This window comes from Parapusillimonas granuli, from assembly GCF_013416525.1.
Lineage (GTDB): Bacteria > Pseudomonadota > Gammaproteobacteria > Burkholderiales > Burkholderiaceae_B > Parapusillimonas > Parapusillimonas granuli.
Genome location: NZ_JACCEM010000001.1, coordinates 512,551 through 570,049, shown reverse-complemented (window position 1 = coordinate 570,049; position 57,499 = coordinate 512,551). Strand labels below are relative to the sequence as shown.

The window sequence follows — 57,499 nt, the reverse complement described above, 5'->3', positions numbered from 1 at the left end:
CCCGCCGACGGCGCCCGCGGCGAACGCCGCTTTCTGCCGTTCGCGAAAATCGACCAGCGCGCGGGGCGCCGTCGTGTAATGACCGTGGCAATCAATGATCATTTCAACTCCATGTTGGATGCCTTGACGACGCGCGCCCACTTGTCCACCTGCTCGCGCAGGAAGGCGCCGAACTCCTCGGGCGTGCCGCCCACGGCCACCATGCCCAGCTGTTTCATCTTTTCCTTGACGACGTCCTTGCGCATGGCCTGGTTGATCTGGGCGTTCAGCACATCGATCACCGCTTTCGGCGTGCCGGCCGGCACCATGAAGCCCCACCACACCCGGGCCTCGAGTTCGGGCAGGCCGAGCTCCTTGTAGGTGGGCACGTCCGGCAGGAGATCGAAGCGCTCGGCGCTGCCGACGACCAGCGGCCGCAGGCGCTTGGCTTCGATCTGGGGCACGACCTCCAGCGGGTTCAGGAACATGAAGGAGACCCGCCCCGACACGAGGTCCACCTTGGCGGGCGCGCCGCCTTTGTAGGGCACGTGCAGCATGCTGGTGCCGGTCGTGAGCTTGAGCAGTTCCGAAGCCAGGTGCGGCGCGCTGCCGGTGCCGGCCGAGGCGAATGAAATGGCGTGGGGGTCGGCGTTGGCCTTGTCGATCACGTCCTGGAAGGACTTCAATTCCGAGCCCTGGGCGACGACCATGATGAGCGGCGCATAGCCCACATAGGCCACCGGGCTGAGATCCCGCAGCTCATTGAAGCTGCGGTTCGGATAGATGGAGGAATTGGTCGCCAGGCCGTTGGCCGCGAGCAGCATGGTGTAGCCGTCCGCGGGCGCCTTGACGACGACCTCGGTGCCGATGTTGCCGTTGGCTCCGCCGCGATTCTCCACGATCACGGCCTGCCCGGTCTGGGCGCTGATATGTTCGGCGAACAAGCGCCCCAGGGTGTCCACGGCGCCTCCCGCCGGGAAGGGCACCACCAACGTCATCGGCTTGACGGGGAATGCCGCCTGCGCGGCGGCGCCCGTGAACGGAACCCCGCCCAGGGCCAGCGCGGCGGCGGCCGCGCAGAACGCGCTTCGCCATGATTGTGTTTTCATCTCGTCTCCTTCCGCTACTTGATTTTTGAGTTCGGCTGACATGCCTGAATTCATAGTAGCGTGGCGAAAATCCGATGAATATATGGCATACCACCTAGCTGATATTCCAATAAAGCATAGCTATGCGGCGCCCGATCCGGCGCGATGCCTGACTTCGGGGAAGAAGCCGTACAGCAATTCGATGGTGCGCTCGGCCAGCGTGGTCAGAGGCCTTTCGGCGGACGTCGCCAGGGAAAGCGTGCTGCGCATGCGCGGCGCGATGATTCTTCGCGTGGCCAGGTGCTCGGCCTCCCCGCTCGCCCGCAAGCCGTGTTCGGTCACCACCGCCACGCCCATGCCTTTGCTCACGAGGTCCACGATGGTGGCGACCGCGTCGATCTCGAGCACCACCGTGGGCTTGACGCCGATGTTGGCCATGCGGGTCTCGACCAGCATGCGCAGGGGATGCGGCCTGGACGGGATGATCAGGGGCATGCCGGCGATTTTTTGCAGGGCGATCGACGTGCCCCTGCCCCAGCCCGGAAGATCGCGCCGGCCCACGAGCAGCAGGTCGTCTTCGCGGATGAGGTGGATGTCCAGGCTGGGCGACGGCACCGGATCATGCAGCAGGGCGATGTCCAGCCGGCCTCCCAGGAGCCATTCGTACAGGTGCACCGTCAGGCCTTCCGTGATGCAAAGATCGGCCTTGGGATACAGGCGCTTGAATTCCTGCACGAAGGACGCCGTGATGATTTTCCCCACCGAGCGGGGAAAGCCGATGGCGACGCGCCCCAGCGGGACCCCGCGCGCGTCCTCGACGTCGTGCCGCGCGTGCTCGAACTGGGCCTGGATGTTGCGCCCGTGCGCCAGCAGCCGCTTGCCCGCCTCGGTCAGGCTCACGCCGCGGCCGTTCCGGTAGAACAGGCTTTGCCGCAACTCGACCTCCAGCCTGCGCACCTGGCGGCTGAGGGCCGGCTGGCCCACCCCCAGCACGGTGGCCGCCTTGCTGAAGCTGCCCAACTCGGCAACATAGATGAAGTATTCCAGCTGGCGCAGGTCCATGCCGTCTCCTTGCTTTGTTTTTCCGGGCCGGACTCGGGCGGGGCCGACCCTACGCCGGAAGAAATCACGCTATCATTTAACCCTTCGACGTCCGCGCGGCCAAGCCGCGCCACGACGCCCGGCCGCGCCTCGAGGCGGTCCGGCCCCATATCGATCCGATTACACGCACATCTTATGCTTCCTGGGCAACAACAACAGCTGATTTCGCTTCTGCAGGCCGCCGTGGGCGCCATCGTTCCCGAGGCCTCGCCCGCCATTCTCCTCGAACGCCCCAAGGTCGCCGCCCACGGCGACATCGCCACCAATGTGGCCATGCAGCTGGCCAAGCCGGCGAAACGCAATCCCCGCGAACTTGCCCAGCAAATCGTCGACGCTCTGACGGCCGACCCGGCCGCCGGCGAACTCATCGCCTCGGCGGAAATCGCCGGCCCGGGCTTCATCAATTTCCGCCTGTCCACCGCGGCCCACCAGGCGGTGCTGGCCGCCATCGCCCAGGAGCAGGAACGCTACGGGCAACTGCCGGCCAGGCGGGAAAAACTGCTGGTGGAATTCGTGTCCGCCAATCCCACCGGCCCGCTGCACGTCGGGCACGCACGGCAGGCCGCATTGGGCGACGCCCTGTGCCGGCTGTTCAGCGCGCAGGGCTATGAGGTCACGCGCGAGTTCTACTACAACGATGCCGGCAACCAGATCGACAACCTGGCCGTCAGCGTCCAGGCGCGCGCAAAAGGCATCGCGCCGGACTCCCCGGACTTTCCGGCCGACGGATACAAGGGCGACTACATCCTCGACATCGCCCGCGATTTCCAGGCCGGCGCGACCGTCCAGGCGTCCGACGGCGCGCCCGTCACGGCCAGCGGCAACCTGGACAGCCTGGACGACATCCGCGCCTTCGCCGTGGCGTATCTGCGCCGCGAACAGGACCTGGACCTGAAGGCCTTCGGCCTGGAGTTCGACAACTACTATCTTGAAAGCTCGCTCTATACCAGCGGCCGCGTCGAACAGACCGTGCGGGCGCTGATCGCCTCCGGCCACACCTACGAAAGCGAAGGCGCCCTATGGCTGCGCACCACCGAACTGGGCACCGGCGACGACAAAGACCGCGTGATGCGCAAGTCCGAGGGCGGCTACACCTATTTCGTTCCCGACGTCGCCTACCACGTCGCCAAATGGGAACGCGGCTTCCATCGGGCCATCAACATCCAGGGCTCCGACCACCACGGCACGGTGGCACGCGTGCGCGCGGGCCTGCAGGGCCTGGGCCTGGGCATCCCCAAGGATTTCCCCGCCTACATCCTGCACAAGATGGTGAAAGTGGTGCGCAACGGGCAAGAGGTCAAGATATCCAAGCGCGCGGGCAGCTATGTCACGATGCGCGACCTGATCGACTGGGTGGGCCAGGATGCCGTGCGCTACTTCCTGATCCAGCGGCGCGCCGACTCGGAATTCGTCTTCGACATCGATCTGGCGCTGTCCAAGAGCGAAGAAAACCCCGTCTATTACATCCAGTATGCGCATGCGCGCATCTGTTCGATGCTGGCCCAGTCGGCCGAGCCGGCCGAAAAGCTGGCCGGCGTTTCCGCAAGCCCGCTGACGGCGCCGACCGAAATCGCGCTGATGCGGCGCCTGGCGGAATATCCCCGCACCCTGTCCCTGGCGACCCAGGAATTGGCGCCGCACCATCTGGCCTTCTGGCTGCGCGACTGCGCGGCCGACTTCCACGCCTGGTACAACGCCGAACGCGTGCTGGTCGACGACGAGGCCCTCAAGCTGGCGCGGCTGCGGCTGGCCGGCGCCACACGCCAGGTCATCGCCAATGGTCTCAGCCTGCTTGGGGTGTCCGCTCCTGAAAGGATGTAAGCTCTGCTCATGGCCCGTTCCAGTCGAAAATCCTCCAGCGCAAAATCCGGCAGCACCCTGTTCGGCATCCTGATCGGGCTGATCGTCGGCCTGGCGGCCGCGGTGGCGGTGGCGCTGTTCGTCACCAAGGTTCCCATGCCTTTCGTGGACAAGGCCAGCCGCGACCCCGCCAAGACCTTGCTGCCCGACGTGCGCGACGCGCCCGACCCGAACATCGGCCTGTACGGAAGCGGCGCTCCGGCAGGGTCCGCCGCCGGCGGCTCCCCCGTCACCCCGCCGGCGCCGCTGCCCGACATCCCCCCGGTGGCGTCCAGCCCCGGCGCGGTCGCGCCGGGCCAGGACAGCATCGGCAATCTGATCGCCAGCCTGTCGGACCCTCCCGCCACCGCGCCGTCCAAGCCGCCCGCCGCGCCCGGAACGGGCGCCAAGCCGGTGGTGCCGGGCACCGAGGCGCCGCCGCCCGCGCGCAGCAAGCCCGCCGCCGGCACCCAGACCACGTATTACCTGCAGGCGGGCGCTTTCCGCTCCGAAGCGGATGCGGAAGCGATGAAGGCGCGCATCCTGATGCTGGGCCTGCCGGTGCAGTTGCAGAAGGCACAGGTGAATGGCGGCACCATCCACCGTGTGCGCGTGGGGCCGTTCAAGGGCATAGACGAAATGAACCGTTCGCGCGAACGCCTGGGCAGCGAAAAGATCGAATCCTCGGTCGTGCGGCCATAGTCGCCATGCCGCGGTGAACTTGTCCAAGTCTGGCCGGTCTTAATGTGTTTGACTCTCCTGGAAACCGAAATGTCGCTCAAATCCTTGCTCTTACGCACCGTTGCATGCCTTGCCCTCGGCGCCGGAACGTTTCTGCTGCCGGCCGCTCAGGCCCAGGCCGCGGGCGCCAAGTACGTCACCATCGAACCGGCCCAGCCTTCCGATACGGCGGGCAAGACGGAAGTCCTGGAGTTTTTCTCGTACACCTGCCCGCATTGCAATGCGCTGGAACCGCTGGTGGACAAGTGGGCCAAGACGCTGCCGGACAATGTCGTGCTGCGCCGTGTGCCGGTGGCGTTCAATGCCAGCATGGAAGACTTGCAGAAGCTGTACTATTCCCTGGATGCGCTGGATCGCCTGGATCTGCATCCGGCCGTGTTCAAGGCCATCCATGTGCAGCGCAAGCGCATTTTCGACGCGAACGCGATCACCGACTGGGTGTCCGACCAGGGTGTGGACCGCAAGGCCTTCCAGGACGTCTTCAATTCCTTCGGGGTGAAATCGAAGGTGATGCGCGCCAATGAGCTCACCAAGGCCTACAAGATCGACGGCACGCCGAGCGTGGCGGTAGGCGGCAAATACGTGACGTCGCCGTCGCTGGCCGACAGCTATGAGGGCACGATCGCCGAGGCTCAGCGGCTTCTCGACAGCATCAAGTAAGCTGTATTTGGGCGGCGGCCTCGATGCGAGGCCGCCAGGCAGGAAACGGGATCAAGCGGCCTTCTCGAACGCCTGCGTCAAATCCGCGATCAGGTCATCCGGCGACTCCAGCCCGATATGGAAACGGATGACCGCATGGGAGCTGGGCTGCCAATAGCCGTGGCACTGGATCGACGCCGGGTCCACCAGCTGCACCAGGCTCTCGAAGCCGCCCCACGAAAACCCGATGCCGAACAAGGCAAGGCTGTCGACAAAGCGGCGCGCGGCCGGCTGATCCAGGCGGAGCTCCACCGAAAGCATGCCGTTCGAGCCGGCGCAGTCCCGCCGCCACAAGGCATGGCCCGCATCGTCCGGCCAGGCGGGGTGATAGATGCGGACCGTTTCGGGGCGCTTGGCCAGGAAGCGGCAGATCTCCATGGCGTTCGCGGCCGTCTGGCGCATGCGCAGCGGTAGCGTGCGCATGCCCCGGATTGCCAGCCAGGCGTCGTCCGCGCTGATGGAATACCCCATGGCGTAGTGCGTGTCGTTGATGCGCTTGATCAGCGCGGCGTCTTTCGCCATGACCGCGCCCAGCATCAAGTCGGAATGCCCGCCCACGTATTTGGTGCCGGCGACGACCGAGATGTCGGCGCCCAGGTCCAGCGGGCGATAGATGTAGCCCGACCCCCAGGTGTTGTCGGTGGCCAGTATCAAGCCATGCTTGTGCGCGAATTCCGCGAGCGCCGGGATGTCCAGCATTTCGAACAGCAGCGAGCCCGGCGATTCCACGTACAGCATGCGGGTATTGGGCTGCAGGCGCGCTTCCAGTTCCGCCACGGTGGCGCGGCAATAGGTGGTTTCGATGTCCATGCGCGACAACACGGTCTTGTCCAGGTAACGGACGGGCCCGTAGGCGCAATCGGCCACCAGCACGTGGTCCTTGCTTTTCAACACGCTGAAGAACGCCAGGGTGATGGCCCCCAGCCCGGAGGACGCCAGGTAGGCGCGCTCGGCGCCTTCCAGTTCGCAGAACATTTCCTCCAGCGCGGCATGGGTGTCCATGCCGACGCGGCCATAGGTCACGGCGCGCTCGCCGCGCGCCTTGCCGGCCTGGGCGCGTTCGAGCGCCGCCAGGTTCTGGAAGCGGACGGTGCTGGTGCGCATGGCGGGCAGGGCCACGGGCGCGGCGCCGGTGGTCGGGTCGAAAGCGGCGGTGCCGGCGTGCTGAAGCCGGGTGTCCAGATGTTTGCTAGCGTTATTAGCCATGTTGGGTACGAAGGGCCTTAAAATTTGTGAACCGCATAATCATAGTCCCACACAGGCAACCATGCTCACCCCCGACATCGCACTCTCATTTTTCGGCGTCGCCGTCCTGCTGGCGCTTTCCCCCGGTCCCGACAATCTTTTCGTGCTCATGCAATCGGCCATGTGGGGGCGCAGTTCGGGCATGTACGTGGTGCTGGGGCTGTGCACCGGGCTGGTGGGCCACACCGTGGCGGTGGCCGTGGGGCTGGCCGCGCTGTTCGCCGCCTCGGAAACCGCCTTCATGGCGCTGAAGCTGGCCGGCGCCGTGTACCTGGTCTATCTTGCCTGGGGGGCGTTTCGCGCCCCCGCCACGCTCAGCGCGCAGGAAGGGCCGCCCGCGCAAAGCCGGCTGCGGCTGTATCAGCGCGGCATCATCATGAACCTGAGCAATCCCAAGGTGTCCATTTTCTTCCTGGCTTTCCTGCCGCAGTTCACCGACCCGGACCGCGGTTCGGTCGCCATGCAGACGCTGAGCCTGGGCGCCCTGTTCATGCTGTCCACCCTGTTGGTCTTCGGCCTGGTGGCGTGGTTTGCCGGCGCCCTGGGCGAGCGCATGCAGAAGTCGCGCCGCGCCCAGCGGGTGCTGAACTGGACGGCCGGCACGGTGTTCCTGGGCCTGGCCCTGCGGCTGGCCCTGACGGAGCGTTGAAGCGCAGGGGCGGCAAGGCGCGGGCGCGGAAGATGCAGTCGCCGGGCCGGGCCGCCGCGCTTCAGCAGCCTATGCTCGCCGCTGGAAGCGGATGACGCCGTCTTCGCCGGTCTGGCGCGTCAGCTTGCCGTCGAAATACAGCGCGTGCAGGTGGGCCAGCGCCTCGCCCATGGCGAAGGTGAGCTGGTGCAGGTCGAGCTGGCGCTTGAACATCACCGGGACGATCTCCGCCGCGCTCTTCGGACCGGCGCAGGCGTTGTAGACCTCTTCCAGACGCTCCGCATGGTGGGCGTGCTGCTGTGCGATGCGCTCGTGCAGGCCGCGGAAGGGCCGGCCGTGCGAAGGCAGGACGAGGGTGTTTTCAGGCAGGTCGTCGTATGCGCGCAGGGAGTTCAGGTAGAGCGGCAGGGGGTTGCCGTCGGGCTCGTAGTCGAACACGCTGACGTTCGTGGAGATGCGCGGCAGGACCATGTCGCCGGAAATCAAGAGCTGCAGGGTGTCGCAATACAGCGACGCATGTTCGGGCGCATGGCCGTACCCCACGATCACCTTCCATTCCCGCCCGCCGATCTGCAGGCGGTTGCCGTCCATCATGCGGGAATAGCGCGCGGGGACGTCGGGCACCAGGTTGGGGTAGTAGCGGGCCCGCTGGCGGATCTGTTCCTGCGCGTCGGGGTCGGTCAGCCCATGCCGCGCGAAATGCGCGGCGGCCGATGCGCCGTTGGGCCCGCCCCCGCCTTCCCCCACGGGCTGCGACCACAGCCGCGCCACGCCCCAGTCGGTCATGGTCATCCATAGGCGCGCGTTCCAGCGTTCGCAAAGCCAATACGCCAGGCCGACGTGGTCGGGATGCATGTGGGTGACGATGACGCGGAGCACGGGCAGGCCGTCCAGCACGTTCTGGAAGACTTGTTCCCAAGTCTCTTTGACTTCGTCGCGGCTGACGCCGCAGTCGACGACGGTCCAACCTTCCTGGCCATCGATTTCGTCGCGCAGGAGCCAAAGATTGATGTGGTCGAGCGCGAACGGAAGCGGCATGCGTATCCAACGTACGCCGTCCGCTACGGCTATTGCGTGGCCGGCGGCGGGGATCTCGTCTCCGAAGGGATACGCCAGCTTCATTTCATTGGGATTCATCGTGTCTCCATCTATATGCCGGAAATGCCTTTTAACGCATATTATGGCATCATCAATTACGTTAACGTAAACGGTAACTCAGTTCGATGACCGATCCCCACTGGACTATCTCCGATCTGGCGCAGGAATTCGCCATTACGCCCCGTACGCTTCGCTATTACGAGGACCAGGGGATCGTGAGCCCCGCCCGGGACGGCCGCAACCGCATCTACTCGTCGCGGGACCGCACGCGGCTGAAGCTGGCTCTGCGCGGCAAGCGTCTGGGCTTGCAGCTTGCGGAGATTCTGAGCCTGATCAACATGTACGACGCGCCGGGAGATACCACGGCGCAGCTGAAGCATTACATCGAGATCCTGGAACGGCATCGGTCGACATTGCAGCAGCAGCAGCGGGATCTGCGCGAGACCTTGGCGGAAATCGAGGCACAGCTGGATCACTGCCAGGAGCTGTTGGGACAGCACGGCTGATTTCGGCTGCGCCGTTCTTTCTGTTCTGTTTTGGCGGCACCGTTCTGTTTGGCTGCGCCGTTCAGTGATACGGCGCCACGATCCCGCCGTGCCTGCCATCAGCCAACATCACTCCCCTACCGGCCAAGCGCCGCTTGTCAGCAAACCAGCCCGCCACTGAAAAAGCAGCAGCGCCTCGATCCTCCTTGCCATGAGGCCTGCCAGGTGCTTTGGCCGGGCAGTCCTGCGCAGCAGGACCGGGTCACGGGAGCGAGAACACCCGCTCAGCATCTGGCAGGCCGGCTAAAGAAACCAAACAACGGCGCAGCGACAAATAGCCGGCCGCCAAAAATACAACATCGGCACAGCGACAAACAAGCAAGCCAGCAAAAAACCGCCACAGAACGCGCAAACCCCACCCACGCTCCCAAACAAAACCATCCCCACACACCCCAAGCCTTCTGTCATTTAATTGTATATATACAATCTAATAATCTATTTGACAATTTCAACCGGCAAGAATAAAGTGACCACAACGCCGACCCCAAGAGCACCACGACATGCCCAAACTCACCGACTACACCTCATACGCCGACGCCCAACGGCACTGGAGCCCCCAAAAGCTCTGGGACCTCTTCGACGGCACCCGCGAGCGGCTGAACATCGCGCATGAATGCATCGACCGCCATGCCGGCGACCCCGACCGCGTCGCCATCATCGTCGCGCACGCCGACGGCCGCGACGAAATCCTCACCTATCGCCAGATCGCCGACGAATCCTCCCGCTTCGCCCACTACCTCGCCGCGCAAGGCATCGAACCCGGCGACCGCGTGGCCATCATGCTCGAGCCCTCCCGAGCCTTCTACTCCACCCTGTTCGGCGTCATGAAAACCGGCGCCATCGCGGTTCCCCTGTTCACCCTCTTCGGCCCCGACGGCATCCGCCTGCGCGTCCAGGACTGCAGCCCCAAACTGCTGCTCACCAACGACGACAAGATCGGCGTGGTGGAACAAACGCCCGGGCTGCGCTGCCTGGTCGTCAACGACAGCTTCCTGGCCGGCCTGTCCCGCTACGACGCCCACTACCCCACGCGCAGCCGCGCCGACGACCTGGCCATCTTCCAGTACACCTCCGGCACCACCCGCGAACTGCCCGACGCCATCAAGCACACCCACAAGGCCCTGGTCACGCTGATGGTGGCGGCGCTTTATGGAACCGGGCTGCGCCCCGGCGACCGCTACTTCTGCCCATCCTCCCCCGCCTGGGGCCATGGGCTGTGGCACGGCACGCTGGCGCCCCTGGCGCTGGGCCTGACCATAGGCGCGTTCTCGGGCAAGTTCAACGCAAGCCGGCTGCTTCGTGCGCTGAGCGAACACCGGTTCACGAACATGTCGGCCGCCGCCACCCATTACCGGATGATCCGCAACAGTCCCGACGCCCGCGCCCATTCCTACAGCATCCAGAAGCTTTCCTTCACCGGCGAACCCATAGACGGCGCCACGGAAACCTTCATCGAAGAACTGTTCGGCACCCAGGTCTGCAGCATGTACGGCACGACCGAAATCGGCGTGATCCTGGTGTCCTATCCCGGCGCCGAAGATTTCCCCGTGAAGCACGGCGCCCTGGGCAAGCCCATACCGGGCGGCGTCGTCGAGGTGCAGGACGCGGACGGCAAGGTCTGCCCGCCGGGCGTGGTCGGTGAAATGAAAGTCCTGCGCCGGGGCAAATGGATCGCCACCAAAGACCTCGGCCGCACCGACGAAGACGGCTATTTCTATCACGCCGGCCGCGCCGACGACGTGATCATCTCGGCCGGCTGGACGATGAGCGCGGTGGAGATCGAGGACGCCATCCTGAAGCACCCCGACGTGCTCGAAGCGGCCGCCATCGGCGTCCCCGACGAATTGCGCGGGCAAGTGGTCAAGGCCTTCGTCATCGCCAAACGCCCGGGCGACGAACAGCTGAAGCAGGAAATCCAGGACACCGTCCGGTCCCGCCTGAGCCAGCACGAATACCCCCGCCACATCGCCTTCGTGTCCGAACTGCCCAAGACGCCGGCGGGCAAGATCCATCGCAAGAAACTGCGCGAACAGGAAGTCCGGAACAGCCTGCCCGAGGCCGAGCACACCATCCCCTAACCGCAACAGACACCCAGAACAGACCACCAGGAGCAACCATGGACATGCCAACCCGCAGCTTCCCGAAAATCACCGAGCACGATCTCGAAGCCCTCAGCCGCCGCATCGGCGTGAAGATCACCGAAACCGTCGAGCCCTGGTGCCACGAAGCCACCCGCGACAACATCCGCCACTATGCCCACGGCATCGGCGACGACAACCCGCTCTGGTGCGACCCCGACTATGCCGCCAAAACCAGGCACGGCGGCATCATCGCCCTGCCCAGCTTTCTCTTCGCCACCAACCGCATCGTGTCCGGCTACGTCGGCGGCCTGCCCGGCGTCCACGCCATGTGGTCCGGCGCCGACTGGACCTGGCACAAGACCGTGCGCCGCAACGATGAAATCTTTTCCGAAGCCACGCTCAAGGCCCTGATTCCCCACGAGACCCGCTTCGCCGGCCGCGCCATCCAGCAGATCTACAACGTCCAGTTCTACAACCAGGACGGCGACCGCATCGCCGAGGCCGACAGCTGGTGCTTCCGCACCGAGCGCGACCATGCTCGCGAAGTCGGCACCAAGTACAAGGAAGTCCGCGAACGCGCACCGCGGCGCTACACCGACGAAGAGCTGCGCGAAGCCTACAAGCTCTATGCCCAGGAAGAAATCCGCGGCGCCACGCCACGCTACTGGGAAGACGTCAACGTCGGCGACGAACTGCCCGTCCTGTTCAAGGGCCCCATGACCGTCACGGGCTTCATCGCCTATGCGCAGGGCTGGGGCGGCCTCTACATCCGGGCCAACAAGCTGGCGTGGCAGCTCATCGACGCCCATCCGGGCGTGGGCATCAAGAACCGCTTCGGCATCCCCGACGTGCCCGAGCGCGTCCACTGGGAAGAGGATTTCGCGCTCGAGGTCGGCGCGCCCGGCGCCTATGACTACGGCCCCGAACGCAACTCCTGGCTGACCCACCACCTGACCAACTGGATGGGCGACGACGGCTTCCTGCACAAGTCCCTGTGCAAGGTCCGCCGCCACAATCCAGAAGGCGACATGCTGTTCATCAAGGGCAAGGTCACCAGGAAATACGAAAGCGAAGGGCGGCACCTGGTCGAGATCGAACAGGAAGGCCGCAATCAAGACGACGAACTTTCGGTCATCGGGACGGGCGTCGTCCAGCTCCCGAGCCGCGGCTGACATGGCCGCCCCCCAAGCCCAGGACACGGTCTGGCCCGCCGCGTCCGAAGGCGCCGGCGCGCTGCGGGGCGTGCGCGTGGTGGACTTGTCCCGCGTGCTGGCCGGCCCGCTGTGCACGCAAATGCTGGCGGACCACGGCGCCACCGTCATCAAGGTCGAACCGCCCTTCGGCGACGAAACCCGCAAATTGGGGCCGCCCTTCGACGAGCGCGGCAACGCCGCCTATTTCTCCGCGCTGAATCGCGGCAAGCAGGCGATCGCGCTGGACCTGTCCCGGGCCGAAGACCAGGAAGTGCTGTTCACGCTGCTGCGCGACGCCGACGTGCTGGTCGAGAACTTCCTGCCCGCCACCATGGAGAAATGGGGCCTGGGATACGAAGGCCACCTGGCGCAACGCTACCCGCGTCTGGTCTATTGCAGCATCAGCGGGTTCGGCGCCACCGGCCCGCTGGGCGGGCTGCCCGGGTACGACGCCGTGCTGCAGGCCATCTGCGGGCTGATGAGCATCAACGGTTCGCCGGAAACCGGGCCCACCCGCATCGGCATCCCGGTCGTGGACCACCTCACGGCCTATACGGCGTTCTCGGGCATACTCATGGCCTTGCTGGCGCGCGAGCGCAGCGGCAAGGCGCAGCGCGTGGAAGCCACGCTGTTCGATACGGCGCTCAGCCTGCTGGTGCCCCATGCGGCGAACTGGCTGCAGTCCGGGCAGCCGCCGCAGCTGCTGGGCAGCGCGCACCCCAACATCGCTCCCTACGACAGCTTCAAGACCCGCGACGGCCTGGTGTTCCTGGGCATACTGAACGAGCCTCAGTTCCACAAATTCTGCCGCTGCATCGGCAAGCCCGAACTCGCCGAGCACCCCGATTTCTGCTCCAACGCGCAAAGGCTCAAGAACCGCCCGCGCCTGCGGGAGGAAATCGAAAGCGTCCTGGAAAACTGGGAAAAAGCGCCTTTGTGCGACATGCTCATGCAACAAGGCATACCGGCCGGGCCCGTGAACACCGTGCCGGAAGCGCTGGCCCAGGCCCATACCCGCCATCGCGGCATGGTCGTGGACCGGCCCGACTACAAAGGGCTGGGCGTGCCCATCCGCCTGTCGGACACTCCCGGAGCGCCGGGCGCCCGCCCCCCGGATTTCGACGAACACCGCGCCATCAAGCACGGCGGCGCGGCGCTGCCCTGCCCGTCCGACCCATAGGCGGGGCGCAGCCACCAAAGCCTCATAACAACCAAGGAGACAAACCATGCACACCAAATTCAAATCGATCGCCGGCGCGGCAGTCCTGGCCATGCTGGGCACAGTTCCGGCCCACGCCGCGGGCTACCCCGACAAGCCCGTCAAGATCCTCGTCGCCTACCAGGCCGGCCAGGGCACGGACACCATCTCCAGATACGTGGCCGACCACCTGACCAAAGCCATGGGCCAGACCTTCTACGTCGAAAACAAAGGCGGCGCCGGCGGCAATATCGGCACGCAGGCCGCCGCGCGGGCCGAGCCCGACGGCTACACCCTGACCATGGGCACGAACGCCACCCACAACCTGAACGCCTTCCTGTATTCGTCCCTCGGCTTCGACCCGGTGAAGGATTTCGAGCCCGTCATCCTCGTCGGGACTTTCCCCATGGTCCTGGTCACCAAGGCCGACTCGCCATTCAAGACCACCACCGACATCATCAACAAGGCCAAGAGCGAAGGGCGCGCGGCCGATATCGGCATGCCCAGCACCACGTCGCGGCTGGTCTACGAGCTCTTGAAAGAGCAAAGCGGCGCCCCGCTGTTCGGCGTGCCCTACAAGGGCTCGTCCATGGCCATGACCAATGTGATCGGCGGGCAGATCCCGCTGTCCATCGACACCATCACCGCCGCGCGCCCGCAGATCGACGGCGCCAAGCTGCGCGCCATCGCCGTCACCAGCAAGTCCGAAACCAAGCTGCTGCCCGGCGTCCCCACCGTGGCCAGCCAGGGCCTGCCGGGCTTCGAGGTCATCGCCTGGAACGCCCTGTTCGCCCCCAAGGGCACGCCGGCCGATGTCGTCACCAAGCTCAACCTGGAACTGCAGAAGTTCTTCGCCATGCCCGAAACCCAGGAACGCCTGCTGGCGATGGGCCTGGACACCGGCGGCGGCACGCCGAAGGACCTGGCCAGCTTCGTCCGGGCCGAACAGGAAAAATGGGGCCCCATCATCAAGAAGGCTGGGATCAAGATCGACTGACTCCATGAACAGGGTGCTGGAAAACGCGGATGAGGCGCCATACACAGGCTTGATAGAATCTTGCATTGCACAATGCGCGTTCATCCGCTACGGTTTCCAGCATGACAGACATCCAAGACAACGCCGCCCCCGTCCGGTCCGGGCCGCGCATACGCCCGGTGCCGGCCGTGACCAGGGCGGTCGCCATCCTGCGCCTGCTGGGCCGCACCAAGGAACCCATGAACGTCAAGTCCATCTCGGACGAGCTCGGCCTGGTGCCCAGCACCTGCCTGCACATCCTGCGCGCCCTGACGGCCGAGAAGCTGCTGAGCTTCGACCCCGCCTCGAAGCGCTACCGGCTGGGGGCGGGCATGCTGGCGCTGGCGCGCGGCGTGCTGGAGACCAACCATTTCGCGCAGCTCGCGCAGCCCATCCTGGACGACCTGGCGCGGCGCTGGAGCGTCACCGCGATCGGCGTCGAAGTGGTGGACCTCAGCCAGATGGTGGTCACGGCGCTGTCGCGCTCCAAGCTGCCCTTCCGCCTGCACGTGGACGTGGGCAGCCGCTTCCCGGGCCTGATCAGCGCCACGGGCCGGCTGGTCGCGGCATTCAGCCAGCATTCCTTGAAAGAGATCCAGGCGCAATTCGCGTCCCTGCGCTGGCAGCAGCCGCTGAGCTTCGAAGACTGGTGGCGCGAAGTCGAGGCCTCGCGGGCCCAGGGCTACAGCTTCGACCAGGGCAACTACATCGCCGGCATCACCTTGATCGCCGTGCCGGTGCTGGATGCGCAAGCGCACATCACGCACACCATCGTGGTGGCCAGCATCGTCAATCAGCTGTCGGAGGCCGAGACACAGGATCTGATCCGGGAACTGAAGACGCATGCCGCGAATCTGTCCCGGCAGCTTTTTTCACTGGAATGACGCCATGACCCAACCGGACCGCGCCCCCGAGGCGAACCCGCCCTCGCCGTGGCGCGTCCATGCGCAATCGGGGCTCATGGGCACGCTGGGCCCGCTGATGTCGCGGCGCGAACCCGGCGGCTGGGCCTATGCCATCGAATTGCGCGACGAGCACCTGAACCGGGCGGGCATGGTGCACGGCGGCACCCTGGCGGCCCTCATGGACCATGCCCTGAGCACCATCGCCTGGGACCGCGCCGGCCGCCTGCCCTGCGTCACGGTGCAGCTGAACATGAACTTCCTGGGCCCCTCACGGGCCGGCCAGCTGCTGGTGGCGCGCGGCCGCGTCGACCATGAATCGGGCTCGCTGATTTTCCTGGGCGGGTCGCTGCACGCCGACGATGTTCTGGTGGGCAGCGCCCAGGCGATCATGAAACGGCTGAAGGCGCGGGACCCGGACGGAGCCTGAGCGATGACGAACGAGGTTTAGGGAAAACGCCCATGGTTTACGTTTACGTAAACGGAATATAGTGTTCCATGCCAAGATGCGCAGTGCTGTCCCCTCTTTCCTTACCCGCTTGACAACGGAGCTCACCATGAATCTACCCGGCCTGGATTTCGACCTTGGTCCCGACCTTGAAATGCTGCGCGACACGGTGCATCACTTCGCCCAGGCGGAAATCGCGCCGCTTGCGGCCGAGGCCGACCGCAGCGACCAGTTTCCCATGGGCTTGTGGCGCAAATTCGGCGACCTGGGGCTGCTGGGCATGACGGTCGGCGAAGAATACGGCGGCAGCGCCATGGGCTATTGGGCGCACATGATCGCCATGGAGGAAATCTCGCGCGCCAGCGCCTCCATCGGGCTGTCCTATGGCGCCCATTCCAATCTGTGCGTGAACCAGATCCACCGCAACGGCACCGAGGCCCAGAAGCGCAAATACCTGCCCCGGCTGCTGTCCGGCGAACACGTCGGCGCCCTGGCCATGAGCGAGCCGGGCGCAGGTTCCGACGTGGTCAGCATGAAGCTGCGCGCGGAAAAGCAAGGCGACCGCTACGTGCTGAACGGCACGAAAATGTGGATCACCAATGGTCCGGATGCCGACACCCTGGTGGTCTACGCCAAGACCGACCCGCAAGCCCGGCAACGCGGCATCACCGCCTTCCTCGTCGAAAAGGGGTTCAAAGGCTTTTCGGTGGCCCAGAAGCTCGACAAGCTGGGCATGCGCGGCAGCCATACCGGCGAACTGGTGTTCCAGGACTGCGAGGTGCCCGAGGAAAACGTGCTGGGCGCGGTCAACGAAGGCGTCAAGGTGCTGATGAGCGGCCTGGACTACGAACGCGCCGTGCTGGCGGGCGGCCCGCTGGGCATCATGCAGGCCGTCATGGACGTGGTCGTGCCCTATGTGCACGAGCGCAAGCAGTTCGGCCAGGCCATCGGCGAATTTCAGCTCATCCAGGCGAAAATGGCCGATCTGTACACCACGCTGCAGGCCAGCCGCGCCTTCTGCTACGCCGTCGGCCGCAACCTGGACAAGCTCGGCAGCCAGCACGTGCGCCAGGTGCGCAAAGACTGCGCGGCCGTCATTTTGTACACCGCCGAAAAAGCCACCTGGATGGCCGGCGAGGGCATACAGATACTGGGCGGCAACGGCTACATCAATGAATATCCCACCGGCCGCCTGTGGCGCGATGCCAAGCTGTATGAAATCGGCGCCGGCACCAGCGAGATCCGCCGCATGTTGATCGGCCGCGAACTTTTCAACGAAACCGCCTGATCATGACCAGACCACTAGCCGAAAAACGCGGGCCATGCTATGTTGCAATGCAGCATAGCATGGCGCGGTAATCGGCCACCGCCCCCGAACCGAGGAATCGCATGAACTTCGCCGGAGACCATCAACGCATCGAGCCCGTCGGGCGCCGCAACCCGCAGCCGCGGGCCGTGGCCCAGGCTCTGCTGGATGGTTTCAACCGGCACTATGCCTTGTTCCGCTATGGGGCGCAGCGCGCCAAGGCACTGTTCGAATCGGGCGACTGGCGCGGCATACAGCAGCTGTCCAGCGAGCGCATCGAATACTACGACACCCGGGTCCGGGAATGCACGGCGCTGCTCGGCGCGGCCCTGAAAGGCGGCGAGGCCCGCCGCCCCGAGCCCGGCCGCAGCCTGGACCCCGACCAGGTCGCCTTCTGGCAGGACGTCAAAAGCGAATTCGTCTCGCTGCTGTCGGGCCACCGGCAGCCCGAATGCGCCGAGACGTTTTTCAATTCCGTGTCCTGCCGCGTGCTGCACCGCGACTATTTCCACAATGACTTCCTCTTCGTGCGCCCGGCGGTGGCCACGGAATACCTGGACGGCAAGCTGCCTTCCTACCGCGTGTACTACCCGAGCCAGGAAGGGCTGGAAAAATCCCTGATCCGGATGATCGCCGATTTCGGCCTGGCGGCTCCCTTCCTGGACCTGCCCGCCGACGCCCGCAGGCTGGCGCGCATGGCGCTCAGGCGCTTGTGCTCTGCGCTGCCGCGCGGCGCGGGCCGGCGCATCGCCGCCGACTGCCAGATCCACGTCCTGAATTCGCTGTTCTTCCGGAATAAAGGCGCTTATGTGGTGGGCCGCCTGATCAACCAGGGCGCCATCCACCCTTTCGCGATCGCGCTGCTGCGCACGCCGTCGGGCCATATCCAGCTGGATGCGCTGCTGCACACGGCGGATGACCTGAGCACCTTGTTCAGCTTCGCCCGGGCCTATTTCCTGGTCGACATGGAAACGCCGGCCGCCTACGTCGGCTTCCTGTCCAGCCTGCTGCCGCGCAAGCCCAAGGCGGAACTGTACAGCGCCATCGGGCTGCAGAAGCAGGGCAAGACGCTGTTCTACCGCGATTTCCTGCACCACCTGGCGCATTCGCACGACGCCTTCGACGTCGCGCCGGGCATACGGGGCCTGGTCATGACCGTGTTCACGCTGCCCTCGTACCCCTATGTCTTCAAGCTGATACGCGACCGCATCGCCAAAGACGGCATGGACCACGCCACCGTGCGCCGCAAATACCAGATGGTCAAGAAGCACGACCGGGTCGGACGCATGGCCGACACCTGGGAATACTCGCAAGTGGCGTTGCCGCGCGCGCGCTTCTCGGACGCCCTGCTGGCGGAATTGCGCAGCCAGGTTCCCAGCCTGATCGAAGAAAAGGACGACGCCATCATCCTGCGCCACGTGTATATCGAACGCCGGATGACACCCTTGAATCTCTATCTGGCGCATGCGTCCGACGCCGTGCTGGAAGCCGCCGTGAAGCAGTACGGCAACGCCATCCGTGAACTCGCCGCCGCCAACATCTTCCCCGGCGACATGCTGTACAAGAATTTCGGCGTCACGCGCCTGGGGCGCGTTGTATTCTATGACTACGACGAAATTCAGCGGATGACGGAAATGCAGTTCCGGCGCATTCCACCCGCGCCCAATCCCGAAGCCGAGATGTCGAGCGAGCCGTGGTATCCGGTCGGCCCGAACGACGTATTCCCAGAAGAATTTCGCGTATTTCTGCTGGGCGACCCGCGCGTGAGGGCCGCCTTCCTGAAGCATCATGCCGAGCTGCTCGACGCGGACTGGTGGCAAGCCTGCCGGGACCGCGCGGCGCAAGGCCGCATCGAAGATATCTTTCCCTATGAAAACGACCGGCGCCTGCATTTCCGCAATTTCCGCGCCGCGGTCTCTTTACCTACAGGAGCCAATCATGTCTGATCCTATCGTCCTCGTTTCCGTCGCCCGCACGCCCATGGGCGGAATGATGGGCAGCCTGTCCGGGCTGGCCGCCCACCAGCTGGGCGCCATCGCCATCAAGGCCGCCGTCGAGCGCGCCGGCATCCCCGGGGATGCCGTCGACGAAGTCATCATGGGCAACGTCCTGCAGGCCGGGCAGGGCCAGGCTCCCGCCCGCCAGGCGGCGCTGGGCGCCGGCCTGCCCCGGCAGGTCGGCTGCACCACCATACACAAGGTCTGCGGGTCGGGCCTGAAGGCGGCCATGTTCGCGCACGACCTGCTGGTGGCGGGCAGCGCCGACGTCGTCGTGGCCGGCGGCCAGGAAAGCATGAGCAACGCGCCCTATCTGCTGCTGCGCGGGCGCCAGGGCTATCGCTACGGCCATTCCACCGTGTACGACCACATGGCGCTGGACGGCCTGGAAGACGCCTACCAGCGCGGCACCGCCATGGGCGTGTTCGCGGAAGACTGCGCCGCCAAGTACAGCTTCACGCGTGAGCAGCAAGACGCCTTCGCGCTGGAATCGCTGCGCCGCGCCCGCGCCGCGACCGAAGACGGCAGCTTCAAATGGGAAATTGCGCCGGTCACGGTGCCGGGCCGCAAGGGCGACACGGTCATCGACACGGACGAGGCCCCCGCCAAGGCCCTGCCCGAAAAGATCCCGACCCTGAAGCCCGCCTTCAAGAAAGACGGCACCGTGACGGCCGCCAACGCCTCTTCCATCTCCGACGGCGCCGCCGCCATGGTGCTGATGCGCGAATCGACCGCCAAGAATCTGGGCGCCACCCCGCTTGCCCGGGTGGTCGCGCACAGCCAGCATTCGCAGGAACCCGAATGGTTCACCACCGCCCCGGTCGGCGCGATCCAGAAGCTGCTGTCCAAGACCGGCTGGAGCGCCTCCGAAGTCGACCTGTACGAAATCAACGAAGCCTTCGCGGTGGTGACGATGGCGGCCATGGCGGAAATCGGCCTGTCGCATGACAAGGTCAACGTGCACGGCGGCGCGACGGCCCTGGGCCACCCCATCGGCGCATCCGGCGCCCGGCTGCTGACCACGCTGGTCGGCGCGCTGCGCAAGACGGGCGGCAAGCGCGGCATCGCCTCTTTGTGCATAGGCGGGGGCGAAGCGGTGGCCCTTGCCATCGAAATGGCCTGACGCGCCGGCATCGCGGGGCGCCGCGGCCCAGGCCGGCGCCCTTTTTTTCAACCCCAAGCCTCCAGGAAGAGCAATGCCCGTCATCGAATCCCGGATCAACCCGAGGTCGCAGGCCTTCATCGACAACGCCCGCGCCATGCAGGCCCAGCTCGACGACCTGCGCGCAAAACTCACGCAAACCGCCAAAGGCGGCAATGACGCATCGCGCGCGCGCCACGTGGCGCGCGGCAAGCTCCTGCCCCGGGACCGGGTCGAACGCCTGCTCGACCCGGGCACGCCCTTCCTGGAACTTTCCCCCATGGCCGCCCACGACGTCTATGGCAACGCGTCCCCCGGCGCCGGCATCATCACCGGCATCGGCCGCGTCGCCGGCGTGGAATGCATGATCGTCTGCAACGACGCCACGGTCAAAGGGGGAACCTATTACCCGCTGACCGTCAAGAAGCATTTGCGGGCGCAGGAAATCGCGCAGCAGAACCGGCTGCCGTGCATCTACCTGGTGGACTCGGGCGGCGCCAACCTGCCCAACCAGGACGAGGTCTTCCCCGATCGCGAGCACTTCGGCCGCATCTTCTACAACCAGGCCACGATGTCGGCCCAGGGCATTGCCCAGATCGCCGTGGTGATGGGGTCCTGCACCGCGGGCGGCGCCTATGTGCCCGCCATGAGCGACGAATCCATCATCGTCAAGAACCAGGGCACCATCTTCCTGGGCGGCCCGCCGCTGGTCAAGGCCGCCACGGGCGAAGAGGTCAGCGCCGAGGACCTGGGCGGCGGCGACGTCCACACCCGGCTGTCGGGCGTGGCCGACCACCTGGCCAACAACGATCTGCACGCGCTCTACCTGGCGCGCGGCGCCGTGGCGCGGCTCAATCACCGCAAGCCCGCGCAGCTGCGCCGCCACGCCTATGCCGAGCCGCTGTACGATCCGCAGGAGCTGAACGGCATCATCCCGACGGACACCCGCAAGCCCTACGACGTGCGCGAAGTCATCGCCCGCATCGTCGACGGCTCCGAGTTCGACGAATTCAAGGCGCGCTTCGGCACGACGCTGGTCACCGGCTTCGCGCACATCCACGGCATGCCGGTGGGCATCGTCGCCAACAACGGCATCCTGTTTTCCGAGGCGGCCCAGAAAGGCACCCACTTCATCGAACTGTGCTGCCAGCGCAAGATCCCCCTGGTATTCCTGCAGAACATCACCGGCTTCATGGTGGGCCGCAAATACGAAAACGAAGGCATCGCGCGGCACGGCGCCAAAATGGTCACCGCCGTATCGACCGCGGCCGTGCCCAAGTTCACCATCCTGATCGGCGGCTCCTTCGGCGCCGGCAACTACGGCATGTGCGGACGCGCCTTCGGGCCGCGCCTGCTGTTCCTGTGGCCCAATGCCCGCATCTCGGTCATGGGCGGCGAGCAGGCCGCCAGCGTGCTGGCCACCGTGCGCCGCGACGGCATCGAGGCCAAGGGCGGCACCTGGTCGGCCCAGGAAGAAGAAGCCTTCAAGGCCCCCATACGCGAGCAATACGAAAAGGAAGGCCATCCCTACTACGCCACCGCCAGGCTGTGGGACGACGGCATCATCATGCCCGCCGACACCCGGCGCGTCCTGGCGCTGAGCCTGTCCGCCGCGCTGAACGCCCCCATCGAAGACACGCGCTTCGGCGTGTTCCGCATGTAATCAAGGAGTCGCCGTGTTCAACACCCTACTGATCGCGAACCGTGGCGAGATCGCATGCCGCGTCGCCGCCACCGCGCGGCGCCTGGGCCTGCGCACCGTTGCCGTCTATTCCGAGGCCGACGCGCAGGCGCGCCACGTCGCCGCCTGCGACGTGGCCATCCCCATCGGCGGCCCCGAGCCGCGCGACAGCTACCTGCGCGGCTCGGCCATACTCGACGCCGCCCGCGCCGCGGGCGCCCAGGCCATCCATCCGGGCTATGGCTTCCTGTCCGAAAATGAAGGATTCGCCCAGGCTTGCGCCGACGCGGGCATCGTCTTCGTGGGGCCGCCGGCCGGCGCCATCGCGGCCATGGGCAGCAAGTCGGCGGCGAAATCGCTGATGGAAACCGCCGGCGTTCCGCTCGTGCCCGGCTACCACGGCGAAAACCAGGATCCCGAATTCCTGCAGGCCCAGGCCGAACTCATCGGCTACCCGGTGCTCATCAAGGCGAGCGCGGGGGGCGGCGGCAAAGGCATGCGCATCGTCGCCTCGGCCGCCGCCTTCCGGGAGGCCCTGGCGTCCTGCAAGCGCGAAGCAGCAAGCAGCTTCGGCGACGACAAGGTCCTCATCGAACGCTATCTGCAGAAGCCGCGCCACATCGAAATCCAGGTGTTCGCCGACCGCCATGGGAACTGCGTCTACCTGTTCGAGCGCGACTGCTCGGTGCAGCGCCGCCACCAGAAGGTCATCGAAGAAGCCCCCGCCCCGGGCATGACGGACGAACGCCGGCGCGCCATGGGCGAGGCCGCCGTCGCCGCCGCGCGCGCCGTCGGCTATGTCGGCGCCGGCACGGTGGAATTCATCGCCGAGCCCGACGGACGCTTCTACTTCATGGAAATGAACACGCGCCTGCAGGTGGAGCACCCCGTCACCGAGATGATCACCGGCCACGACCTGGTGGAATGGCAGCTGCGCGTCGCCGCCGGCGAACCGTTGCCGGTGGACCAGGCCCAGCTGGCGTTCAGCGGCCATGCCATCGAAGCGCGCATCTATGCCGAGAACCCGGACAACGGCTTCCTGCCCTCCATCGGCCGGCTGGACGTCCTGAATCTTCCGCAACACGTGGCGTTCGTCAACGGCGACGTGCGCATAGACGGCGGGGTGCGCGAAGGCGACGCCATCACGCCCTATTACGACCCCATGATCGCCAAGCTCATCGTGCGGGGCGACGACCGCGACCAGGCCCGGGCCCGCATGGCGCAGGCGCTGGAAGACCTGCAGTGCGTCGGCGTCCAGACCAACGTCGCGTTCCTGCGCCGCCTCATGCTGGACGAGGCCTTCGCCCAGGCCGACCTGGATACCGGCCTGATCGAACGCCGCCATGACAGCCTGTTCCCGCCGCCCGCGCCGGCGTCCGATACCGCATGCGCGCTGGCGGTCGCCGCCGTGCTGGCCGGCCGAGGCCAGACCAGTTCCGACGCACACCGGCGCGCCGCCGGCATCGACCCCTGGGACGCGCTGGACGGCTGGCGCATCGGCGGCGTCTATGAAAGGCCATTCTCCTTGCGCCACCACGAAGACACCCGCACGGTGCTCCTGCGGCGCGTTGCCGACCAATGGCTCTGCTCGGCCGGCGGCGCCATGCAGCCTTTCGAGTGGCGGGCGGAAGTCCTGCGCCCCGGCCAGTGCGAGGTCCGCATCCGCCTCGGCGAGGTCGACGCGCGAGCCAAGGTGATCACCCGGGGCGACCGCATCCATGTCCATGCGGACGGCGCCCTGACCGTGCTGGAGCACCACGATCCTCTTGCGCATTCCGTGGATGAAAGCAGCGACCAGGGCGGCAGCCTGACGGCGCCCATGCCGGGGAAAATCATCTCCATCGCCGTCAAGCCCGGCGATACCGTGAAAGCCGGCGATGCGCTGCTCGTGATGGAAGCCATGAAAATGGAGCACACGATACAGTCGCCCAAGGACGGAACCGTGCGGGAAGTGTTTTTCGCGCTCGGCGACCAGGTGGGGGACGGGGCGGAATTGCTGGCGCTGGATTAGGGCGTTTTCACGTTTTCAATCTGGCTGCCCGCATGCCCATAGAAGGCGAGAGTTGCAGCATGCCCAGGCATGTTGCAACACGACCTGGCGAGTAGTGCCCCGCCATGGCCATGCAGCGCCGGCCTGGGATCACGAAGCAAATACCTTCTTCCTTGCGCCCCTCCAGGATCCCCTCGCGCTTCCACTGCCAGGCCTGCGTCTTTTTGGTCAGACGCGAACGTTCGACAGTGTAGGCAATTGCTCCATGGTTGCAGCGATGGTTTGCAGACCGGCCCTGAGCCCAGCCTGCGTTACCGCGCCCGCCAGGCCGATCCGTATACCTTCCTGACGTGATGGTGGATCCACAGCGAAAGGCCGCGACCCTGTGACGAGCACACCGCGCTCACGCAATACGCCGATCAGCGAATCTTCTGTCCAGCTGGCGGGCACGTTCAGCCACGCCGTTGGCGACAGCTCATGCCGGGTAGTCAAATGGGCGGACAGCTCTTCATAAAGAATCGCGTTGCGCGCGCGCAGTTCGCGGCGCTGGACTTCGATCAACCGTGCCGCCGTGCCGTCGAACATCCAGCTGTAGGCGATCTCAGCCATCAGCGGCGCCGTATTCCAGCTGACGGCGCGCAAAATGCCCGCGATGCGCAGGCAGAACAAATGTGGGGCAACCAAGTATCCCACCCGCAAGCCGGTCATGACCGATTTGGTCATGCTCGTCACCGTGAATCCCAATTCGGGAACCAGCTCTGAAATCGACGGCAAGGAATCCGACAGCAGGGGCCGATAGACTTCGTCTTCGATCACCGCCACTCCGTGCCGTTGCGCAATGGCGGCGATCTGCTCCCTTCGGGCCAGAGAAGCAAGATGGCCGATCGGGTTGCCGAAGGTTGGAACCCATACCAGCGCCGCAACCTTGAATTGGCTGCATGCGGCATCGAATGCATCTGGCAGCACGCCCTCATGATCGGTTGGCAAGCCACGCAGTTTCAGGCCCAGCACATTGGCTGCGCCGATGATGCCATTCTCGGTCAGATGCTCGGTCAGCACAGTGTCGCCAGGACGGCCGACGGCTGCCAGTGCCAGGAAAATCGCTTGCGTGGCACCGTTGGTGATGATGAGGTTTTCCGTGCTTGCGCATATGCCCCGCGCATTCAGCCAACCGGCGGCGATGTCCCTGTGCCGAACCAGGCCGGCAACGGGTCTGGACGGATACATCCACGTGCTGTTGTCTTCCTGGGACAAGGCCTGCATGAGCTGGCGCGCGGCCGTTTCATGGGCTTCCGTATAAATGCCCTGTACCACGGACAAATCAATGTCGTCGCCCGTACCGGGCGCCGCGAGAAAAGAGCCCGCCGCAGCGGCCCTGGCGGTCACGAAGCTGCCTCTGCCAACCACCGAGCTCACTACCCCCCGGCGCTGCAACTCCTGATAGCAGTTGCTGACCGTCTGCACCGACATGCCCAGGCGCGCGGCCAGGTCGCGCTGGGTAGGCAGTTGCACTCCGCTGCCCAGCTTGCCCGATTCGATCGCATCAAGAATCGCCGCCGTCAACGCGGCATGCTTGGGGCGGCCCCGTATCTGAATGCCGTCTATCCAGTCGTCCATTGAATTTTCCTTTCTTTGCCGCGAATTGTACCAGATCAATAAATCACTTGACCGACATATTGGATTGATATTAATCTGAAATTGTTCTAATTTTATTCTAGCGATTTTTTCTAAAACAAAACGAGGAGACAACCATGCGACTATCCGGCTCATTGAAAGCGCTCATGATGGCTGCGGCCATGCTGGTCATCGGCTCCGCGCCCGCCGCGGCGGACAACTCTTTGGAACGCATCAAGAAGGAAGGAAAATTCGTCGTCGGTATCTACAACCAAGCGCCCTGGGGCTGGCGGGACGCTTCGGGCGAACTCAAGGGATTCGACGTCGACATCATCAAGGAAGCACTCAAGCCTTTGGGCATCCAGAAAATCGACGTCGTCATCACGCAGTTTCCGGCGTTGATTCCAGGCCTGCAGGCCGGCCGTTTCGACGCCGCCACCGGCGGCCTGTACATCACTCCCCAGCGGTGCAAGCTCGTCTCGTTCACCGAAACCACGCTCAAAGTGCCCGACGCGGCCATCGTCAGAGCGGGCAATCCTAAAAACATCCGCGGCTTCGCCGACATCGCCAACAAAAAAGATGTGATCTTCGGCGCCACCCGGGGCAGCCTGACCGCCAAGCATGCCGACATGGCCGGCGTTCCCAAGGATCGCCAGATCTTGTTCCAGGACAACCAGTCCACCATGTCCGCCTTGCTCGCCGGCCGTGTCGACGTCCAGGTATCCACTTCCGGTGCAGCAGTCGCCTTGCTTTCCGATCCGAAGGTGCAGGGCCTGGAACGCGTCGTGCCTTTCGAAGGCGTCAAAGATGCTCAGGGCAACGAAGTATTCGGCAATGTGGGTGTCGCCTTCCGCCTCGAAGACATCGCCCTGCGCAACGCTTTTGATGCCGAAATCGGGCGCATGAAGCAGGACGGGCGCCTGCTGGAAATCATGAAACGTTACGGCTTCACGGAATCCGAGACAGCCGCCACGACACCGCGCGACCAGCTTTGCAAAGAATAAAGCCCCCCCGGACGGCGGCGTATCCGCCCGCCGTCCGGCCTTGAAGGCAATCCGGATCCCACTATGTCACTTCTAGAGATTCTGGCCGGCATCCTGGAAGGCGCCGACATCACCCTGCAGGTGGTCGGCTACGCCTTGCTGTATGCCATTCCCTTCGCATTCGTGTTCGGCATACTTCAATACCTTACGCGAGGCCTCCCGCGCAAAGGCATCACGTTCATCATTGAATTCTGGCGCAGCAACGCGGTCATCATCCTACTTTACGTGTTCTATTATCTGCTGCCCTTCGTCGGACTGCGCTGGTCCGCCATGAGCGTCGCAGCACTGGTGATCGGGTGCAACGTAGGCGCATACGGCAGCCAAGTGGTGCGCGCCGCGCTGCAAACGCTGGCCCGCGGGCAAATCGAAGCGGGCGCCGCCCTAGGCTTGCCCAGGCTGCATGTGTTGGCTCTGGTGGAGCTGCCCCAAAGCATCCGGCTCATGATTCCGTCGCTGATCAATGAAGCCATACGGCTCATACAAAGCACGGCGCTCGTGTCGTTGCTGGCGCTTTCGGACATGACGTTCAAAGCCAAGGAGATCGGCCAGATCACATACCAGCCGGTCGAAGTCTATAGCGCTCTGCTGCTGGCCTATTTCGTCCTCGCCTACCCTTTCGCATTACTGGGGCGTCGTCTGGAATCCTGGACCACACAAGGAAAGCAGTGACATGAAATTCGACGTCCAGTTCGCCCTGTCGATCACGCCGCTCATTCTGGAAGCGGCCATCACCACGATCTGGGTCACCATCGTCAGCAGTCTGCTCGCCACCGTGCTGGGGTTCGCCCTGGAACTGATGCGCCGCGTCAACCGGCCGATCGCGCTCGTCATGACGGTCGTCATCGATTTCTTCCGGATCACTCCCATCCTGGCGTTGCTGTACTTCCTGTATTTTGTCCTGCCTTTCTACAACATCCATCTGTCGGCGATCACCGTCGGCATCATGACGCTGTCCCTGCACTACGCCGGCTATCTGGCAGAGGTATTCAAGGCGGCGATCACATCCATTCCACATGGCCAGACGGAAGGCGCGCAAGCGCTAGGGCTGCGCAGACCGCACATCGTTTTCATGATTCTGCTGCCGCAGATCCTGCGCAACGCAATACCCGCCATTGCCAATTATGTGCTGTCCATACTGAAGTCCACGCCTTATCTCGCCGTGGTCGCCGTACCCGAAATGCTGGGCGTGGCAATGGACAAGGCGGCTGAGTCCTTCACCTACGTCGAGCCCATGGCCGTCGTCGGCCTGCTGTTTTGCCTGTTCTGCTATGCGGCCGCACGCTCGCTCGACATGGTCCATAAGCACCTGCGCCGCCACGATTGACCCCTACTCCCCCACCTCATTCAGAAGAGAAAGAAAAGGCTTCCCATGAAAATTCAGCAAGTCATCACAGCCGTCGGCCGCCACGGATTTGTGCACAAGGACCTCGCCGCGATCAAGCTCGGTGCACGTGCCAACGGCTTCCTGTTCGAGGGCCCCGCCATCACGCCAGGATTCCAGCGCATCGTCCAGCCCGGCAAGGTGCTTTCGATCATGCTGAAGCTGGAAGACGGATCGATCGCGCACGGAGACTGCGTAGACGTGATTTTTGCCGGGGCGGCGGGACGCGACCCGCTGTTCGCTCCGGATGACCATTTAAGGTCATTTCAAGAACATGTTGCGCCGCGCCTGATTGGCCGCGACACCAGCAGCTTCGCGCCTTTGGCGCGCGAGTTCGATGAGCTGCGGGTCGATGGCAAGAAACTCCATACGGCAATACGCTATGGCTTGAGCCAGGCATTCCTGCATGCGGCGGCCCTATCCACGCGCGAGCTGGCCGTTCAGGTCGTCGATCGTGAGTTCCACACAGGCATCGGCGACGCGCCCATCCCCATTCTGGTTTCCGTTGCCAAGACCGATCAGATTCTGCTGGACCGAATGATCCTGAAGCGCGTGCCCCTGCTTCCGCATGCAAGCTTCACTGTCGTCGAAACGGACCTGGGGCATGACGGGCACAAGCTTCTGGATTTCGCTCAGTACCTGTCCGATCGCATCCGCCAAATCGGGGACGCCGACTACCTGCCCAGGATCCATCTGGACACATACGGAACACTGGGCGAACTGTTCGGCGCGGATACGGAGGCCATGGCAGACTACCTTGCCCGCATTCAGGATACCGTCGCCCCCTATCCCTTCCTGATCGAGTCTCCCATCATTGCCGCTACCCGCGAAGACCAGATCGAGCGCTATGCCGCCCTGCGGGACACGCTGCGCCGAAAAGGCATAGATGTACGGGTGATTGTCGATGAATGGTGCAACACGCTTGAGGACATCCAGGCATTCAGCCACGCACAGGCGGCCGACATGGTGCAGATAAAGCTGCCCGACCTGGGCAGCCTGACGAACACGATCGAAGCCGCCCTATTCTGCAACAGCGCAGGGTTGGGCTACTGCCTGGGCGGGACAGCGAATGAAACAGATCAGTCCTCACGGCTTACCACTCATGTCGCGCTGGCCTGCCGACCCGATTTCATTCTTGCAAAGCCCGGCCTGGGAGGCGATGAAGCTTTGATGATCCAGGAAAACGAGATGCGCCGCACGATAGCCATCCTGGAGGCCGCATGAACATCGTAGGCAGCCCCCCTACGGGCCTTCCCCTATCAGCCGGCCAATATGGGCGTGTTTCACTGCAGATCGAGGAAACCTCCCCAGGCAAGCATAGCGGTCACATCATACTGCCCTGGTCACGCAATGAGTCGGGCTGGGGCACGCTGCGCATTCCCTTCGGCATGGTCGTCAATGGCAATGGCCCGACCGCTTTGCTGACCGGAGCGAATCACGGAGACGAACTGGAGGGCGCGGTTGCGCTGCTGGATTTTTATCAGTCGGTCGATGTGAACGACATCGCCGGCGCCGTACTGCTGGTGCCCATGCTGAACTATCCAGCGTTCCTCGCCGGCCGGCGCTTGTCCCCCATCGACGGCGGCAACATGAACCGCAGCTTCCTCGGCCGCTCCGATGGCACCTTGACCGAACAGATCGCGCACTTCGTGGAAAGCGAACTGATAGAGCGAGCGCAAGCCGTGCTGGATATCCATTCCGGCGGCAGGACAATGATGTTCCATCCCTTTGCCGTTTCACACAAGCTGCCTTGCGAATTGGCGAGCGAGCGGGCACGCCAGGCGTTGCTGGCGTTCGGCGCACCGATCGGGCTGGTGCTGGAAGAACTCGATAGCCGAGGCATGTTGGACGACGCCGTCGAATCGCGCGGCAAGCTGTTTCTTTCAACCGAGCTGGGCGGCGGCGGCTCAACGACGCCTGACAGCCTGCGAATCGCCCGCCGCGGCGTGCACAACTTCCTGGCGCATCTCGGCATATTGCAGGCCGACCCCGTGCCCGCGCCGCAGCCCACGCGCCTGATGACCAATGATGCGTCGGGCTATTTGCTCAGCCAGGAAGAAGGTCTGATCGAGTATGTGGCCGACCTCGGCGATATCGTCAACGAAGGACAAACGCTGGCCCGCCTTTATGACACTCGCTCGCTGGGCGGCAAGCCAAAGGCCTTGCGGGCTCCCGCGTCGGGCATGCTGATCGGCCGCCTGCACGGGGGCTTGGTGCGGTCGGGAGACTTTCTTGCGCTGATCGCCATAGACCTCTGATTTCCCGAGTAACGATTCAATCCACTGTCTACGGAACCGCCCTCATGTCTTTACCTTTTACCAAGCAAGAATACGCGGAACGCGCCGAAAGAGTACGCGACCGGCTGCGCGCTGCGGGCATGGACGCGCTGCTGGTCTCCGACCCGGCCAATATTTACTGGCTCACCGGAGCGCAGGACTGGTGCTTTTACACGCCACAATTCGTGGTGATCGCGGCCGACGCCAAGCGCCATCCCGAACCCTACTGGATCGGACGCGCCATGGACGCCTCGGGAGCCAGGCTGTCGTGCTGGATGCGGCCCGGCCAAATCCGCAGCTACCCCGAATCCTGCGTCCAAACGTCGCGCGCGCATCCATCGCTATATGTGGGACGCTTATTCGATGAGCTGGAATTGTCTGACGCCGCGATCGGCTATGAGTCCGACAGCTATTATCTTTCCCCCCGCAGCTTTGCGCAGCTGCGGCACGCACTGCCCAATGCGAGCTTCCATGATGCCGACTTGCTGATCAACTGGCTGCGGGCGATAAAGAGCGAACGCGAAATCTCCTATATGCGCCAGGCTGCTGCAATCGCTCAGGCGGCGATGCAGGCGGCTTACGACATCATCGCGCCGGGCGTACGGCAGTGCGATGTCATCGCCGCGGCCTTGAAAACCCAAATTTCCCCCAATACATCTTTCGGTGGCGATATGACCGGCCTCAGTCCCATCATTCTCGCCGGCGAAAAAGCATGCACCGCCCATCCGGCCTGGACGGACGAGCCGCTGCATGACAATCAAACCATTGCTCTCGAACTCGGTGGCTGCCGCCGCCGCTATAACTGCGGCCTGGCCCGCACCGTCCACATCGGCAAGGCGGTTCCGGACCTCGTACGCCGCACGTCCGACGCCGTGCGCGAAGGGATGGACGCCGTGCTTTCGGCAGCGCGGCCGGGAGTCGTCGCCAGGGACCTGCACACAGCCTGGCAACGAGTACTCACCCGCCATGGCCTATCCAAAGAAAGCCGAATCGGCTACTCCATCGGTGCGGGATTCTGCCCCGATTGGGGAGAGCATACGATCAGCCTGCGCCAGGAAGACACGACGGAACTGCAAGCAGGCATGACGTTCCACGTGATCCTCGGAATGTGGCAGGACGACTGGGGAATGGAGCTCTCCGAGACCATACTGATTACTCCTGATGGCGTCGAATGCCTGACCGAATTCGATCGTGGCATTTTTCTCAAGCATTGACACTCATGAGGACCACGCATGAAAGCTGAGGCCACACACCCGGCGGGGCAACCCGCAGTCATCATGACCGACGTCCACAAATGGTTCGGCGAACATCATGTGCTCAACGGCATCAATCTGACGGTCCATAAAGGGGAGCGCCTGGTGATCTGCGGCCCCTCGGGGTCGGGCAAGTCGACCTTGGTACGGTGCATCAACCGGCTGGAGGCTCATCAGCAAGGCACCATCATGGTGGACGGCATCGAATTGACGGGCGACAGCCGGAACATCGACGAAGTCCGCCGCGAAGTGGGCATGGTGTTTCAACAATTCAATCTGTTTCCGCACCTCACCGTGCTGCAAAATTGCATGCTGGCGCCTGTCTGGATACGCAAGGTCCCCAAGAAAGCCGCCCAGGAAATCGCTCTGCACTTCCTGGAGCGGGTCAAGATCCCGGATCTCGCGGATCGCTATCCGGGCCGGCTCTCAGGCGGCCAGCAGCAACGCGTCGCCATCGCACGCGCATTATGCATGACGCCAAAAATCATGCTGTTCGACGAACCCACGTCCGCACTCGATCCGGAAATGGTCAAAGAGGTCCTGGACACCATGTGCTCGCTCGCCGACGAAGGCATGACCATGCTTTGTGTGACGCATGAAATGGGCTTCGCCCGGCAGGTCGCGCACCGAGTCGTTTTCATGGATGCGGGCAGCATCATCGAGGAAAACACGCCCGAGCTTTTCTTCACCCATGCCCGGCATCCGCGTACCCGGACATTCCTGGAGCAGATTCTGTGATCAGCACTTCTCCCGCCCTGGATACCGGCTTGTATCGGGCGCCATGGCAGCCGCTCATGGACCCAGCTACCGGCGAAGCCGTCGCGCACGTCGGTTGGGCGGCCACGCAAGACATGCGAGCCGCCATAGATGCCGCCGAGGGCGCTTTCCCCCTCTGGCGCGGGACGCTGGCTTGCGAGCGAGGCAACGCCTTGAGACGATGGGCCAGCGCGATGCGCCGGAAAAAAACCCAATTGGCCCAGATCATCGTGCTGGAACAAGGCAAGCCCCTTGCCGAGGCGGAAGCGGAAGTGCTCTATGCGGCCGGCTTCAAGCAATCAGGACTTGGCCGCGAGGGGTCTCGCCACGGCATCCAGGAATACATGGAACTGAAATATGTGTGCGTGGGCGATCTGGCCGGATGACGGCCGGAATGGCCACGCGCCAGCGCGGCGTCGCGCATTGCAAACCAACGCCCTATCAAAGGAATCGCAATGACCACCTCCGATATCGATAGTATCGCCATGATGGACCGCAGCACCGTCATGCACCCCTTCACGCATCTGAAAAACCACGCAAGCGGCAAAGACGACGGCCCCATCATCATCGATGGCGGACGAGGGATACGCATCACGGATGCCGCCGGCCGCAAGTACATAGACGGGTTCGCCGGCCTGTATTGCGTGAACATCGGCTACGGCCGTACGGAAGTCGCGCAAGCCATCGCCGACCAAGCGCGCAAGCTTGCTTATTATCACTGCTATGCCGGGCATACCACCGAAGGCCTGGCACGGCTATCGGACCGGCTCGTGCGCATGGCGCCGGGCCGGATGAGCAAGGTCTTCTATGGGCTCTCGGGTTCGGATGCAAATGAGACCAATATCAAGCTGGTGTGGTACTACCATAACCTGATCGGCAAGCCCAAGAAGAAAAAAATCATTGCGCGCGAACGCGGCTACCACGGCTGCTCCATCGTATCCGGCTCACTGACGGGCCTGAGCTTCTATCACGATTACATGGACCTGCCCGTGTCGGGCATACTGCGCGCGGGCGTTCCGCATCATTACTGGGGCGGGCGCCCGGGCGAATCCGAAGAAGCGTTTTCCGAGCGGCGTGCAGCGGAGCTGGAGGCAATGATACTGCGCGAAGGCCCCGACACCATCGGCGCGTTCATTGCGGAACCGGTGCTGGGCACCGGCGGCATTACCCCGCCCCCATCAGGCTACTGGGACAAGATCCAGGCCGTACTGCGCAAGCATGAAATCTTGCTGATCGCCGACGAGGTCATCACCGGCTTTGGAAGAATAGGAACTCCATTCGGCTCCCATCTATATGGCATGGAACCGGACCTCATCACTTCCGCCAAGGGCCTCACCGCCGCTTACGCGCCGCTGTCGGCCTGCATCATCAGCGAAAAAGTATATGCCGCCATGGAGCAGGCCAGCGACCGTATCGGCGCTTTTTCCCATGGCTATACCTACTCCGGCCATCCTCTGGGCGTGGCCGCCGCCAATGCCGTGCTGGATATCGTCGAACGGGACGGGCTGATCCATTATGCTGCCGAAACGGGGGCCTACTTACAGCAACAGATGCAGCAAGCATTCTCCGGCCTTCCTATCGTCGGAGAGGTACGCGGTGTCGGCATGCTCGCAGCCATTGAATTCGTGGCAGACCCGGCAAAAAAACTGCGCTTCGACGCCGCGCTCGGCGTGGGCGCACGAATCTCCGCCGCAGTGCGCAAGCGCGGCCTGATCGCACGCGCCATGCCTCACGGCGATATCCTGGGCTTTGCCCCGCCGCTCATCGCCACTCGCGAGGATATCGACGAAATCGTCGCCATCACCAAGGAAGGGATTGCCGAAGTCATGGAGCAGCTCTGAAGCAACCCATCCGGGAACGGAGCGGGGCCGGGGCCCAGCCCCGCCGCCCCGGCCGCCGTCAGCGGCTCATGCCGCGGGCGCTGATGGGCCAGACGGCTTCCACGCGGTCGCCGCGCATGGCGACGACGCAGTCGTGCAGATTGAAAGTGGGGTCGCAGTGGCCGGGGATGAGGCGGACCTTGTCGCCCAGGCGGGGGCCTTGCGCGCCTTCGTCTATGCTGAGCATGCTGTGCTCGTCGTTCACCGCCACGCAGCGCACGCCCTCGTAGCCGACCAGGCCCGGCATGCCGCTTTCGGCGGTGGTGGACTTCAGGCCGACGTCCAGCACGGCGCGGTCGGGGGATGGGGCGCTCATGACGGTGGCGAGCAGGAACAGGCTGTGGCGGAAGGCCAGCGTGTCGTCCCAGTCTATGCCGCCGTAGTCCGTGTCCATGAAGGCATAGGTGCCGGCCTGGATCTCGGTGAAGACGTCGCTCTTGACGTCGAAAGCGGCCGTGCCGGTGCCGCCGCCCGTGACGACCGGGCAGGCGATGCCGGCCTGTTCGAGCGCCTGCAGATGCTTGCGGATCAGCTTGACGGCCTTGTCCCAGGACTTTTGCCGCTGTTCCAGGCTGCGCTTGTGTTGCAGGCCGCCATGGTAGGCCTGGATGCCGGCGAAGCAGACTTGCGGCAGGCGCTCGACCAGCTGCGCCAGCGCGACCAGCTCTTCGGGGGACTGCACGCCGCAGCGCTTCTGGCCGACGTCGATCTCGACCAGCACGCCCACGCTGGCTTTTTCGGCCAGCATGGCGTCGGACAGTTCCTGCGCGGCGCGAGCGTCGTCGACGCAGACGGTGATTTGCGCCTGTTTGGCCAGGCGCGCCAGCAAGGCCAGCTTCTGTGCGCCGACCACTTCATTGCTGATGTGGATGTTGCGGATGCCGGCGGCGATGAAGGGAATGACTTCCGTTACTTTCTGGCAGCAGATGCCGACGGCGCCCAGCGCCAGCTGGCGCAGCGAGATCTCGGGGCAGCGATGCGCTTTCGCGTGGGGGCGGAGTTCGACCCCATGGCGCTCGGCCAGGACCTGCATGGTGCGCAGATTGTCTTCGAAAGCGTCCAGGTCGAGGACCAGCGCCGGCGTATCGACGGCCGACAAGGGGTCGCCCACCCGGGCGATGGGCTGGACACAGAGATCGGCCGGCGCCGCCACGTGTGTATCCGCCAGTGTAAGTGCTCCCATTTCCGTCTCCGTAGTCGGTTTAAACTGTTGGCCTCGCAGGCCGCACGGTAACCCAAGCGTATGTTTGCAGCAACAGGCTGAATTGCCCCTCGTGGTAAATCGGCGTAAAGTCGTCAATAACTTTACCGGTCACGCTTTTTATATTTAGTGTCTTTCGCAAACGGCAACCGGAATCGCATCTCTATGTTCGATATATTGGTTTATTTGTTCGAAACCTACTATACACCGCAAGCCTGTCCCGAAGCGGATGTATTGGCCCATAAGCTTGCCGCGGTCGGTTTCGAGCACGAAGACATCGACGAAGCGCTAGGCTGGCTGCATGGCCTGGCCCAATCCACCGAGCAATGCGGCCAACTGGCGCATGCCCCCCAGCGCAACAGCACCCGCGTCTTCACCAGCGACGAATACCATCACCTGGGCACCCAGGCCATCGGTTTCATCACCTTCCTGGAGAACTCGGGCGTGCTGCCGCCCGCGCTGCGCGAAATCCTGATCGAACGCGCCCAGGCCACCAGCGAATCCCCGATTTCGCTGGCCAAGATCAAGATCATGGCGCTGATCGTGCTTTGGAGCCAGGAAGCCGAAGTCGACCACCTTGTATTCGAAGAGCTACTGGCCGACGATCACACCCGCTTGTCGCACTGAACCACAGGGCGCATGGCATTTTCCGCAAGCAAGAGTACCGTTCCATACCGGGGGCGTTTTGCCCCCAGCCCAAGCGGGCCGCTGCACAACGGTTCACTGCTGGCCGCCATGGCCAGCTATCTGGACGCCCGGGCCCGCCATGGCGAATGGCTGCTGCGCATCGAAGACATCGACACGCCGCGCGTGGTGCCGGGCGCGGACCGATACATCATGCAACAACTCCAGGCCCTGGGCATGCGCTGGGACGGCGAGCCCGTCTGGCAGTCGCAGCGGCTTCCCCTGTACCAGCAAGCCTTCGACGCCCTGGCCGCGCACGATCGCGTCTATGGCTGCGCGTGCACGCGGCAGGAACTGCCCCCCGAAGGCCCGTATCCCGGAACCTGCCGCCATGGCCTGCCCGCGGGCCGGCGCACGCGCGCCTGGCGCTTCCGCGTCCTGCCCGGCATCGAGCGCTATACGGATCGCTGGTACGGGCCCCAGGAGCAGGACGTGCTGGCCGCAACGGGCGATTTCATCATCAAGCGGGCCGACGGCTTGTGGGCCTATCAACTGGTGGTGGTGGTGGACGATGGCGACCAGGGCATCACGCATATCGTCCGCGGCGCCGACCTGCTGGAGTCCACGGCGCGGCAGCGGGTGCTGGCGCGCGCGCTGGGGCTGCGGTATCCGGAAGTGATGCACGTCCCGCTGCTGTGCGATGAGACGGGCCGCAAGCTGTCCAAGCAGAACCATGCCGCCGCGATGGATCTGAGCGACCCCGTCCTGACGCTGAACAGGGCGTGGCAGGCCCTGGGCTTCGAAGCGCTGCCCGTTCCCGACTGCCGGGCATTCTGGGCCGCCGCGGTGGGGCATTGGGCCGCCCGCTTCGGCGAGCGGCACCGGCCTTAGGCGTCCGGCCCCAGTGGCCGCAAGTCCTGATCCAGCAAGCGCCGCAGCAGCCCCGTGCCGTGGCTTCCCACCCGGATTTCACCATAGCGCGCGGACGCATAGCGGTCGGCCTGGCCTTCCGGAAAGAACCAGGCGTCGGTGACGATGCGCACTTCGTGATTGCGCAGGCGGAATTCCAGCAGCACGCTGCCGTCGGGCAACGGGTCGCCGCCTGCGTCACGGTCCGCCAGCATGCCCGCCAGCCGCCAGACGCCCTGCGCGTCGCGGCGCAAGATCATGAAGCCGCCACGCCGGGCATTGACGGCCCGCGCCTCCGGCGTGGCGCCATCCCGCAGCGCATTGCGCAACTGCTCCGCCGGTTCGAAACGCAAGGCCATGTAGTCGCCCTGCATCAGCGATCGCGGGTCGACGGGCGCCAGCGCCAGCACGACCGTCGCCCCATTCCTCAGGATGCCTTCCCGCTGCCGGATCCCGGCATTGACGACGGCCAGAATCAGCAGCAGCCCGGCCACCAGCCCGACGGAGCCGCGCAGGACGGGCCGCCGCGGCGCCCCATGCGCCGCCCGATCCTCTTTGCCCGGCGGCTCGAGGACATGCCCCAAGGCAAGGCCTGCCAGCGCCAGCCAGCCGCCGGTCAGCGCCAGCACCAGGGACTTCTGCAGCAGGGTGGAATCCAGCATGTAATAGAAACGGCTCAAATAGGCCAACAGGCCCAGGACGGCGAAGGCCAGCAGGCTGCGGCTGCCGAAAGCCCGGGCCAGCACCAGCCACAACAGCGCCATGGACACGCCCGGCGCGCCCATCCAGCCCACGGACGCCAGCGCCAGCGCCGCCGGCGCCGCCAGCCTGAGAGCCGGAGGCACCCCCGGGGCGCGCCACAGAACCGCCGCCAGCACGCACACGGGCAGCGCCGCGCAGGCAAGCCATAGAAGCGCGACTTCCGGAGCACCGCCCCAGGCGGACGACAGGCCGAACACGGCCGGTGCGGGCGCCGTCCAGGCCAACAGCTGGACGACGCAGCTCAAGGCCCACGCCAGCGGCATCACCCCCCAGCGGCGGCGCTGCTGCCCGATGGCCCATGCCAGAACGGCCGCCACCGCCAGCCACCACAAGCGGAAATAAGCGGGCAAGGCGCCGGACAGGGACGCGCCGCCGTCCAGCAGGCCCGGCACAGCGGCGCCCTCCGGCCAGCCCAGGACGAGAAGCGCGACGAGGACGGCGAAGGCGCAAAGAAAACGCAGGACGGCATTGCCCGCCAGGCGGTACATGGCCAGGCCATAGGCCAGGATGAGACCGCCGCGCGCAACGGCGGCCGGATCATCGAGCGCATACAGGCCGCCCACGCTCATGAATACGCCCGCCGCGCCCAGCACCAGCCCGGCCTCCTGCGCCAGGCGCCCCGGCTTTGCGCGCGCCAGGACGATGCCGGCGGCGCTGGCGCACAGCCCCGCCGCCCAGGCGGTGCCCGCGTCCGCCCCCAGCGTGATGAAAATGAAGACGACCAGCAGGGCGGCGGTGAACGCCATGGTGCCCAGCCGGAATAGGCTGATGAACCAGGGGAAGGACTGGTCCGTGTCCGGCGCCCCATCAGGCTCCCGGTCCGCGCGCCAGAGGCGCAGCAAGCGGTGCACGCCCAGCCCGGCCACGGCGGTCAGCGCCAGGACGCCGCCGAGCAGCGCCGCTTCCGACCGGATGGACGACAGCAGCGCCACGGCGAACAGCGCGAACGCCGCCAGGCCGGCCAGCGCCACCATGGCCAGGTCCGGCTTGCGGACGGAATACAGGTAATAGGCCGCCGCCGCGAGCAAGCCGCCCAGCCCCATCAGGCGCCATGCCGCGAAATCGGCGTCCAGCACCGCGAGCTGGGCCGCGAGCAGCCAGCCCCCCGCCGTCATGAGCAATGCGCGCGGCCCGATCCGCCAGGCGTCGCCCAGCCTGCCGGCCGCCGCCTCCCACAGCGCCAGCAGCAAAATATTCAAGCCCGCCAGCAAGATGCCGCCCGCCGCCGGCGTGTCGCCCAGAATCGCCCCGAACACGCCCGAGCCGAATATGCCCAGGTAAAGCGCCGCCGCCACGTTCGCCAGGCACGCGCACAGTAGGCCCAGGAATACGCCCGGACGGGCCAGGAGCCAGGGAATCAACAAAAGCGCCCACAGCAGGAAGAGCTGCCAGGAATCGGCGCCGGTCTGATATATTTGGCCGAAAAGCGCCAGCAGCCCGCCGGTGGCGACGGCGGCCAGGTCCAAGGCCAGGACAGGCGAAGGCGGGCCCGAAATCTGCCTGCCGCCAATCACCCGCCCCGCGGCGGGGGGCCGGGCCGGGCGGCACGCCGCCAGCAGCAGGCCCGCCAGCAGGATCTGCGCGCCGGCCAGCTTCTGGAAAGCCGTGGCGTGTTCCCAGTTGGCGGCAACCCAGCATATGCCGGCCGCCCCCAGCAGCAGGCAGCCCAGCGCCAAGGCCGTTTTCCGCAGGAAGTCCGGCCAGCGGGCCCAGGCTGGGAAAGCGGATTTATCACCCTCGACTTGCATAGTGCGTTTCTCACCTCGTATTATCCGCGCTATTGCTGCTGAAATGCAGTTATTGGAATCACATGACTAAAACGCTCATTATTGCCGAGAAGCCTTCGGTGGCCCTGGATATATCGCGCGCCCTGGGTGGGTTCACCCGGGAAGGCGACTATTTCGAAAGCGATCGCTATGTGCTGGCCTCCAGCATCGGCCATCTGCTCACCCTGGTCGCCCCCAACGACCCTGTCCGTGGCAAATGGAGCTTTACGCATCTTCCCGTCATTCCTCCCAAATTCGAGCTCGGCCCCACCGACAAGCGTTCGGCGGAACGCCTGAAACTGCTGGTGAAGCTGCTCAAGCGCAAGGACGTCACCGCCGTCATCAACGCCTGCGACGCGGGCCGCGAGGGCGAGCTCATTTTCCGCTACATTCTGCAATACTCCGGGGTGAACAAGCCCGTCCAGCGGCTGTGGCTGCGCTCCATGACGCAAGCCGCCATACGCGAAGCCTTCGAAAACCTGCGCGATGACGCCGCCATGAAGCCGCTGGAGGCCGCCGCGCGCTCGCGCGCCGAAGCCGACTGGCTGGTGGGCATCAACGGCACCCGCGCCATGACGGCCTTCAACAGCAAGGACGGCGGTTTTTTCAAGACGCCGGTGGGCCGGGTGCAGACGCCGACGCTGGCCATCGTCAATGAACGCGAAGAACGCATCCGCAGCTTCGTGCCCCGCGACTACTGGGAAGTGCATGCCACGTTCGTGGCCGCCGGCGGCCTGTATGCCGGCCGCTGGTTCGATCCCAAGTTCGCCAAAGACGAACGCGACCCCGAAAAGCGCGATTCCCGGCTCTGGTCGCGCAACGCCGCCCAGACCATCGTCACAGCCTGCCTTGGGCAGCCCGGGCACGTCACGGAAGAATCCAAGCCCTCGACGCAAATCTCGCCCGCGCTGTTCGACCTGACCTCGCTGCAGCGCGAAGCCAACTCCCGCTTCGGGTTTTCGGCCAAGACCACGCTGGCCCTGGCGCAAACCCTGTACGAACGCCACAAGGCGCTGACCTACCCGCGTACCGATTCACGCTATCTGCCCGAAGACTATCTGCAAACGGTGCAGCACACCATGGAAGCCTTGGCCGAAGGCGGGTCCTCGGCGGCCGCCGGCGTCCGGCCCTTCGCTGCGACCATCTGCAAGCAGAAATGGGTCAAGCCCAACCGGCGCATCTTCGACAACAAGAAGGTGTCCGACCACTTCGCCATCATCCCCACGCTGCAGATTCCGCGCGAACTGAGCGAGGCCGAAGGCAAGATCTACGACCTGGTCGCCAAGCGCTTCCTCGCCGTGTTCTTCCCCGCCGCCGAATTCAGGCTCACCACCCGCATCACCGAGGTATCGGGGCACCATTTCAAGACGGAGGGCAAGGTCCTGGTGTCTCCCGGCTGGCTGGCCATCTACGGCCGCGAGGCCCAGGGCGACGACGCCAACCTGGTGCCGGTCGCCGAAGGGGAAAAAGTCAAGACCGAGGACGTCCAGGTGAAGGACCTGGTCACCAAGCCGCCCGCCCGCTACACCGAAGCCACGCTGCTTTCCGCCATGGAGGGCGCCGGTAAGCTGGTGGACGACGAAGCCCTGCGCGAAGCCATGTCGGAACGCGGCCTGGGCACGCCCGCCACCCGGGCGGCCATCATCGAAGGCCTGCTGAACGAAGGCTATCTGCGGCGCGAAGGGCGCGAGCTCGTTCCCAGCGCCAAGGCCCGGCAGCTCATGACCCTGCTTTCCGGGCTGGGCGTCAACGAACTGACCTCGCCCGAGCTCACCGGCGAATGGGAACACCGGCTCAAGCAGATCGAGCAGCGCGAACTCGACCGCGACGCCTTCATGCGGGAAATCGCCCAGATGACGCAGGTGATCGTGAAACGGGCGAAGGAATACGAACGCGACACCGTGCCCGGCGACTACGCCACCCTGTCGACGCCCTGCCCCAAATGCGGCGGGGTGGTCAAGGAAAACTACCGCCGCTACGCCTGCACCCAGTGCGATTTCTCCATCGGCAAGCACCCGGGCGGGCGCACCTTCGAAATCCCCGAAGTGGAAGAATTGCTGTCCAAGCGGCAGCTCGGCCCCCTACCCGGCTTCATCAGCAAGATGGGGCGTCCCTTCTCCGCCCTGCTGCGCATCACCGACGAATACAAGCTCGAGTTCGATTTCGGCCAGAAAGAAGACGAAGACACCGAACCGGTCGACTTCTCGGGCCACACGCCCGTGGGCGACTGCCCCAAGTGCGGGCACAAGGTCTATGAATACGGCATGAATTATGTGTGCGAGAAATCCGTGGGCCCCGACAAGACCTGCGATTTCCGCAGCGGCAAGATGATTCTGCAGCAGGAAATTTCGGCGGAACAAGCCCGGAAACTGCTCAGCGAGGGCAAGACCGACCTGCTGGACGGCTTCGTATCCAGCCGCACGAACCGCAAGTTCAAAGCGTATCTGGTCAAGCAGCCCGACGGCAAGATAGGCTTCGAATTCGAACCCCGCGCCGAAAAGGCCGGGACGAAAACCGCGGCGAAAACCGCCACGGCCGCCAAGGCGGCAAGCAAGACGGCCGAAAAAGCGGCGCCCAAGAAGGCGGCAACCAAGACCGCGACCAAGGCGGCGCCCAAGAAAGCCGCGGTCAAGAAGGCCGCCGTGAAGAAGGCGCCGGCAAAAAAGGCGGCCGGCAAGACTGCCGCCAAGAAGGCCGCCACGGCCACCGCGAACATCGATTCCTACGACGACGACCCACCGTTCTGACCGGGCGGCCGGGGCCCCTCGGCTTCCATGGGCGGCGGGCCGCCGCCTATCAGTGTTTTCCCTAGTTTGGCATCCTGCCCTGGTCCTCGTAGAATCCTTGAACTTACCGATCGTTCGGTAAGTTCAAGGATTCTACCCGCCCGCTATTCCCCACGCCAGTAAGGAGACAAATGAATACTCTCTTGCACGCCGTCGTGGCGCTCGCCGCCTCGATGAGCGCCGTCCTGCCGTCCGCCGCCGGCGCCGACGCCGGCTATCCCGACAAACCCATCCGCCTGGTCGTGCCCTTCGCCCCCGGCGGCGGCGCCGACTATAGCGCCAGGCGCTTCGCCCAGCCCTTGTCCGAGGCCCTGAAGCAGCCCATCATCATCGACAACGTGCCCGGCGCGGGCGGATCCATGGGCGCCAACAAAGTCGCCAAAGCCGCGCCGGACGGCTACACCCTGCTGTACACCACGCCCGGCCAGCAGATGACCGCGCCCTATCTGATCGAGAACCTGCCCTACGACGCTTTCAAGGACTTGCGCCCCGTCAGCCAGCTCACCGCCGGCACCAACGTGCTCGTCGTCAACAAAGACTTCCCCGCCCGGTCGGTGCGGGAACTGATCGACCACGTCAAGAAGAACCCCGGCACGGTCAATTTCGCCAGCTCCGGCATCGGCTCCACCAGCCATCTGGCGGGCGAACTGTTCAAGAAAATGGCCGGCGTGGACATCGTCCACGTGCCCTACCGCGGCTCGGCGATCGCGGCCGCGGACGTCATCGGCGGCCGCGTCGAAATGTCCATCGACACCTTGAGCGTCTACCTGCCGCATATCCAGTCGGGCGCCGTGCGGGCATTGGGCGTTTCCACGCTGGAACCCAATCCCATCATTCCCGACGTCCCGCCCATCGCCAAAACCCTGGACGGCTTCGAAGCGTCGCCGGTGAATTACATCAGCGCCCCCGGCGGCACGCCGGAGCCGATCATCAAGAAGCTCAGCGAGGCGATCATCGCGGTGGCCGAGGATCCGGCCCTGCGGGCCAACTTCGCCTCCACCGGCTCCAGGCTGGCCGGCAGCACCCCCGCGGAAATGGAAGCGCTGGTCCGCAGCGAGCAGAAGCGCTGGAAAGAGGTGATAGACAGCGCCGGCATCGCCGTGACGAACGCCAAATGAATCGAAACCCCACATTCATGCAACAGGAGCATTCATGAACAGACTCTTCAAGCAACTGAGGCTGGCCGGCGCCGTGATCGGGCTTGCCTGCGCCGTGTCCACCGCCCATGCGGAAACCTATCCCGACCGTCCCGTGACCATCATCGTGCCGTACGCGCATGGCGGCGTGACCGATCTGTATGCGCGCTCCATCGGCGATTACCTGGGCCGCCACTGGAACACCCAGGTCATCGTCGACAACAAGGGCGGCGCCGGCACCATGATCGGCACCCAGCACGTCAGCCGCGCCAAGCCCGACGGCTACACCATCCTGCTCACCAGCTACGCCTTCACGTCCAACCCGATATTGCGCAAGGACCTGAACTACGACCCCGGTTCGTTCGAGCCCGTCATGCTGCTGGGCAACAGCCGCAGCATGCTGGTCGTGAACAGCCAGAGCGAGCTGAAGACCCTGGACGACGTCATCGCCAAAGGCAAGCAATCGCCCGGCAACCTGAAATTCGCCTCGTCCGGCAACGCGTCCAGCCCCCATATCGCGGCCGAACTGTGGGCCAAGGAAGTCGGCGTGACCATCACCCATGTCCCATACAAGGGCACGGCGCCGGCCATGAACGATCTGTACGGCGGGCTGGTGGACGGCATTTTCGACGGCCCCAGCTCCATCAACAGCGTCCGCGCCGGCCGGCTGCGCGCGCTGGGCATCGCCCACGACACCCGGCACCCCGCCGCACCCGAAGTCCCCACCTTCAAGGAGCAGGGCATAGACCTGGTCTTCGGCAGCTGGTTCGGCTTCCTGGCGCCCAAGGGCACGCCCCAGCCCGTTCTTCAGAAAATCAACCGGGGCCTGAACGATGCGATCAAGGACCCGCAGGTGCGCGGCGTGCTCGACAAGGCGGGCTTGTTCGTGTCGGGCGGCACGCCCAAGGAATTCGCCGATTTTCTGGCGTATGAATCAAAGCGCCTGCAAGGTCTGGTGGATGCCGGCGTGCAGTTGGTCGTCCAATAGCCCACCATGGAAGCAAACGTGATGAATTTCAAGCATATAGAAGTCGAGAAGCAGGATGGCGTGGCCATCGTCTACCTGAACCGCCCGCCCGTCAACGCGCAGAACGCCGAGCTGCGGGCGGAACTGATCGGCGCATTCGACGCCTTCAACGACGACGATGACGTACGCTGCATCGTCCTGACCGGGCGGGGCGACGTCTTCTCGGCCGGCGCCGACATCTCCGAGCGCCCCGCCATCAAGAAACGCGGCCCGGGCGCCTATTGGAACCACAACCGCCTGGTGCGCGAGGCCTCGCTCTCGATCGCCGACTGCAGCAAACCGGTGATCGCCGCCGTCAACGGCCCGGCCATCGGCGCCGGCTTCGGCCTGATGGCCGCCTGCGACATCTGGATCTGCTCCGACAACGCCTATGTGTCCATGCCGGAGATCAACGTGGGCCTGGCCGGCGGCACCGCGCTGCTGCAGCGCGTGTTCGGCAAGTCGCGCGCGCGCCGCATGTTCTATACCGGCATGAAGGTTTCCGCCGACGAGCTCTACCGCGTCGGCCTGATCGAAGCCAGCCTGCCGCGCGAGGAATTGATGCCTTACGCGCTGGATCTGGCGCGCGAAATCGCCGGCAAGGCGCCCCTGGCGCTGCAATACGCCAAGCAGGCGGCCCAGGTCACGCTGTCGATGCCGCAGCGCGAAGGCTACCGCTACGAACAGAACATCACGGTCGCACTGTCCAATACGGAAGATGCGCAGGAAGCCCAGCGGGCCTTCCTGGAAAAGCGCCGCCCTCAATACAAGGGGCGTTGACATGCGGCATGCACTGAACGAGCGCTTCCTGTCCTTGCCCTCCAGCGGCAATGACGAAACGGGAAAGTACCTGGAATTCCAGAACGAAGTCCGCCAATTCGCGCAACGGAACTGCCCGGACGACATCCGCGAGAAAGTCAGGAACGGCGAAAAGGTCACGCGCCCCGTCTACAGCCGGTGGCAGCAGATCCTGTGCAAGCAGGGCTGGGCCGCGCCCAGCTGGCCCAAGGAGCACGGCGGCACCGGCTGGGATCTGCGGCAGCGCATGATCTTCGAAGAGGCCATCGCCGACTTCGACTGCCCGCCGCTGTACCATCACGGCCTGGGCCATATCGGCCCGGTCATCATGCATTTCGGCACGCCGGAGCAAAAGGCGAAGTACCTGCCCCGCATCATCGACACCTCGGACTGGTGGTGCCAGGGCTATTCCGAGCCCAATTCAGGGTCGGACCTGGCTTCGCTGCAGACGCGCGCGGAGCGCCACGGCGACCATTACGTAGTCAATGGCCAGAAGATCTGGACCTCGCACGGCCACGAAGCCAATATCATCTACCTGCTGGTGCGCACGTCGCGCGAAGCCAAGAAGCAGGACGGCATCTCGCTGCTGCTGGTCGACATGGACACGCCGGGAATCACCGTGCGCCCCATCGAGACCATAGACGGCTGGCATCACGTCAACGAAGTCTTCTTTGAAAACGTGCGGGTGCCGGCGGATCGCCTGGTGGGCGAAGAAGGCAAAGGCTGGAACTGCGCCAAGTATCTGCTGGAACGCGAGCGCCTGCCGCCGGCCAGCGTCGCCCAGCTGGTGCGCCAGTGGCGCCGGGTCGCGCATCTGCTCTGGGACAGCCGGCGGGAAAACGCCCGCGACCGCGACTATGCCGCGCTGGACCAGCGCATGCTCATGCTGGCCGCGCAGATCAAGGGCGCGCGCGAAATGCTGGCGTCGGCCATCGACGACATGATGCAAAAGCGCCCCCTGGGCGCGAAGCCTTCGGCCCTGAAGCTCATGTGCAGCCTGGTGGCCCAGGCGCTGACGGAAGTGGCCCTCCGGGTCACCGGGCCGGCAGCCACGCAGCGCTTCCTGACGGAGCAGGGCGGCCAGACCGACGCCGGCCTGTGGCTGCAGAACTATCTGTTCACCCGCTCGAAGACCATCGCCGGCGGAACGACGGAAGTCCAGCGCAATGTCGTCGCGCGTGAATTGCTAGGAGCATGATCCATGGCTTTTGAACCAGCAGTTGTTTTTCCGGGCGTCCTGTTCGACGGCGCCGAACGCTACGCCAAGGATGTGTCCGCGGCGACTCCCGCTTCGTCCATCATCCAGGAGATGGGCTGGGGCGGCACCCTGATCCCCGAGGCGGAGGGCGGCTACGGCGGCCGCTTCAACGACCTCGGATCCCTCATCGAAGGCATGGCGGCGCGCGCCGTCAACCTGCCCGTCATGACGCGTTGCGGCATCGTGCCCGCCATGCTGGGCGCGGCGCCGGCGAACGCGGCCGTCGAGCGGCTGCGGGCGCAAATCGCCGCCGGCGAGGCCTGCGTCGAATTCGCCGGCCCGCTGAGCCGGCGTGAAAGCGGGACCGCGCCCACGCTGTCTTCGGCGGCGGGCGCCCCGGTCCTCGCGGGCAGCCTGGAGCCCGTCGAGCTGACGGACGAATGCACCCACATCCTGTTCAACGCCGTCGACGCCGCCACGGAGGAAGCCCTGGTCATCCTGCTGGATGCCCAGGCGCTGGGCGGACGGACGGCGTCCTACGTCACCGTCGAGGGCCGCAGCGTCCGGCGCCTGGACCTGAACGGCTGCACGCCGGCCGGCGTCGGCATACTGGCCCGCGGCGCCGCCGCCACGGCCATGCAGTCCGCCGGCTGGCGCATCGCCCAGGCGGCGGTGGCCGCCGACATCGTGTGCACCATGAACTACGCGCTCGCCGAGACGCTGCGGTATCTGCAGGAAAGAAAACAGTTCGGACAGGCGCTGGCGCAATTCCAGGTGCTGCGCCATGACGCCGCGAAGCTGTACGTGACCTTCGAAAGCTGCAAATGCCTGCTGATGTCGTCCCTGCGCTCGCTGGACGGCGCAAAAGGCGCCGCCGAAAGCGCGGCGGCATTCGACCTGCTCGGCCTGTACGTGCGCGAACAGGCGATAGAATTCGCACAGGCGGTCATCCAGTTGCACGGCGGCATGGGCATGACGCGGGAAACCCTGGCGGCCCGCATGGCCACGCGCCTGATCGCGCTGGCTTTCCGCTACGGGGACGCCTGCAGCCACGTGAAGGCGCTGGGCGAATTTCAGGGAGCGGCCGGCCAATGAACCAAGCAGCAATGGAGGTCCACGCCCTGGACCCCTTCTTCAATCCACGATCCGTCGCCATCATCGGCGCCTCGTCCGACCCGTCCAAGCTGGGCGGCAGGCCCATCCGCTTCCTGCGCGCAGCGGGCTACGCCGGCCGGATCTACCCGATCAACACGCGCTCGGAGACCGTGCAAGGGCTGCAAGCCTATCCGACGCTGGCCGACATCCCGGGCGAGGTCGATCAGGCGCTGATCATCGTTCCCGCGTCGGCCGCGCCCGATGCGCTGCGGGCTTGCATCGCCAAGGGCATCAAGGCCGTTCAGGTGCTGAGCTCGGGTTTCGCCGAAGAAAGCGAAGAGGGCCGCCTGCGCCAGGAAGAGATGTCCGCCCTGGCCGCGCGCCATGGCGTGCGCCTGCTGGGTCCGAACTGCCTGGGCATCGTCAGCGTGCGGAACCGCTATTTCGCCACGTTCTCCACCGCCCTCGAAGCGCTCGTTCCACAGCCGGGCGGCATCAGCTTCGCCACGCAAAGCGGCGCCTTCGGCTCCTGCGCCTATGCCCAGGCGATCCAGCGCGGACTGGGCATCGCCCGCATCGTGGCGACCGGGAACGAAGCGGACATCGACGTCACGGAATGCATCGACTTTCTGGCGTCGGACCCCGAGACCCGCGTCATTTGCGCCGCCATCGAAGGCTGCCGGGACGGCAACCGGCTGCGCCGCGCCCTGCTGAAGGCGGCCGCGGCGGGCAAGCCGGTCATCCTGATGAAAGTGGGCAGTTCGGCCACCGGCCAACAGGCCGCCGCCACCCACACCGGCGCGATCGCGGGCGACGACAAGATCTTCGACGTCGTGTGCCGGGAATGCGGCGCCTGGCGGGCGCAATCCATCGAAGAAATGCTGGACATCGCCTATGTGCGCAGCCAGCTTGCCGAGCCCGCGAACGACCGTGCCAACATCATCACCGTGTCCGGCGGCATCGGCGTCCTGATGGCGGACGACGCGGAACGCCACGGCGTCGCCGTCCCCGCGGCGGCGCCGGCGCTGCAGGCCCGGATACGCGGCATCGTGCCCTTCCTGGTGGGCGTGAATCCGCTGGACACCACGGCACAGATCGGCGCCATCAAGCGCGGCATACCGGACCTGGCCGAGCTCGTCATCCAGGAAACCGATTGCGCCACGCTGTTCCTGTACCTGGCGCAGATTCCTTGCGACCCGCGCCGCTTCGTGCCCCTGCTGGCGGACCTCGCCGAACTGCGCCGGAAGTACCCGGACCGCCTGCTGGTGCTGATCGGCCCGTCGGACGACGAGATGCGCCGGCAGCTGGAGGCGCAGGGCCTGGTCATCTTCTCCGATCCCGGCCGCGCAATGCGCGCCGTCGGCGCGCTGTGCGAGATCGCGCGGCGGCGGGCTTCGCTGCATCCCGGCCTGCCCGATCCCGGCCGCCGGGCGCGGCGGCCGGACGTGGCGGTCGATCCGCGCGCCGGCTCCTTGAACGAGATGCAGGCCAAGCGGCTGCTGTCGGAATACGGCTTGCCGGTGCCGCCGGAAGCCCTATGCCGGACGGAAGCCGAGGCCGTCGCCGCGGCACAGCGGCTAGGCTACCCCGTGGTCGCGAAAATCGTCTCGCCGGACATCCAGCACAAGACCGAATTCGGCGGCGTGGTCCTGGACCTGGCCGACGCGGATGCGGTGCGCCGGGCTTTCGGCGCCCTGATGGGCAAGGCCGCCGCGCTGCCCGGCTCGCCCCGGATCGAGGGCGTGCTCATTGCGCCCATGATCCGCAAAGGCACCGAAACCATTCTGGGCATCCATGTGGATCCGATCTTCGGTCCCATGGTGATGTTCGGCCTGGGCGGCGTGGCCGTGGAATTGTTCCGCGACGTGGCCTTCGCCTCGGTGCCGCTCTCGCCCGCCCGCGCCGAACAATTGATCCGTTCGGTCAAGGCCTCGCAACTGCTGTTCGGATGGCGCGGCCGGCCCGCCCAGGATGTCGGCGCGCTGACCAGGGCGCTCATGGGCCTGTCGGACTTCGCGCAGGACTGGGCGCAAGTCCTGGAGGGCGTGGACGTCAATCCCTTCGTGGTGCTCGACGAGGGCGCCGCCTGCCTGGACGCGGTGGTTTCCTGCAACGCGGCCTCCTGAAGCCGGGAGCGATGGCTGCGCGGGCCTGCCTGACCCGCGCAGCCACCTTCTATAATCCGGGCGTACGGCAGTCTTTCGAGGAGCATGCCCTAACCCATTCACGAGGCCCGTTTCATGGCGGCAAGAGACCCCGATCGTCGACACAAAATCATTGAAGCGGCCCGCCGCATATTCGCCCGCCATGGTTACGAGGGCGCGTCGATCAGCATGATCGCCGCCGAAACCGGGCTGACCAAAGCGGCCCTGTATCATCACTTCACCAGCAAGGAAGCCATCTACCGCGCCAGTTCGCGAACCGGCATGGACGAGCTGCTGATGGAGGTCGGCAACGCGCTGGATAAGACGGGGCCGCACCCCATAGACCGCCTGCGCGCTTACATGCACGCTTCGGCCGCCCGGTTCGAAAGAAATCAGGACAGCTGGATGTCTGGCTCGGCGATTTTCTGGACGACGCATTCCAGCGAGACGCGGTCCGAGGTCCTGCGGGTGCGGGATGAGTACGAAGGTGTACTGAAGGACATCATCCACGAGGGCATGGCGTCGGGCGTGTTCCGGAAGGACATCGACGTCGATCTATCCAGCAAGTTCCTGCTGTCCATCGTGAATCAGCTGCCTCGGTGGTACCGGAAGGGGGGGAAGTACAGCGCGGTGGAGATCATAGACATCTATCTGGACACCTACCTGAACGGGGTGCTCGACACCGCCCGCACCCCATGCCTCACCGCCCGTACACCAGTTCCTTGAAGAACAGGGAGATCTCCGGCACGTAGGTGATCACCATCAGGCAGGCCACGACCACCGCCACGAACGGCAATAGCGGCCGGATCAAGCGTTCTATGGACAGATTGGCCACCGCGCAGGCCGCGAACAGATTCACGCCGAAAGGCGGCGTGACCATGCCCAGCGCCAGATTGACCACCATGATGACCCCGAAGTGCGCGGGATCGACCCCGAACTGCATGGCCACGGGCAGCAGCAGCGGCGCCAGCACCACGATGGACGCCGACGTCTCGATGAACATGCCGATGATGAACAGCGCCACGTTCACGCCCAGCAGGAACGTGTACTTGTCGCTGAAGAGCTGGCCCAGCCAATCGCCCAGCGCGGCGGGAATGCCGGCCCGGTTCAGCAGGAACCCGAACACGCCCGCGTTCGCGATCACGAACATGATCACCGCCGTCGAAATCACCGAACGATGCAGCGTGTGCGACAGCGACGAGAACGTGATCTTCCGGTACACGAAAATGCCGACCGCCAGCGCATAGACCACCGCCACCGCCGACGCCTCGGTCGGCGTGAAGATGCCGCCGTAGATGCCGCCCAGGATGATGACGGGCATCAGCAGCGCGAGCCAGGAACGCTTGAACGCCGGCCACAGCGCGAGCCTGCCGTCGCCGTCGTGCTTGCCATAGCCGTGCCGGCGGGCATACAGCCATACATAGACCATGAGCGCGCCGCCGATGAGCAGGCCCGGCCCGATGCCGGCGATGAACAGTTCGCCCACCGAGGTGTCCGTGGCCACCGCGAACAGGATCATGGGGATGGACGGCGGTATGATCACGCCCAGTTCGGCGGCCGACGCCTGCAGCGAGGCCGCGAAGGGCTTGGGGTAGCCGTGCTTGACCATGGCCGGGATGAGGATGGCGCCGACGGCGAAGGTGGTGGCCACGCTGGAGCCCGCCACCGCGGCGAAGATCATGCAGGTCAGCACGCAACTGCAGGCCAGGCCGCCCTGCACGCCGCCCACCACGCTCTTGGCGAAGTCCACCATGCGTTCGGAGATGCCGCCGGCTTCCATCAGGTTGCCGGCCAGAATGAAGAAGGGCACCGCCACCAGCGGGTATTTGTCGAGCGCCGCGTAGATTTGCTGCGCGATCACCAGCCAGGTCATCTGGCCGTCGTACGCCACCCCCAGCATGCTCGCCAGGCCGATGGACACCGCCACCGGCACCGACAGCGCGAAGAACAGCAGCATCGAAACGACCATCAACTGGGACATAGTCCTTCCACGTTCATGTCAGATCACGGTTTCGTCGACCGTGGCCGTCTGGCGCGGGCCTTCGGCCCACTGCGCCAATACGGCGGCCATGGCCAGGACGGCCCCGATGGGGATGGCGATATACACCCAGGAAATGGAGATGTCCAGGCTGGGCATGGTCTGGAAGCGCACGCGCCAGGTCATCTGGCCGCCGACCCAGGCCATGAAGCCCAGGAAGCCCAGGCAGATGGCGAGGATGAGGTGCTCGAGGCGGCGCTTGTTGCGGCCTTTCAGGAAGCCGTGCAGCATTTCGACGCTGAGCATGGCGCCTTGCCGGAAGGCCAGCGAAATGCCCAGCATCACCGTCCAGATCAGCGATGCGCGCGTCCAGGCTTCGCTCCAGTCGGCCGGCGACTGGAGCACGAAGCGCGCCACCACCTGATAGAAGCCCGCGACCACCGCGGAAACGATCAGCAGCTGGGCCAGCGCCGACACCAGTCGGAACAGGCCGCGGTCCAGGAGGCGAAGGGCCGACACGATGCGGTCGCTTTACTTGGTGTTGCGGATGGACTCGACCAGTTCCTTGCCGAACTGCTTGTAGTATTGCGGGTAGACCGGTTCCACGGCCTTCTGGAAGGCCGCGTGGTCGACGGTGTTGACCTGCATGCCCTGCTTCTTGACCTCTTCTATGCCGCTTTTTTCGACCTGGTCGACATAGGCGCGCATGGCGACGGCCGCGTCGTGCCCGGCCTTCTTGAAAGTGGCCTTGTCGGCGGCGGACAGGCCGTCATAGACGGCCGGGGACATGAGCACCAGCGCCGGCCCATAGACGTGCGAGGTCAGGGACAGGTACTTCTGCAATTGCGGCAGCTTGGCCGAAACGATGACGGACATGGGGTTTTCCTGGCCGTCGATCGTGCCCTGCTGCAGCGCCGTGGCGACCTCGGGCCATGCCATGGGCGTGGCCAGCACGCCCAGTTCCCGGAAGGCGGCGATGTGGATGGGGTTTTCCATGGTGCGGACCTTCAGGCCCTTGGCGTCGGCCGGCTGCGCCACGGGCCGGGTGTTGTTGGTCATTTGCCGGAAGCCCTGTTCGCCCCATGCCAGCGCGATCAGGCCGCGCTTGGGGAATTCCTCGAGCATCTTCTGGCCGATTTCGCCGTCCAGCACCTTGCGCGCATGCGCCAGGTCGCGGAAAAGAAAGGGGATGTCGAACACGCCGGTCTTGGGAACGAAGTTCAGCGTGGCGCCGGTGGAGACGATGGCCAGGTCGATGGTGCCCAGCTGGATGCCCTCGATGACTTCGCGCTCGCCGCCCAGGGCGCTATTGGGGAACTGCTGGATCTTGAACTGGCCGTTGGTGCCGCCCTCGACGGTTTTCGCGAAGGCTTCGGCCCCGACCCCGTAATGGGAGTTGGTGGAAAGCGCATACGCCATCTTCAGGGTTTTGGCGGCCATGGCCGGCGTGGCGGCGAACACGCCCGCCACGGACACGGCGAGCATCAGTTTGGAAAACCAGGTCTTGCGCATTTTTTCCCCAATGGTTCGGAAGTGGATCGGTGATTTTTACCTGAATTCGGCCCGGGCGGAAATTGGGGTTTTCTATGGTCAGGCCTGTTCTTCCACGTACCAGTTGTCTTCCGACAGCATCACCTGCTGATGGCCATAGCCGGCCGGCATCATGGGGAAGCAGTTCTCCTGGGGCTGGACGACGACATCCAGGAAGTAGGGGCCGTCGTATGCCAGGCAGGCGGCAAGGGCCGCGCCCAGATCGGCGGGGTCTTCGACCCGCGCCGCGCCCCAGCCGAAGGCCCGGGCCAGCGCGACGAAATCCGGGATCGAGGCGTTGTAGCTGTGGCTGTAGCGCCCGTCGTGGATGAGCTCTTGCCACTGGCGCACCATGCCCATGTGCTGGTTGTTGCACAGAACCACCTTGATGGGCGTGCGATGCTGGCTGGCCGTGGCCAGTTCCTGGATGTTCATCAGCGCCGACGCGTCGCCGCTGACGCACACCACCGGCTTGCCCGGATTGCCGATCTGGGCCCCGATGGCCGCCGGGATGCCATAGCCCATGGTGCCCGCGCCGCCCGAGGTCAGCCAGCGATTGGGCCGGTTGAACTTGATGTACTGCGCGGCCCACATCTGGTGCTGGCCCACGTCGGTCGAAATGATGGCGTCGCTGCCGGTGAGCGCCTGGTCCAGCGCGCGCATCAATTGCTGCGGCAGTATGGCCTGGGCGGACGGCTGGAAGCCCAGGCAGTCCTTGGCGCGCCACACGCCGATGCGCTCCCACCAGGGTTTCAGGCGCGCCGGGTCGATGTCCAGCCGGCCGATCTCCTTGCGCAGGGCGCGCAGCATGGGATAGCAGTCGCCCACCAGGGCGACGTCGGCGCGCACGACCTTGTCGATGGAGGCCGGGTCGATGTCCAGGTGGATCTTGGCGGCATGCGGGCAGAAGTCGGACAGCCTGCCGGTGATGCGGTCGTCGAAGCGCGCGCCCACGCAGATGATGAGGTCGGCGTGGTGCATGGCGAGGTTGGCTTCCAGCGTGCCGTGCATGCCCAGCATGCCCAGGAACAGCGGGTCGTCGGCGGGGAAGGCGCCCAGACCCATGAGGGTCAGCGTGCACGGCGCGCCCATGTCCTGCACCAGCGCGGTGAAGGCGTGGCAGGCGTCCAGCCCGGAATTGATCAGCCCGCCGCCGCCATAGAAGACCGGGCGCTTGGCATTGGCGATCAGCGAAGCGGCGCGCTTGACGGCGGCTTCGGTGGCCGGCGTGGCGGTTTCTATGGGCTCCGGCGGCGCGGCGGCGTCCGTGCCGCCGGCGGCCGGCACCAGGCCGATCTGCATGTCTTTGGGGAAGTCGAGCAGCACCGGGCCCGGCCTGCCCGACCGCGTGAGGCCGTAGGCCTTCGCGACCAGGGCCGGGACGTCTTCGCTGCGGCGGATCTGCGCATTCCATTTCGTGACCGGACGGGAAATGGCGATGGCATCGCATTCCTGGAAGGCGTCGGTGCCGATCGCGCTGGTCGCGACCTGGCCGCTGATGCACAGCACCGGTATGGAATCGCACAAGGCGTCCAGCAGGCCGGAGGTGGTGTTCGCCATGCCCGGGCCCGAGGTCACGATCACCACCCCGGGCTTGCCCGTGGAACGGGCGTAGCCTTCGGCGGCGTGGACGGCCCCCTGCTCGTGGCGGACCAGCACGTGGCGGATGCGCGGCTCGGAATACAAGGCATCGTACAAGGGCAGGACGGCGCCCCCAGGATAGCCGAAAATGGTGTCCACACCATGCGCGATCAAGGTTTCCAGCAAGGCTTGCGCGCCATTCCGGCTGACGGGTTCAGTAGAAGTATTCACGGCACGTCGCTTTATTGCATAAGATATCGGGATACGGGAAGTGTATTCTTTTTTCCCCCACCCAAACACCTGGAAAGCATGAGCCGCCCACCCGAACCCTGGCACCTGGTCAAACAGTCCCCGCTGCATGGCACCGGCGTCTTCGCCCGGCGCGACATCCCCGCCGGCACGCGCATCATCGAATACCGCGGCAAGCGCATCACGCCGGAACAGGCGGACGCCCTGCACCCGGTCAATCCCGACGATCCTTTCCATACTTTCTTCTTTTCGCTGAGCAACGGCAAAGTGATAGACGGCGGGCAGAACGGCAATGACGCGCGCTGGATCAACCACTCCTGCGCCCCCAACTGCGAAACCCAGGAAAGCCCGCAGGGCAGCCGGGTGTTCGTCTTCGCCCTGCGCGACATCCCCGCCGGCGACGAGCTTTTCTACGACTACGGTCTAGTGATGGACGGCCGGATCACCAAGACGCTGCGCAAGCAATACGGCTGTCTTTGCGGCAGCGCAGCCTGTCGGGGGACCATGCTGGCGCTGCCCAAGGAAAAGCCCGGGAAGAACGAAGACAAGAAAGAAAAGAAGGAAAAGAAGAACAAGAAAGACGGGAAGGCAAAGAAGAAGGACGAGAAAGAAAAGCGGGAAGGCAAGCGGAAGAAGGCGAAAAGCTAGCGCGCCGACCCGCCTGGCGCGCCTTTCCGCGAGACGTCCGCGTCAAAGCAGCGGCATGGGCGCTTGGCCGCCTTGCCGCCTCAGATACACGGCGAACAGATCGGCCAGCAGCGTGGCCGCCGAAGAAGGCGGCGCATGCTTCAGGCGCAGGCTGCCCACGACGGCGTCGGGCAGGCGGATGCCGAATCTCATCAAGCCGTGGGCGTCCGCCGCGATGGACGGCGCCTGGAAGAACACGGACGGCAGCACCGTCAGCATGTCGCTGTTGCGTATGAGCTGCCAGTTGGACAGCGTCGAATTGCAATCGACGATGCGCCTGGGCGGCGCCAGGCCCTGGTCCGCCATCCATTTCAGGACCCGTTCGCTATAGCTGCCCGGATGCAGGCTGAAGATCCATTCATAGTCCAGCAGCGGCGCGAGCTCGGTGGCGTTCCGCGCCGGATGCCCCGCGCGCCCCACGATGTGGAAGGGCGTATGGATGATGGGCTCGAACGACAAGGTGTCGGGCACGAAGCCGGGATCGGCCATCACGAGGGCGAAATCCAGCTCGCCCTTCTGCAGCGCGGGCACCACGATGGACGGCAGGCCCTCGCGCAGGTTCAGGGCGATGGCCGGCCGCAAGCGCCGGAAGTGCGTCCAGACGTCGGACAGCACCGACAGCGCCACCATGGGCGTCACGCCCACGGACAGCCGTTCCGGCGCGGAACCCGACAGCGCCCGGATCTCGGCTTCGGCGATGTGCAGCTGCCGGCGCGCCACCTTGGCGCGGTCGTGCAGGATGCGGCCGGCCTCGGTCAGCTGCACGCCGCGGTAGCTGCGGCTCAGGAGCTCGGCGCCGACGTCGCTTTCCAGCTCGCGCAGCGATTTGGTCAGGGCGGCTTGCGACAGATTGAGCCGGCGGGCGGCGCCCCGTATGGTGCCGGCCTCCGCCACCGCCAGCAGCGCTCTCAGGCTATGGTCTTTCATGGCAATATGATAACCAATGGTTGTCACCAAAAACTAAATATCAGTAACGGCGAACCGGGCGGCGTACCGATAATGCCGGCATGACTGCCAATTTCGACACCGCCATCGACTGGGACGCCTACGTCGCCCTGCGCCGAGACCTGCACCGCCACCCCGAACTCGGTTTCCAGGAGTTCCGCAGCGCCCGCCTGGTGGCGGACCGCCTGCGCGCGCTGGGCTACGACGTGGTGGAAGGCGTGGCCGGCACGGGCGTGGTCGGCACGCTCAGGAACGGCGATTCCAGCCGCCGCATCGGCCTGCGGGCCGACATGGACGCCCTGCCCATCCAGGAAAGCACCCGCGTCGACTGGGCTAGCGAAGTCCCCGGCGCCATGCATGCCTGCGGCCATGACGGCCATACCGCCATCCTGCTGGCCGCCGCCGAGATCATCGCGCGCAAGCGCAAGTTCGACGGCACGGTGCACCTGATCTTCCAGCCCGCGGAAGAGCTGGGCGGCGGCGGCGGCGCGCGCCGCATGATAGAAGAAGGCCTTTTCGAGCGCTTTCCCTGCGACGCGGTCTTCGCCATGCACAACATGCCGGGCTGGCCCGCCGGGCAGTTCCTGTTCCGCGAAGGCGCGATGATGGCCTCGTCCGACCGCGTCGTCGTCACGTTCAACGGCAAGGGCGGGCACGCGGCGGTGCCTCATCGCACCGTCGACCCGACCATCGCCGCGGCCAGTGCCATCATGGCCCTGCAGACCATCGCGTCGCGCAACATCGATCCGCTGGACAGCGTGGTCGTCAGCATCGGCACACTGCAGGCGGGGGCGGCCTACAACGTCATTCCCGACAGCGCCCGGCTGGAACTGAGCGTGCGCGCCTTCTCGCCCGCGGTGCGCGACGAACTCGAAGCCCGCATCCGGCGCATCTGCACCCTGCAGGCGGAAAGCTATGGCGCCACGGCGCAGGTGGACTACCAGCGCGGCTATCCCGTGCTGGTC

General features: G+C 65.3%; 50 protein-coding genes (2 of these 50 running past the window's edge). 37 read left to right on the top strand and 13 right to left on the bottom strand.

Annotated features, from left to right (window positions below):
• From H0A72_RS02655 to H0A72_RS02645, 3 genes are all read right to left on the bottom strand, one after another.
• Positions 1–102 carry the 5' portion of an amidohydrolase family protein gene (locus tag H0A72_RS02655; RefSeq protein WP_180153492.1) on the bottom strand. The gene continues 936 nt to the left of window position 1, outside the view, so the window shows 102 of its 1,038 coding nt (coding positions 1–102); the start codon lies at positions 100–102; the stop codon falls past the left edge of the window.
• Positions 99–1,088, bottom strand: a complete 990-nt coding sequence (locus H0A72_RS02650) for a Bug family tripartite tricarboxylate transporter substrate binding protein (protein WP_180153491.1) — start codon at positions 1,086–1,088, stop codon at positions 99–101. Before H0A72_RS02650 ends, H0A72_RS02655 begins: the two co-directional genes overlap by 4 nt.
• Before the next feature lie 120 nt (positions 1,089–1,208).
• On the bottom strand, positions 1,209–2,129 hold the full coding sequence (locus H0A72_RS02645) for a LysR family transcriptional regulator (RefSeq protein ID WP_180153490.1): 921 nt from the start codon (positions 2,127–2,129) through the stop codon (positions 1,209–1,211).
• A gap of 174 nt (positions 2,130–2,303) precedes the next feature.
• Here H0A72_RS02645 and argS point away from each other — a divergent pair, with 174 nt between their 5' ends.
• The 3 genes from argS (at position 2,304) to H0A72_RS02630 (ending at position 5,408) form a co-directional block, all read left to right on the top strand.
• Entirely contained in the window at positions 2,304–3,989 is a 1,686-nt protein-coding gene (argS, locus tag H0A72_RS02640; RefSeq protein ID WP_180153489.1) for an arginine--tRNA ligase, read from the top strand.
• Between the two features lie 9 nt (positions 3,990–3,998).
• A complete protein-coding gene (locus H0A72_RS02635; protein ID WP_180153488.1) occupies positions 3,999–4,709 on the top strand; it encodes an SPOR domain-containing protein in 711 nt (236 codons plus the stop codon).
• Between the two features lie 69 nt (positions 4,710–4,778).
• On the top strand, positions 4,779–5,408 hold the full coding sequence (locus H0A72_RS02630) for a thiol:disulfide interchange protein DsbA/DsbL (protein ID WP_180153487.1): 630 nt from the start codon (positions 4,779–4,781) through the stop codon (positions 5,406–5,408).
• Between the two features lie 51 nt (positions 5,409–5,459).
• Here the strand turns inward: H0A72_RS02630 and metC are convergent, their stop codons facing one another.
• On the bottom strand, positions 5,460–6,653 hold the full coding sequence (gene metC / locus H0A72_RS02625) for a cystathionine beta-lyase (RefSeq protein WP_180153486.1): 1,194 nt from the start codon (positions 6,651–6,653) through the stop codon (positions 5,460–5,462).
• 61 nt (positions 6,654–6,714) lie between these two features.
• Here metC and H0A72_RS02620 point away from each other — a divergent pair, with 61 nt between their 5' ends.
• Entirely contained in the window at positions 6,715–7,341 is a 627-nt protein-coding gene (locus tag H0A72_RS02620) for a LysE family translocator (RefSeq protein ID WP_180153485.1), read from the top strand.
• Between the two features lie 69 nt (positions 7,342–7,410).
• Here the strand turns inward: H0A72_RS02620 and H0A72_RS02615 are convergent, their stop codons facing one another.
• Positions 7,411–8,478 carry an MBL fold metallo-hydrolase gene (locus H0A72_RS02615; protein ID WP_180153484.1) on the bottom strand — a complete coding sequence of 356 codons (1,068 nt, stop codon included), beginning with the start codon at positions 8,476–8,478 and terminating at the stop codon, positions 7,411–7,413.
• Positions 8,479–8,564: 86 nt separating this feature from the next.
• Between H0A72_RS02615 and H0A72_RS02610 the strand changes: the two genes are divergently transcribed.
• The 12 genes from H0A72_RS02610 to H0A72_RS02555 all read left to right on the top strand — a co-directional run bounded on the left by H0A72_RS02610 (position 8,565) and on the right by H0A72_RS02555 (position 23,957).
• Positions 8,565–8,945 (top strand): MerR family transcriptional regulator, encoded by a 381-nt coding sequence (locus tag H0A72_RS02610; protein ID WP_180153483.1) that lies wholly within the window; start codon positions 8,565–8,567, stop codon positions 8,943–8,945.
• A gap of 539 nt (positions 8,946–9,484) precedes the next feature.
• Positions 9,485–11,062, top strand: a complete 1,578-nt coding sequence (locus tag H0A72_RS02605; RefSeq protein WP_180153482.1) for an acetate--CoA ligase — start codon at positions 9,485–9,487, stop codon at positions 11,060–11,062.
• 38 nt (positions 11,063–11,100) lie between these two features.
• Positions 11,101–12,237 carry an FAS1-like dehydratase domain-containing protein gene (locus H0A72_RS02600; protein ID WP_180153481.1) on the top strand — a complete coding sequence of 379 codons (1,137 nt, stop codon included), beginning with the start codon at positions 11,101–11,103 and terminating at the stop codon, positions 12,235–12,237.
• 1 nt (position 12,238) lies between these two features.
• Complete coding sequence (locus H0A72_RS02595; protein WP_180153480.1) at positions 12,239–13,438, top strand: CaiB/BaiF CoA transferase family protein; 1,200 nt, start codon at positions 12,239–12,241, stop codon at positions 13,436–13,438.
• A gap of 46 nt (positions 13,439–13,484) precedes the next feature.
• On the top strand, positions 13,485–14,453 hold the full coding sequence (locus H0A72_RS02590; protein ID WP_180153479.1) for a Bug family tripartite tricarboxylate transporter substrate binding protein: 969 nt from the start codon (positions 13,485–13,487) through the stop codon (positions 14,451–14,453).
• Positions 14,454–14,554: 101 nt separating this feature from the next.
• The gene (locus H0A72_RS02585; protein ID WP_180153478.1) at positions 14,555–15,355 is read left to right on the top strand and encodes an IclR family transcriptional regulator; all 801 of its coding nucleotides are present in this window, start codon (positions 14,555–14,557) and stop codon (positions 15,353–15,355) included.
• 4 nt (positions 15,356–15,359) lie between these two features.
• Entirely contained in the window at positions 15,360–15,803 is a 444-nt protein-coding gene (locus tag H0A72_RS02580) for a PaaI family thioesterase (protein ID WP_180153477.1), read from the top strand.
• Between the two features lie 127 nt (positions 15,804–15,930).
• Positions 15,931–17,109, top strand: a complete 1,179-nt coding sequence (locus tag H0A72_RS02575; RefSeq protein ID WP_180153476.1) for an isovaleryl-CoA dehydrogenase — start codon at positions 15,931–15,933, stop codon at positions 17,107–17,109.
• 101 nt (positions 17,110–17,210) lie between these two features.
• Entirely contained in the window at positions 17,211–19,073 is a 1,863-nt protein-coding gene (gene aceK / locus H0A72_RS02570) for a bifunctional isocitrate dehydrogenase kinase/phosphatase (protein WP_180153475.1), read from the top strand.
• Positions 19,066–20,247, top strand: coding sequence for an acetyl-CoA C-acyltransferase (locus tag H0A72_RS02565; protein ID WP_180153474.1), 1,182 nt, complete (start codon positions 19,066–19,068; stop codon positions 20,245–20,247). The genes aceK and H0A72_RS02565 overlap by 8 nt, the downstream gene beginning before the upstream one ends.
• A 73-nt stretch (positions 20,248–20,320) precedes the next feature.
• Positions 20,321–21,928: a carboxyl transferase domain-containing protein gene (locus tag H0A72_RS02560; RefSeq protein ID WP_180153473.1), complete on the top strand. Its 1,608-nt coding sequence runs from the start codon at positions 20,321–20,323 to the stop codon at positions 21,926–21,928.
• A 13-nt stretch (positions 21,929–21,941) separates the two neighbouring features.
• Positions 21,942–23,957, top strand: coding sequence for an ATP-binding protein (locus H0A72_RS02555; RefSeq protein WP_180153472.1), 2,016 nt, complete (start codon positions 21,942–21,944; stop codon positions 23,955–23,957).
• A gap of 207 nt (positions 23,958–24,164) precedes the next feature.
• Here the strand turns inward: H0A72_RS02555 and ehuR are convergent, their stop codons facing one another.
• Positions 24,165–25,553, bottom strand: a complete 1,389-nt coding sequence (gene ehuR / locus H0A72_RS02550) for a MocR-like ectoine utilization transcription factor EhuR (RefSeq protein WP_180153471.1) — start codon at positions 25,551–25,553, stop codon at positions 24,165–24,167.
• 134 nt (positions 25,554–25,687) lie between these two features.
• On the opposite strand from ehuR, the gene ehuB reads away from it, so the two are divergent.
• The 9 genes from ehuB to H0A72_RS02505 all read left to right on the top strand — a co-directional run bounded on the left by ehuB (position 25,688) and on the right by H0A72_RS02505 (position 34,100).
• Entirely contained in the window at positions 25,688–26,554 is an 867-nt protein-coding gene (gene ehuB / locus H0A72_RS02545; RefSeq protein ID WP_180153470.1) for an ectoine/hydroxyectoine ABC transporter substrate-binding protein EhuB, read from the top strand.
• Between the two features lie 63 nt (positions 26,555–26,617).
• Positions 26,618–27,262: an amino acid ABC transporter permease gene (locus H0A72_RS02540; RefSeq protein ID WP_180153469.1), complete on the top strand. Its 645-nt coding sequence runs from the start codon at positions 26,618–26,620 to the stop codon at positions 27,260–27,262.
• A gap of 1 nt (position 27,263) precedes the next feature.
• The gene (locus H0A72_RS02535; RefSeq protein ID WP_180153468.1) at positions 27,264–27,917 is read left to right on the top strand and encodes an amino acid ABC transporter permease; all 654 of its coding nucleotides are present in this window, start codon (positions 27,264–27,266) and stop codon (positions 27,915–27,917) included.
• Between the two features lie 45 nt (positions 27,918–27,962).
• Positions 27,963–29,198, top strand: coding sequence for a methylaspartate ammonia-lyase (locus tag H0A72_RS02530; protein ID WP_180153467.1), 1,236 nt, complete (start codon positions 27,963–27,965; stop codon positions 29,196–29,198).
• On the top strand, positions 29,195–30,232 hold the full coding sequence (locus tag H0A72_RS02525) for a succinylglutamate desuccinylase/aspartoacylase domain-containing protein (protein ID WP_180153466.1): 1,038 nt from the start codon (positions 29,195–29,197) through the stop codon (positions 30,230–30,232). The genes H0A72_RS02530 and H0A72_RS02525 overlap by 4 nt, the downstream gene beginning before the upstream one ends.
• A 44-nt stretch (positions 30,233–30,276) precedes the next feature.
• A complete protein-coding gene (locus tag H0A72_RS02520) occupies positions 30,277–31,464 on the top strand; it encodes a M24 family metallopeptidase (RefSeq protein WP_180153465.1) in 1,188 nt (395 codons plus the stop codon).
• 63 nt (positions 31,465–31,527) lie between these two features.
• Positions 31,528–32,241, top strand: a complete 714-nt coding sequence (locus H0A72_RS02515) for an amino acid ABC transporter ATP-binding protein (protein ID WP_281389347.1) — start codon at positions 31,528–31,530, stop codon at positions 32,239–32,241.
• On the top strand, positions 32,238–32,645 hold the full coding sequence (locus tag H0A72_RS02510) for an aldehyde dehydrogenase family protein (RefSeq protein WP_180153463.1): 408 nt from the start codon (positions 32,238–32,240) through the stop codon (positions 32,643–32,645). Before H0A72_RS02515 ends, H0A72_RS02510 begins: the two co-directional genes overlap by 4 nt.
• Before the next feature lie 69 nt (positions 32,646–32,714).
• Positions 32,715–34,100 (top strand): aminotransferase, encoded by a 1,386-nt coding sequence (locus H0A72_RS02505; protein ID WP_180153462.1) that lies wholly within the window; start codon positions 32,715–32,717, stop codon positions 34,098–34,100.
• A 58-nt stretch (positions 34,101–34,158) separates the two neighbouring features.
• Here the strand turns inward: H0A72_RS02505 and H0A72_RS02500 are convergent, their stop codons facing one another.
• On the bottom strand, positions 34,159–35,322 hold the full coding sequence (locus H0A72_RS02500; protein WP_180153461.1) for a DSD1 family PLP-dependent enzyme: 1,164 nt from the start codon (positions 35,320–35,322) through the stop codon (positions 34,159–34,161).
• A gap of 183 nt (positions 35,323–35,505) precedes the next feature.
• On the opposite strand from H0A72_RS02500, the gene H0A72_RS02495 reads away from it, so the two are divergent.
• Positions 35,506–35,967 (top strand): Smg family protein, encoded by a 462-nt coding sequence (locus H0A72_RS02495; protein ID WP_180153460.1) that lies wholly within the window; start codon positions 35,506–35,508, stop codon positions 35,965–35,967.
• A 12-nt stretch (positions 35,968–35,979) separates the two neighbouring features.
• The gene (gluQRS, locus tag H0A72_RS02490; RefSeq protein ID WP_180153459.1) at positions 35,980–36,855 is read left to right on the top strand and encodes a tRNA glutamyl-Q(34) synthetase GluQRS; all 876 of its coding nucleotides are present in this window, start codon (positions 35,980–35,982) and stop codon (positions 36,853–36,855) included.
• Here gluQRS and H0A72_RS02485 read toward each other — a convergent pair.
• Complete coding sequence (locus tag H0A72_RS02485) at positions 36,852–39,383, bottom strand: GDYXXLXY domain-containing protein (protein ID WP_180153458.1); 2,532 nt, start codon at positions 39,381–39,383, stop codon at positions 36,852–36,854. The two genes, gluQRS and H0A72_RS02485, sit on opposite strands and share 4 nt — an antisense overlap.
• Positions 39,384–39,445: 62 nt before the next feature.
• Between H0A72_RS02485 and H0A72_RS02480 the strand changes: the two genes are divergently transcribed.
• From H0A72_RS02480 to H0A72_RS02445, 8 genes are all read left to right on the top strand, one after another.
• Positions 39,446–42,148, top strand: a complete 2,703-nt coding sequence (locus H0A72_RS02480; protein ID WP_180153457.1) for a DNA topoisomerase III — start codon at positions 39,446–39,448, stop codon at positions 42,146–42,148.
• A gap of 170 nt (positions 42,149–42,318) precedes the next feature.
• Positions 42,319–43,305: a Bug family tripartite tricarboxylate transporter substrate binding protein gene (locus H0A72_RS02475; RefSeq protein ID WP_246437019.1), complete on the top strand. Its 987-nt coding sequence runs from the start codon at positions 42,319–42,321 to the stop codon at positions 43,303–43,305.
• Between the two features lie 34 nt (positions 43,306–43,339).
• Positions 43,340–44,311 (top strand): Bug family tripartite tricarboxylate transporter substrate binding protein, encoded by a 972-nt coding sequence (locus H0A72_RS02470; protein WP_180153456.1) that lies wholly within the window; start codon positions 43,340–43,342, stop codon positions 44,309–44,311.
• 21 nt (positions 44,312–44,332) lie between these two features.
• Entirely contained in the window at positions 44,333–45,109 is a 777-nt protein-coding gene (locus H0A72_RS02465; protein ID WP_180153455.1) for an enoyl-CoA hydratase/isomerase family protein, read from the top strand.
• Between the two features lies 1 nt (position 45,110).
• Complete coding sequence (locus H0A72_RS02460) at positions 45,111–46,325, top strand: acyl-CoA dehydrogenase family protein (RefSeq protein WP_180153454.1); 1,215 nt, start codon at positions 45,111–45,113, stop codon at positions 46,323–46,325.
• 3 nt (positions 46,326–46,328) lie between these two features.
• Positions 46,329–47,420, top strand: a complete 1,092-nt coding sequence (locus H0A72_RS02455; RefSeq protein ID WP_180153453.1) for an acyl-CoA dehydrogenase family protein — start codon at positions 46,329–46,331, stop codon at positions 47,418–47,420.
• A complete protein-coding gene (locus H0A72_RS02450; protein ID WP_246437020.1) occupies positions 47,417–49,546 on the top strand; it encodes an acetate--CoA ligase family protein in 2,130 nt (709 codons plus the stop codon). The genes H0A72_RS02455 and H0A72_RS02450 overlap by 4 nt, the downstream gene beginning before the upstream one ends.
• A 114-nt stretch (positions 49,547–49,660) precedes the next feature.
• Complete coding sequence (locus H0A72_RS02445; protein WP_180153452.1) at positions 49,661–50,290, top strand: TetR/AcrR family transcriptional regulator; 630 nt, start codon at positions 49,661–49,663, stop codon at positions 50,288–50,290.
• On the opposite strand, the gene H0A72_RS02440 is transcribed toward H0A72_RS02445, so the two are convergent.
• The 4 genes from H0A72_RS02440 to ilvB form a co-directional block, all read right to left on the bottom strand.
• Positions 50,265–51,545 carry a TRAP transporter large permease gene (locus H0A72_RS02440; protein WP_180153451.1) on the bottom strand — a complete coding sequence of 427 codons (1,281 nt, stop codon included), beginning with the start codon at positions 51,543–51,545 and terminating at the stop codon, positions 50,265–50,267. The two genes, H0A72_RS02445 and H0A72_RS02440, sit on opposite strands and share 26 nt — an antisense overlap.
• Before the next feature lie 18 nt (positions 51,546–51,563).
• The gene (locus H0A72_RS02435; protein WP_180153450.1) at positions 51,564–52,061 is read right to left on the bottom strand and encodes a TRAP transporter small permease subunit; all 498 of its coding nucleotides are present in this window, start codon (positions 52,059–52,061) and stop codon (positions 51,564–51,566) included.
• 12 nt (positions 52,062–52,073) lie between these two features.
• The gene (locus H0A72_RS02430) at positions 52,074–53,054 is read right to left on the bottom strand and encodes a TRAP transporter substrate-binding protein (RefSeq protein WP_180153449.1); all 981 of its coding nucleotides are present in this window, start codon (positions 53,052–53,054) and stop codon (positions 52,074–52,076) included.
• Between the two features lie 78 nt (positions 53,055–53,132).
• Positions 53,133–54,884 (bottom strand): biosynthetic-type acetolactate synthase large subunit, encoded by a 1,752-nt coding sequence (ilvB, locus tag H0A72_RS02425; protein ID WP_343060221.1) that lies wholly within the window; start codon positions 54,882–54,884, stop codon positions 53,133–53,135.
• A 78-nt stretch (positions 54,885–54,962) separates the two neighbouring features.
• Here ilvB and H0A72_RS02420 point away from each other — a divergent pair, with 78 nt between their 5' ends.
• Complete coding sequence (locus H0A72_RS02420) at positions 54,963–55,550, top strand: SET domain-containing protein (protein ID WP_180153447.1); 588 nt, start codon at positions 54,963–54,965, stop codon at positions 55,548–55,550.
• A 42-nt stretch (positions 55,551–55,592) separates the two neighbouring features.
• Here the strand turns inward: H0A72_RS02420 and H0A72_RS02415 are convergent, their stop codons facing one another.
• Positions 55,593–56,516 (bottom strand): LysR substrate-binding domain-containing protein, encoded by a 924-nt coding sequence (locus H0A72_RS02415; protein ID WP_180153446.1) that lies wholly within the window; start codon positions 56,514–56,516, stop codon positions 55,593–55,595.
• A gap of 80 nt (positions 56,517–56,596) precedes the next feature.
• Between H0A72_RS02415 and H0A72_RS02410 the strand changes: the two genes are divergently transcribed.
• Positions 56,597–57,499 carry the 5' portion of a M20 aminoacylase family protein gene (locus H0A72_RS02410; RefSeq protein ID WP_180153445.1) on the top strand. 297 nt of this gene lie beyond the right edge of the window, so the window shows 903 of its 1,200 coding nt (coding positions 1–903); the start codon lies at positions 56,597–56,599; its stop codon lies beyond the right edge, outside the window.

What these genes read in the sequence shown, in the direction of transcription:
- H0A72_RS02650 (WP_180153491.1), bottom strand. Translation starts at nt 1,088, where the DNA reads ATGAAAACACAATCATGGCGAAGCGCGTTCTGCGCGGCCGCCGCCGCG.
- H0A72_RS02645 (WP_180153490.1), bottom strand. Translation starts at nt 2,129, where the DNA reads ATGGACCTGCGCCAGCTGGAATACTTCATCTATGTTGCCGAGTTGGGC.
- argS (WP_180153489.1), top strand. Translation starts at nt 2,304, where the DNA reads ATGCTTCCTGGGCAACAACAACAGCTGATTTCGCTTCTGCAGGCCGCC.
- H0A72_RS02635 (WP_180153488.1), top strand. Translation starts at nt 3,999, where the DNA reads ATGGCCCGTTCCAGTCGAAAATCCTCCAGCGCAAAATCCGGCAGCACC.
- H0A72_RS02630 (WP_180153487.1), top strand. Translation starts at nt 4,779, where the DNA reads ATGTCGCTCAAATCCTTGCTCTTACGCACCGTTGCATGCCTTGCCCTC.
- metC (WP_180153486.1), bottom strand. Translation starts at nt 6,653, where the DNA reads ATGGCTAATAACGCTAGCAAACATCTGGACACCCGGCTTCAGCACGCC.
- H0A72_RS02620 (WP_180153485.1), top strand. Translation starts at nt 6,715, where the DNA reads ATGCTCACCCCCGACATCGCACTCTCATTTTTCGGCGTCGCCGTCCTG.
- H0A72_RS02615 (WP_180153484.1), bottom strand. Translation starts at nt 8,478, where the DNA reads ATGAATCCCAATGAAATGAAGCTGGCGTATCCCTTCGGAGACGAGATC.
- H0A72_RS02610 (WP_180153483.1), top strand. Translation starts at nt 8,565, where the DNA reads ATGACCGATCCCCACTGGACTATCTCCGATCTGGCGCAGGAATTCGCC.
- H0A72_RS02605 (WP_180153482.1), top strand. Translation starts at nt 9,485, where the DNA reads ATGCCCAAACTCACCGACTACACCTCATACGCCGACGCCCAACGGCAC.
- H0A72_RS02600 (WP_180153481.1), top strand. Translation starts at nt 11,101, where the DNA reads ATGGACATGCCAACCCGCAGCTTCCCGAAAATCACCGAGCACGATCTC.
- H0A72_RS02595 (WP_180153480.1), top strand. Translation starts at nt 12,239, where the DNA reads ATGGCCGCCCCCCAAGCCCAGGACACGGTCTGGCCCGCCGCGTCCGAA.
- H0A72_RS02590 (WP_180153479.1), top strand. Translation starts at nt 13,485, where the DNA reads ATGCACACCAAATTCAAATCGATCGCCGGCGCGGCAGTCCTGGCCATG.
- H0A72_RS02585 (WP_180153478.1), top strand. Translation starts at nt 14,555, where the DNA reads ATGACAGACATCCAAGACAACGCCGCCCCCGTCCGGTCCGGGCCGCGC.
- H0A72_RS02580 (WP_180153477.1), top strand. Translation starts at nt 15,360, where the DNA reads ATGACCCAACCGGACCGCGCCCCCGAGGCGAACCCGCCCTCGCCGTGG.
- H0A72_RS02575 (WP_180153476.1), top strand. Translation starts at nt 15,931, where the DNA reads ATGAATCTACCCGGCCTGGATTTCGACCTTGGTCCCGACCTTGAAATG.
- aceK (WP_180153475.1), top strand. Translation starts at nt 17,211, where the DNA reads ATGAACTTCGCCGGAGACCATCAACGCATCGAGCCCGTCGGGCGCCGC.
- H0A72_RS02565 (WP_180153474.1), top strand. Translation starts at nt 19,066, where the DNA reads ATGTCTGATCCTATCGTCCTCGTTTCCGTCGCCCGCACGCCCATGGGC.
- H0A72_RS02560 (WP_180153473.1), top strand. Translation starts at nt 20,321, where the DNA reads ATGCCCGTCATCGAATCCCGGATCAACCCGAGGTCGCAGGCCTTCATC.
- ehuR (WP_180153471.1), bottom strand. Translation starts at nt 25,553, where the DNA reads ATGGACGACTGGATAGACGGCATTCAGATACGGGGCCGCCCCAAGCAT.
- ehuB (WP_180153470.1), top strand. Translation starts at nt 25,688, where the DNA reads ATGCGACTATCCGGCTCATTGAAAGCGCTCATGATGGCTGCGGCCATG.
- H0A72_RS02540 (WP_180153469.1), top strand. Translation starts at nt 26,618, where the DNA reads ATGTCACTTCTAGAGATTCTGGCCGGCATCCTGGAAGGCGCCGACATC.
- H0A72_RS02535 (WP_180153468.1), top strand. Translation starts at nt 27,264, where the DNA reads ATGAAATTCGACGTCCAGTTCGCCCTGTCGATCACGCCGCTCATTCTG.
- H0A72_RS02530 (WP_180153467.1), top strand. Translation starts at nt 27,963, where the DNA reads ATGAAAATTCAGCAAGTCATCACAGCCGTCGGCCGCCACGGATTTGTG.
- H0A72_RS02525 (WP_180153466.1), top strand. Translation starts at nt 29,195, where the DNA reads ATGAACATCGTAGGCAGCCCCCCTACGGGCCTTCCCCTATCAGCCGGC.
- H0A72_RS02520 (WP_180153465.1), top strand. Translation starts at nt 30,277, where the DNA reads ATGTCTTTACCTTTTACCAAGCAAGAATACGCGGAACGCGCCGAAAGA.
- H0A72_RS02515 (WP_281389347.1), top strand. Translation starts at nt 31,528, where the DNA reads ATGACCGACGTCCACAAATGGTTCGGCGAACATCATGTGCTCAACGGC.
- H0A72_RS02505 (WP_180153462.1), top strand. Translation starts at nt 32,715, where the DNA reads ATGACCACCTCCGATATCGATAGTATCGCCATGATGGACCGCAGCACC.
- H0A72_RS02500 (WP_180153461.1), bottom strand. Translation starts at nt 35,322, where the DNA reads ATGGGAGCACTTACACTGGCGGATACACACGTGGCGGCGCCGGCCGAT.
- H0A72_RS02495 (WP_180153460.1), top strand. Translation starts at nt 35,506, where the DNA reads ATGTTCGATATATTGGTTTATTTGTTCGAAACCTACTATACACCGCAA.
- gluQRS (WP_180153459.1), top strand. Translation starts at nt 35,980, where the DNA reads ATGGCATTTTCCGCAAGCAAGAGTACCGTTCCATACCGGGGGCGTTTT.
- H0A72_RS02485 (WP_180153458.1), bottom strand. Translation starts at nt 39,383, where the DNA reads ATGCAAGTCGAGGGTGATAAATCCGCTTTCCCAGCCTGGGCCCGCTGG.
- H0A72_RS02480 (WP_180153457.1), top strand. Translation starts at nt 39,446, where the DNA reads ATGACTAAAACGCTCATTATTGCCGAGAAGCCTTCGGTGGCCCTGGAT.
- H0A72_RS02475 (WP_246437019.1), top strand. Translation starts at nt 42,319, where the DNA reads ATGAATACTCTCTTGCACGCCGTCGTGGCGCTCGCCGCCTCGATGAGC.
- H0A72_RS02470 (WP_180153456.1), top strand. Translation starts at nt 43,340, where the DNA reads ATGAACAGACTCTTCAAGCAACTGAGGCTGGCCGGCGCCGTGATCGGG.
- H0A72_RS02465 (WP_180153455.1), top strand. Translation starts at nt 44,333, where the DNA reads ATGAATTTCAAGCATATAGAAGTCGAGAAGCAGGATGGCGTGGCCATC.
- H0A72_RS02460 (WP_180153454.1), top strand. Translation starts at nt 45,111, where the DNA reads ATGCGGCATGCACTGAACGAGCGCTTCCTGTCCTTGCCCTCCAGCGGC.
- H0A72_RS02455 (WP_180153453.1), top strand. Translation starts at nt 46,329, where the DNA reads ATGGCTTTTGAACCAGCAGTTGTTTTTCCGGGCGTCCTGTTCGACGGC.
- H0A72_RS02450 (WP_246437020.1), top strand. Translation starts at nt 47,417, where the DNA reads ATGAACCAAGCAGCAATGGAGGTCCACGCCCTGGACCCCTTCTTCAAT.
- H0A72_RS02445 (WP_180153452.1), top strand. Translation starts at nt 49,661, where the DNA reads ATGGCGGCAAGAGACCCCGATCGTCGACACAAAATCATTGAAGCGGCC.
- H0A72_RS02440 (WP_180153451.1), bottom strand. Translation starts at nt 51,545, where the DNA reads ATGTCCCAGTTGATGGTCGTTTCGATGCTGCTGTTCTTCGCGCTGTCG.
- H0A72_RS02430 (WP_180153449.1), bottom strand. Translation starts at nt 53,054, where the DNA reads ATGCGCAAGACCTGGTTTTCCAAACTGATGCTCGCCGTGTCCGTGGCG.
- H0A72_RS02420 (WP_180153447.1), top strand. Translation starts at nt 54,963, where the DNA reads ATGAGCCGCCCACCCGAACCCTGGCACCTGGTCAAACAGTCCCCGCTG.
- H0A72_RS02415 (WP_180153446.1), bottom strand. Translation starts at nt 56,516, where the DNA reads ATGAAAGACCATAGCCTGAGAGCGCTGCTGGCGGTGGCGGAGGCCGGC.